The 57,671-nt window shown below is 69.1% G+C and carries 47 protein-coding genes and 1 pseudogene (1 of these 48 running past the window's edge); 32 read left to right on the top strand and 16 right to left on the bottom strand.

Going from position 1 to position 57,671, the window contains the following annotated elements:
• Positions 1-114: 114 nt before the first annotated feature.
• Positions 115-1,014, bottom strand: coding sequence for a recombination-associated protein RdgC (locus FS845_RS08630; RefSeq protein ID WP_144633203.1), 900 nt, complete (start codon positions 1,012-1,014; stop codon positions 115-117).
• A gap of 152 nt (positions 1,015-1,166) precedes the next feature.
• Between FS845_RS08630 and FS845_RS08635 the strand changes: the two genes are divergently transcribed.
• Positions 1,167-1,385 carry a hypothetical protein gene (locus FS845_RS08635; protein ID WP_144633206.1) on the top strand — a complete coding sequence of 73 codons (219 nt, stop codon included), beginning with the start codon at positions 1,167-1,169 and terminating at the stop codon, positions 1,383-1,385.
• Positions 1,386-1,815: 430 nt separating this feature from the next.
• On the opposite strand, the gene FS845_RS08640 is transcribed toward FS845_RS08635, so the two are convergent.
• The 3 genes from FS845_RS08640 to FS845_RS08650 all read right to left on the bottom strand — a co-directional run bounded on the left by FS845_RS08640 (position 1,816) and on the right by FS845_RS08650 (position 5,829).
• Positions 1,816-3,486: an MFS transporter gene (locus FS845_RS08640; RefSeq protein ID WP_144633209.1), complete on the bottom strand. Its 1,671-nt coding sequence runs from the start codon at positions 3,484-3,486 to the stop codon at positions 1,816-1,818.
• A 155-nt stretch (positions 3,487-3,641) separates the two neighbouring features.
• Entirely contained in the window at positions 3,642-5,021 is a 1,380-nt protein-coding gene (locus FS845_RS08645; protein ID WP_144634525.1) for a sensor histidine kinase, read from the bottom strand.
• Positions 5,022-5,139: 118 nt separating this feature from the next.
• Positions 5,140-5,829 carry a response regulator transcription factor gene (locus FS845_RS08650; RefSeq protein WP_144633212.1) on the bottom strand — a complete coding sequence of 230 codons (690 nt, stop codon included), beginning with the start codon at positions 5,827-5,829 and terminating at the stop codon, positions 5,140-5,142.
• Positions 5,830-6,023: 194 nt separating this feature from the next.
• Here FS845_RS08650 and recA point away from each other — a divergent pair, with 194 nt between their 5' ends.
• Positions 6,024-7,097 (top strand): recombinase RecA, encoded by a 1,074-nt coding sequence (gene recA, locus FS845_RS08655; protein ID WP_144633215.1) that lies wholly within the window; start codon positions 6,024-6,026, stop codon positions 7,095-7,097.
• 203 nt (positions 7,098-7,300) lie between these two features.
• Positions 7,301-7,867 (top strand): recombination regulator RecX, encoded by a 567-nt coding sequence (recX, locus tag FS845_RS08660; protein WP_144634528.1) that lies wholly within the window; start codon positions 7,301-7,303, stop codon positions 7,865-7,867.
• Positions 7,868-7,987: 120 nt separating this feature from the next.
• Here the strand turns inward: recX and FS845_RS08665 are convergent, their stop codons facing one another.
• On the bottom strand, positions 7,988-8,908 hold the full coding sequence (locus tag FS845_RS08665; RefSeq protein WP_144633218.1) for a LysR family transcriptional regulator: 921 nt from the start codon (positions 8,906-8,908) through the stop codon (positions 7,988-7,990).
• Between the two features lie 151 nt (positions 8,909-9,059).
• On the opposite strand from FS845_RS08665, the gene metE reads away from it, so the two are divergent.
• The 14 genes and pseudogenes from metE (at position 9,060) to FS845_RS08730 (ending at position 23,042) form a co-directional block, all read left to right on the top strand.
• Positions 9,060-11,354: a 5-methyltetrahydropteroyltriglutamate--homocysteine S-methyltransferase gene (gene metE / locus FS845_RS08670; RefSeq protein ID WP_144633221.1), complete on the top strand. Its 2,295-nt coding sequence runs from the start codon at positions 9,060-9,062 to the stop codon at positions 11,352-11,354.
• A 294-nt stretch (positions 11,355-11,648) separates the two neighbouring features.
• Positions 11,649-12,275 (top strand): DUF2889 domain-containing protein, encoded by a 627-nt coding sequence (locus FS845_RS08675; RefSeq protein ID WP_144633224.1) that lies wholly within the window; start codon positions 11,649-11,651, stop codon positions 12,273-12,275.
• A gap of 10 nt (positions 12,276-12,285) precedes the next feature.
• Positions 12,286-13,449, top strand: a complete 1,164-nt coding sequence (sucC, locus tag FS845_RS08680) for an ADP-forming succinate--CoA ligase subunit beta (RefSeq protein WP_144633227.1) — start codon at positions 12,286-12,288, stop codon at positions 13,447-13,449.
• A gap of 19 nt (positions 13,450-13,468) precedes the next feature.
• Complete coding sequence (sucD, locus tag FS845_RS08685) at positions 13,469-14,350, top strand: succinate--CoA ligase subunit alpha (protein WP_144633231.1); 882 nt, start codon at positions 13,469-13,471, stop codon at positions 14,348-14,350.
• Positions 14,351-14,635: 285 nt separating this feature from the next.
• The gene (locus tag FS845_RS08690; RefSeq protein WP_144633235.1) at positions 14,636-15,334 is read left to right on the top strand and encodes a TerC family protein; all 699 of its coding nucleotides are present in this window, start codon (positions 14,636-14,638) and stop codon (positions 15,332-15,334) included.
• A 199-nt stretch (positions 15,335-15,533) separates the two neighbouring features.
• Complete coding sequence (locus tag FS845_RS08695; RefSeq protein WP_144633238.1) at positions 15,534-16,250, top strand: TerC family protein; 717 nt, start codon at positions 15,534-15,536, stop codon at positions 16,248-16,250.
• Positions 16,237-16,359 carry a hypothetical protein gene (locus tag FS845_RS26795; protein ID WP_260986220.1) on the top strand — a complete coding sequence of 41 codons (123 nt, stop codon included), beginning with the start codon at positions 16,237-16,239 and terminating at the stop codon, positions 16,357-16,359. Before FS845_RS08695 ends, FS845_RS26795 begins: the two co-directional genes overlap by 14 nt.
• A gap of 5 nt (positions 16,360-16,364) precedes the next feature.
• The gene (gene hemC / locus FS845_RS08700) at positions 16,365-17,309 is read left to right on the top strand and encodes a hydroxymethylbilane synthase (RefSeq protein ID WP_144633241.1); all 945 of its coding nucleotides are present in this window, start codon (positions 16,365-16,367) and stop codon (positions 17,307-17,309) included.
• A 17-nt stretch (positions 17,310-17,326) separates the two neighbouring features.
• Positions 17,327-18,019: pseudogene (locus FS845_RS08705) on the top strand (uroporphyrinogen-III synthase); the annotation flags it as partial.
• A gap of 480 nt (positions 18,020-18,499) precedes the next feature.
• Positions 18,500-19,639 (top strand): uroporphyrinogen-III C-methyltransferase, encoded by a 1,140-nt coding sequence (locus tag FS845_RS08710; protein WP_260986241.1) that lies wholly within the window; start codon positions 18,500-18,502, stop codon positions 19,637-19,639.
• A gap of 3 nt (positions 19,640-19,642) precedes the next feature.
• Positions 19,643-21,484, top strand: a complete 1,842-nt coding sequence (locus FS845_RS08715) for a heme biosynthesis HemY N-terminal domain-containing protein (RefSeq protein WP_186332212.1) — start codon at positions 19,643-19,645, stop codon at positions 21,482-21,484.
• Between the two features lie 3 nt (positions 21,485-21,487).
• The gene (gene ppa / locus FS845_RS08720; protein ID WP_144633247.1) at positions 21,488-22,018 is read left to right on the top strand and encodes an inorganic diphosphatase; all 531 of its coding nucleotides are present in this window, start codon (positions 21,488-21,490) and stop codon (positions 22,016-22,018) included.
• 177 nt (positions 22,019-22,195) lie between these two features.
• A complete protein-coding gene (locus tag FS845_RS08725; RefSeq protein WP_144633250.1) occupies positions 22,196-22,891 on the top strand; it encodes a fumarylacetoacetate hydrolase family protein in 696 nt (231 codons plus the stop codon).
• Positions 22,892-22,910: 19 nt separating this feature from the next.
• Positions 22,911-23,042 (top strand): entericidin A/B family lipoprotein, encoded by a 132-nt coding sequence (locus FS845_RS08730; RefSeq protein WP_144633253.1) that lies wholly within the window; start codon positions 22,911-22,913, stop codon positions 23,040-23,042.
• A gap of 161 nt (positions 23,043-23,203) precedes the next feature.
• On the opposite strand, the gene FS845_RS08735 is transcribed toward FS845_RS08730, so the two are convergent.
• From FS845_RS08735 to FS845_RS08750, 4 genes are all read right to left on the bottom strand, one after another.
• Positions 23,204-23,803, bottom strand: coding sequence for a TetR/AcrR family transcriptional regulator (locus FS845_RS08735; protein WP_144633256.1), 600 nt, complete (start codon positions 23,801-23,803; stop codon positions 23,204-23,206).
• Between the two features lie 24 nt (positions 23,804-23,827).
• Complete coding sequence (locus FS845_RS08740; RefSeq protein ID WP_144633259.1) at positions 23,828-24,421, bottom strand: NAD(P)H-dependent oxidoreductase; 594 nt, start codon at positions 24,419-24,421, stop codon at positions 23,828-23,830.
• A gap of 124 nt (positions 24,422-24,545) precedes the next feature.
• Positions 24,546-26,795, bottom strand: a complete 2,250-nt coding sequence (locus FS845_RS08745) for a phosphocholine-specific phospholipase C (RefSeq protein WP_144633262.1) — start codon at positions 26,793-26,795, stop codon at positions 24,546-24,548.
• 47 nt (positions 26,796-26,842) lie between these two features.
• Entirely contained in the window at positions 26,843-27,058 is a 216-nt protein-coding gene (locus FS845_RS08750; protein ID WP_144633265.1) for a hypothetical protein, read from the bottom strand.
• A gap of 407 nt (positions 27,059-27,465) precedes the next feature.
• Between FS845_RS08750 and FS845_RS08755 the strand changes: the two genes are divergently transcribed.
• From FS845_RS08755 to FS845_RS08790, 9 genes are all read left to right on the top strand, one after another.
• Positions 27,466-27,750: a hypothetical protein gene (locus FS845_RS08755; protein ID WP_144633267.1), complete on the top strand. Its 285-nt coding sequence runs from the start codon at positions 27,466-27,468 to the stop codon at positions 27,748-27,750.
• 8 nt (positions 27,751-27,758) lie between these two features.
• Positions 27,759-29,123 carry a pilus assembly protein TadG-related protein gene (locus FS845_RS08760; RefSeq protein ID WP_144633270.1) on the top strand — a complete coding sequence of 455 codons (1,365 nt, stop codon included), beginning with the start codon at positions 27,759-27,761 and terminating at the stop codon, positions 29,121-29,123.
• A gap of 119 nt (positions 29,124-29,242) precedes the next feature.
• Positions 29,243-29,863 carry a hypothetical protein gene (locus tag FS845_RS08765; RefSeq protein WP_186332213.1) on the top strand — a complete coding sequence of 207 codons (621 nt, stop codon included), beginning with the start codon at positions 29,243-29,245 and terminating at the stop codon, positions 29,861-29,863.
• A gap of 9 nt (positions 29,864-29,872) precedes the next feature.
• Positions 29,873-30,706, top strand: a complete 834-nt coding sequence (locus tag FS845_RS26465) for a hypothetical protein (RefSeq protein ID WP_186332214.1) — start codon at positions 29,873-29,875, stop codon at positions 30,704-30,706.
• On the top strand, positions 30,703-31,530 hold the full coding sequence (gene cpaB / locus FS845_RS08770) for a Flp pilus assembly protein CpaB (protein WP_186332215.1): 828 nt from the start codon (positions 30,703-30,705) through the stop codon (positions 31,528-31,530). The genes FS845_RS26465 and cpaB overlap by 4 nt, the downstream gene beginning before the upstream one ends.
• Before the next feature lie 338 nt (positions 31,531-31,868).
• On the top strand, positions 31,869-33,212 hold the full coding sequence (locus tag FS845_RS08775) for a type II and III secretion system protein family protein (RefSeq protein WP_260986221.1): 1,344 nt from the start codon (positions 31,869-31,871) through the stop codon (positions 33,210-33,212).
• Entirely contained in the window at positions 33,209-34,930 is a 1,722-nt protein-coding gene (locus tag FS845_RS08780; protein ID WP_144633279.1) for an ATPase, T2SS/T4P/T4SS family, read from the top strand. Before FS845_RS08775 ends, FS845_RS08780 begins: the two co-directional genes overlap by 4 nt.
• Positions 34,927-35,772: a type II secretion system F family protein gene (locus tag FS845_RS08785; protein WP_144633282.1), complete on the top strand. Its 846-nt coding sequence runs from the start codon at positions 34,927-34,929 to the stop codon at positions 35,770-35,772. The genes FS845_RS08780 and FS845_RS08785 overlap by 4 nt, the downstream gene beginning before the upstream one ends.
• Positions 35,773-35,782: 10 nt before the next feature.
• Entirely contained in the window at positions 35,783-36,649 is an 867-nt protein-coding gene (locus FS845_RS08790) for a type II secretion system F family protein (protein ID WP_144633286.1), read from the top strand.
• 237 nt (positions 36,650-36,886) lie between these two features.
• On the opposite strand, the gene FS845_RS26800 is transcribed toward FS845_RS08790, so the two are convergent.
• Both FS845_RS26800 and FS845_RS08800 read right to left on the bottom strand, forming a co-directional pair.
• On the bottom strand, positions 36,887-37,690 hold the full coding sequence (locus FS845_RS26800; protein ID WP_260986222.1) for a BPSS1780 family membrane protein: 804 nt from the start codon (positions 37,688-37,690) through the stop codon (positions 36,887-36,889).
• Positions 37,691-37,754: 64 nt separating this feature from the next.
• Positions 37,755-38,723, bottom strand: coding sequence for a homoserine kinase (locus FS845_RS08800; RefSeq protein ID WP_144633289.1), 969 nt, complete (start codon positions 38,721-38,723; stop codon positions 37,755-37,757).
• Positions 38,724-38,871: 148 nt separating this feature from the next.
• Here FS845_RS08800 and dusA point away from each other — a divergent pair, with 148 nt between their 5' ends.
• Positions 38,872-39,909, top strand: a complete 1,038-nt coding sequence (gene dusA, locus FS845_RS08805; protein WP_144633292.1) for a tRNA dihydrouridine(20/20a) synthase DusA — start codon at positions 38,872-38,874, stop codon at positions 39,907-39,909.
• Between the two features lie 327 nt (positions 39,910-40,236).
• Here dusA and FS845_RS08810 read toward each other — a convergent pair whose 3' ends face one another.
• Both FS845_RS08810 and FS845_RS08815 read right to left on the bottom strand, forming a co-directional pair.
• Entirely contained in the window at positions 40,237-40,722 is a 486-nt protein-coding gene (locus FS845_RS08810) for a CBS domain-containing protein (RefSeq protein ID WP_144633295.1), read from the bottom strand.
• A gap of 76 nt (positions 40,723-40,798) precedes the next feature.
• The gene (locus tag FS845_RS08815) at positions 40,799-42,103 is read right to left on the bottom strand and encodes a YihY family inner membrane protein (RefSeq protein ID WP_144633298.1); all 1,305 of its coding nucleotides are present in this window, start codon (positions 42,101-42,103) and stop codon (positions 40,799-40,801) included.
• 16 nt (positions 42,104-42,119) lie between these two features.
• Between FS845_RS08815 and FS845_RS08820 the strand changes: the two genes are divergently transcribed.
• From FS845_RS08820 to FS845_RS08840, 5 genes are all read left to right on the top strand, one after another.
• Complete coding sequence (locus FS845_RS08820) at positions 42,120-42,491, top strand: DUF2069 domain-containing protein (protein WP_144633301.1); 372 nt, start codon at positions 42,120-42,122, stop codon at positions 42,489-42,491.
• Positions 42,492-42,493: 2 nt separating this feature from the next.
• Positions 42,494-43,984, top strand: coding sequence for a protein adenylyltransferase SelO (locus tag FS845_RS08825; protein WP_144634537.1), 1,491 nt, complete (start codon positions 42,494-42,496; stop codon positions 43,982-43,984).
• 194 nt (positions 43,985-44,178) lie between these two features.
• On the top strand, positions 44,179-45,549 hold the full coding sequence (locus FS845_RS08830) for a putative bifunctional diguanylate cyclase/phosphodiesterase (protein WP_409929279.1): 1,371 nt from the start codon (positions 44,179-44,181) through the stop codon (positions 45,547-45,549).
• A 40-nt stretch (positions 45,550-45,589) separates the two neighbouring features.
• Complete coding sequence (gene aroC, locus FS845_RS08835) at positions 45,590-46,648, top strand: chorismate synthase (RefSeq protein ID WP_144633304.1); 1,059 nt, start codon at positions 45,590-45,592, stop codon at positions 46,646-46,648.
• A 53-nt stretch (positions 46,649-46,701) separates the two neighbouring features.
• Positions 46,702-47,550, top strand: a complete 849-nt coding sequence (locus FS845_RS08840; protein ID WP_144634542.1) for a M48 family metallopeptidase — start codon at positions 46,702-46,704, stop codon at positions 47,548-47,550.
• A gap of 67 nt (positions 47,551-47,617) precedes the next feature.
• On the opposite strand, the gene FS845_RS08845 is transcribed toward FS845_RS08840, so the two are convergent.
• The 3 genes from FS845_RS08845 to FS845_RS26470 form a co-directional block, all read right to left on the bottom strand.
• Positions 47,618-49,660, bottom strand: a complete 2,043-nt coding sequence (locus tag FS845_RS08845) for a LapD/MoxY N-terminal periplasmic domain-containing protein (protein ID WP_144633307.1) — start codon at positions 49,658-49,660, stop codon at positions 47,618-47,620.
• Between the two features lie 19 nt (positions 49,661-49,679).
• A complete protein-coding gene (locus tag FS845_RS08850) occupies positions 49,680-50,363 on the bottom strand; it encodes a transglutaminase-like cysteine peptidase (RefSeq protein ID WP_144633310.1) in 684 nt (227 codons plus the stop codon).
• Positions 50,364-50,517: 154 nt separating this feature from the next.
• On the bottom strand, positions 50,518-57,671 hold the final stretch of the coding sequence (locus FS845_RS26470; protein WP_186332216.1) for a VCBS domain-containing protein. The gene runs 32,050 nt beyond the window's last position; 7,154 of the gene's 39,204 nt are visible here — the last part of the coding sequence; its start codon lies off the right edge, out of view; it ends in the stop codon at positions 50,518-50,520.

The following is a 57,671-nucleotide window of genomic DNA, read 5'->3' on the forward strand; positions in this document are numbered from 1 at the left end:
CTGAGCCCGGTTCAGTACCGAACTCAGGCCTTGAGCCTCTAGCTTCCTAAACTGTCCAACTTCTTGGGGTCAGTTCAGCCGGGCGTCCTTTTCCGTGGCCGGATCGGTCGCGCGTCAGTCGCGCTTCTCGCCGCCCAGGGCCTCGACCAGATCGGCCATCAACTTGGCCAGTTCGCCCGTCATCAGCGCCATGTCGGAATCGAACTTCTCGTCGTCGTTCTGCATGACGGTGTCGGTGCCTTCCTTCAGCACGTCCAGCGGCGCGACGCGCTTGATGTCCAGTGATTCGGTCAGCACGAACGACACGCGGTCGGCCCAGGTCATGGCCAGGCGCGTGCACTGCTTGCCCGACTGGATGTGGCGGCGCACGTCCTCCGTGTCGATGGTGTGCTTGACGTAGCGGATGGCGGCCCGGCTTTCGCCGGAGGCGCGCAGCTCGGTGTCCTGGTCGATGGTGAAGTTCGACGGGGCCTCGTCGTCGGCCAGCCAATTGGTCATGGCGGAGGCGGGCGACTGCGCCACGTACAGGTTTTCCAGCGGCAGCGGGTCGACGGTCTTGGCCAGCAGGCCGATGACTTCGTCGGCCTTGGCCGACGCCGCGGCGTCGATAACAAGCCAGTGGTTGACGGTGTCGATCCACACGCGCGTGTCGCGATAGATGCTGAACGCCCGCGGCATCAGTTCTTCGGTGACGCGCTCCTTGATTTCCTTCATCTGCTTGCGGCCGGGCTTGTAGCCCTGCTTTTCCTCGATCTCCTGCGCGCGGGCCTTGGAGACCTGGTTGATCACCGTGGTGGGCAGCAGCTTCTTTTCGGCACGCAGCGACAGCAGGACCTGCTTGTTCACGGTATGGGCCAGGCCGCCGTTCTCGCGCGGCGGGATCCAGCCCATGCTTTGCATTTCGAGGGAATTGCCGCTCTTGAAGGCATGAGCGGACAGGGCGTCCTCGAGTTGCTCACCCAAGAGCGTCCAGGGCGAGGAGAGTCGGTAGATCCGGAGATTCTTGAACCACATGGCGTCGGGGCAAAAGGGTGGATTCTATACGACCCCGACGGGTGGGGCGTGCCTGTTTCCGCGGCGTATCGAGGGACACTATCTGTCACGGACAGGGGACGGATGATCCGGTACTGTCCGCTACACCATCAACTCCATGAAGGAGAATGCCCATGAAACCAGTGTCCATCGTGGGTGCCGTCCTGATCGTGCTGGGTATCGCAGCACTGGCCTACAAGGGCTTCAACTACACCTCGGAAGAGACCGTGCTGCAGGTCGGTTCCGTGAAGGCGACGGCGGAGACCGAGAAATCGGTGCCGATCCCCGCCTGGGCGGGTATCGCGGCGATCGTGGTCGGCGTGCTGGTCGTCGGCGCGGGCATGCGCCGCTGAGCCTGCCTGGGCGGGCCGCCGGCCCGCGCAAGGACGGCCCGGTGCAATCCAATGCGCCGGGCCGTTCGTATTGGGGGCGGGAAAAGCGAGGCTCGGACGGGCGGATCGCGGGCCAGGTGCTGGCGAACTACGCGCGCGAAAAAAAGGCCCGACACAATGTGTCGGGCCGTACGGGGCACACAATACCGCGTCAGAAAGGCTCGCGGGGGACACGGTATCGGTGTCAGAATAAGGCCCTGCCTTCGACGTGCAGGGGATCGTTTGCCCGAAGAAGTTATGCAAGACCGTGATCTGAGCCGCCAGTCTAAATCCGCAGGGCTGACATAGCCCTGAACCTGCGCCGGTCCCCGGCGACGAACGAAAAAAAAGCTCCCTGAGGAGCTTTGAAAAGCCAGGCCGGCGCAGCGGTCCGACCCGGCGGGGGAAAGGGTCATGCGTTGATGTCGTTGTCCTTGGATTCGCGCACGAACAGCGTGCCGATCACCAGGGTCATGACGGCGATGATGATGGGGTACCACAGGCCGTCGTAGATGTTGCCCGTGGCAGCCACCACCGCGAAGGCCACCGGAGGCAGGAAGCCGCCGAACCAGCCGTTGCCGATGTGGTACGGCAAGCTCATCGAGGTGTAGCGGATGCGGGTGGGGAACATCTCGACCAGCATGGCCGCGATGGGGCCGTAGACCATGGTCACGTACAGCACCAGGATCGCCAGCAGCAGCGTCACCATCACGTAGTTGGTCTGGGCCGGGTCGGCCTTGGCGGGATAGCCGTGGCTGCGGATCGCGGCGGTCAGGGACTTGTCCAGCTCGGCCGACTTGGCCTTGAACTCGGCCGGGGGCAGGCTTGCGCCTTCGAACGAGGTGAACTGGTCGTTGCCGATCTTCACGATGGCCACCGAGCCCGCCGGCGCCGCCTGGTTCTGGTAGCTGACCGCGTTGCGCGCCATGAACGACTTGACGACGTCGCACGAGCTGGTGAACGAGGCCGTGCCCACCGGATTGAACTGGAACGAGCACGTGGCCGGGTCGGCGATGACGGTGACCGGGGCCGAGGCCTGGGCCGCTTCCAGCGCGGGGTTGGCGAAGTGCGTGATGCCCTTGAAGATCGGGAAGTACGTGACCGCGGCGATCAGGCAGCCTGCCATGATGATGGGCTTGCGGCCGATCTTGTCGGACAGCGAACCGAAGATCACGAAGAACGGCGTGCCGATCAGCAGGGCCACCGCGATCATGATGTTGGCCGTGTTCGCGTCGATCTTCAGCGTCTGAGTCAGGAAGAACAGCGAGTAGAACTGGCCCGTGTACCAGACCACGGCCTGGCCGGCGGTCAGGCCCAGCAGCGCCAGGATCACGACCTTCAGGTTGGACCACTTGCCGAAGGCGTCGGTCAGCGGCGCCTTCGAACCCTTGCCCTCGGCCTTCATGCGCTGGAAGGTGGGGGATTCGTTGAGCTGCAGGCGGATCCACACCGAGATGCCCAGCAGGATGACGGAGATCAGGAAGGGGATGCGCCAGCCCCAGGCGCGGAAGTCATCCTCGCCCATGACCACGCGCACGCCCAGGATCACCAGCAGCGACAGGAACAGGCCCAGCGTGGCGGTAGTCTGGATCCAGCTGGTGTAGAAGCCCCGGCGGCCGTGCGGCGCGTGCTCGGCCACGTAAGTGGCCGCGCCGCCGTACTCGCCGCCCAGCGCCAGGCCCTGCAGCAGGCGCAGCACGATCAGGATGATAGGCGCCGCGATGCCGATGCTGGCGTAGCTGGGCAGGATGCCGACCAGGAAGGTGGACAGGCCCATGATCACGATGGTGACCAGGAAGGTGTACTTGCGGCCCACGAGGTCACCCAGGCGGCCGAACACCAGCGCGCCGAACGGGCGCACTGCGAAACCGGCCGCGAAGGCCAGCAGCGCGAAGATGAAGGCCGCGGTCGGGTTGACGCCGGAGAAGAAGTGCGCGGCGATGATGGCCGCCAGCGAGCCGTACAGGTAAAAGTCGTACCACTCGAAAACCGTGCCGAGCGACGATGCGAAGACTACGCGTCGTTCGTCGCGCGTCATGGGACGCGGCGCGGAGGAATTCCCTGCCAGGGTGCTTGTGCTCATGGTGTCTCCTCGTTGATGGCCGGTGGTGTTCCACCGTGCTCGCTCCGGCTGCGTGATGCGCTGCGCGCCGGATTGCCCTACAAGGTAGGCGTCGAGGCTGACGAGGGTCTGACGCTTCCCTTACCCGAGTCTTACTTTTGAAACCATATGTAAATTTACACGTCCAAATCCTCGGCTGCTTCGGTTTGCAGCGGCGGGAAGGCGATCCAGATGCGGGTGCCGGGCAGGGCAGAGAACGAGGTGGGGTGGTCCTCGATGCCGAAACGCGCACGGTGCTTCTGGGCGATCTCGCGCACGATGGCCAAGCCCAGGCCGCTGCCGTCGGACTGCGTGCCCAGCACGCGGTAGAAGCGGTCGAACACGCGCAGGCGCTCGGAGGGGGGAATGCCGGGACCCGAGTCCTCGACTTCCAGCACGCCTTCGCCGTCTTCCGTGCGCACCCGCACGGTGATGTGGCCCCCGCGCGGCGTGTAGCGCAGCGCGTTGTCGATCAGGTTGTTCAGCAGTTCGGCCAGCAGGATATGGTTGCCGTTGATCAGCACGGGCGCCTCGGCGTCCTCGAATCCCAGGTCGGTCGACAGCGACAGCGCCTGTGGCACCCACTGCTGGGTCTGTTCGTAGGCGATGGCGTTGAGGTCCGCGGGCGCCAGGCCGGCCGAATCGGGATGTTCTGCGCGGGCCAGCAGCAGCAGCTGGTTGACCAGGCGCGTGGCGCGCTCCGAGCCCGTCACCAGCTGCCGCAGGCTGGACTGCATCTCCTCGGGGCTGGCGTCGCGCAGCGCCAGCTCGGCCTGGGTGCGCAGGCCCGCCAGCGGCGTCTTCAACTGGTGCGCGGCGTCGGCCACGAAGCGGCGCTGCGCGTCCACGTTGGACGACAGGCGGTCCAGCAGCTCGTTCATGGCGCCGACCAGCGGCGCGATCTCGGTGGGGGCAGCGCGCTCGTCGATGGGCGACAGGTCGTCGGGCCGTCGCGCCCGCAGGCGCTGCTGGAGGGCGTTCAGCGGCGCCACGCCGCGGCTCAGACCGAACCACACCAGCAGCACCGCCACGGGCAGCACCACGAACTGCGGGATGATCACGCCCTTGATGATGTCGTTGGCCAGCCGCGTGCGCCGCTCGACCGTCTCGGCCACCAGCACCAATGCGGGCCGGCCGTCCGGCAGGTTCAGGTCGACCCAGGTGTAGGCGAGCCGCACGCCGAAGCCGCGCAGCGCGTCGTCGGCATACAGCACCTGGCCCGGCTGCGGCGCGCCCAGATTGGCGGGCACGGGCAGGGCACGGTCGCCGCCCAGGTATTCGCCGCTGCCGCCCAGCGCCAGCCAGAAGACGCTGCCGGTCTCGTCCACGCGCAGCACCTGGCGCGCGGGATCGGTCATGCGCAGCACGGCGCGGTCATCCTCGGCATGCACCTGGTGGACCAGGATGCGCAGGCTGTTGGCCAGCGCCTGGTCGTAGGGCACGTTGGCGATGTTCTGCGCGACCACGTAGGTGATGGCCACGCTCATGGGCCACAGCAGGAACAGCGGCGCCAGCATCCAGTCGAGGATCTCGCCCAGCAGCGAGCGCTGCGGCGGCATGAAGGCCGGTCCCTGCGCGCCGCCCGACAGGGCGTCCAGGGCCTCCTGGTTCAGCGGTTCCGGTGCTGCCGATGCGTCAGTGGGTATGGGCCGCGGCACCCTGTTCGCGCTCCAGGCAGTAGCCCAGCCCGCGCACCGTGATGATCTTCACGCCGCTGGGTTCGAGTTTCTTGCGCAGGCGGTGCACGTAGACCTCGATGGCATTGTTGCTGACTTCCTCGCCCCATTCGCACAGGTGGTCCACCAGTTGCGTCTTGCTGACCATGCGGCCGCTGCGGGCCAGCAGGATCTCCAGCAGGCTGACCTCGCGCGCGGACAGGTCCAGCGTCTGGTCGTCGACGGTGGCCACGCGGCCCGTCTGGTCGAACACCAGGCGGCCATGGCGCACCATGGTGGCCCCGCCGCCCGCGCCGCGGCGGGTCAGGGCGCGTACGCGCGCCTCGAGCTCGGACAGGGCGAAGGGCTTGGCCATGTAGTCGTCGGCGCCCAGGTCCAGCCCCTTGACGCGCTGCTCGACGCTGTCGGCGGCTGTCAGGATGAGCACGGGAAGCGCGGAGTTGCGCACTCGCAGCCGGCGCAGCACTTCCAGGCCGGGCATCTGGGGCAGGCCCAGGTCCAGGATGAGCAGGTCGAAGGGCTGGACGGCCAGCGCGGAATCGGCGGCCATGCCGTCGCGCACCGCGTCGACCGCGTAGCCGTTGTGGCGCAGCGAACGGGACAGGCCGTCCGCCAGGATGCTGTCGTCTTCGGCGATCAGGATGCGCATGCGGCGTGGTCTCGGTATCGTTGGGGGGCGGCACGCAGGATGGCCGCATTCTGGCACGGCGCACGGGCCTTGCCACTGCGGGTATACGAGGAAAAAATTGGCATACTGGATTTTTATCCAGTACAATCCGATGCAATAATCGCCGTCGAAATTCACGAGGCTTGAAATTCATCAGGCCGGAAACAGGATCTTCCATGACTGACAAGACCAGCAAGGCCGCCTCCGCCGAAAAAGCCAAGGCGCTGGCCGCGGCGCTCTCGCAGATTGAAAAGCAGTTCGGCAAGGGTTCCATCATGCGCTACGGCGACAACGAGGTCGAACACGACATCCAGGTCGTGTCCACGGGCTCGCTGGGACTGGACCTGGCGCTGGGCGTGGGCGGCCTGCCACGTGGCCGCGTGGTCGAGATCTACGGTCCGGAATCGTCGGGCAAGACCACGCTCACCCTTCAGGTCATCGCCGAAATGCAGAAGCTGGGCGGCACCTGCGCGTTCATCGACGCCGAGCACGCGCTCGACGTCCAGTACGCGTCCAAGCTGGGCGTCAGCCTGACCGACCTGCTGATCTCGCAGCCGGACACCGGCGAGCAGGCGCTCGAAATCACCGACGCGCTGGTGCGCTCGGGCTCGGTCGACCTCATCGTCATCGACTCGGTGGCTGCGCTGGTGCCCAAGGCCGAAATCGAGGGCGAAATGGGCGACTCGCTGCCGGGCCTGCAGGCCCGGCTGATGAGCCAGGCGCTGCGCAAGCTCACCGCCACCATCAAGCGCACCAACTGCATGGTCATCTTCATCAACCAGATCCGGATGAAGATCGGCGTCATGTTCGGCAGCCCCGAAACCACCACGGGCGGCAACGCGCTGAAGTTCTATGCATCGGTCCGCCTGGACATCCGCCGCATCGGCTCCATCAAGAAGGGCGAAGAGGTCATCGGCAACGAGACCCGCGTCAAGGTCGTCAAGAACAAGGTCTCGCCGCCGTTCAAGCAGGCCGAGTTCGACATCATGTACGGCGCTGGCATCTCGCGCGAAGGCGAGATCATCGACCTGGGCGTGCAGGCCGGCGTGGTCGACAAGTCGGGCGCCTGGTACAGCTACAACGGCAACCGCATCGGCCAGGGCAAGGACAACGTCCGCGAGTACCTGAAAGAGCACCAGGACATGGCCATCGAGATCGAGAACCGCGTGCGCGAGAATGCGGGCATCGTCAGCCGCGCGGCAGCCTTCGTGGCCACCGCCGAAGAGGCCGACGAGGGCAGCGACGAGTGATTCGCCAGTCCGGCTACCGCCGTGGGTCCGCCCCGTCGCTCGACGATGAGTTCGAGACGGTGCGGCCTCGGGGCGGGGTAGCCGGCGAGGAAGCATTGCCGGGGCAGCCCGCGAACGAGGTCATCACTCGTACGTCATCCCGGTATGCCGGGTCCAGGCGTTCCGCGTCGAAGTCGTCCAGGAAAGACGTGCCCGACGGCGACATGTCGCGAGAGGCTGCCGGCGGGCCCGGCCAGGGCGAGTTCGCCCCTGGTACATCCGGCCCAGACGCCTCCGTGCAGGGTGATTCCGCTCAGGACAAGTCCGCGCAACGCGATCCGGCGCGGCGCGGGCTGTCGCTCAAGGCTCGGGCGGTGAATTATCTGTCGCGTCGCGAGCATGCGCGCAGCGAATTGGCGCGCAAGCTTCGGCCCCATGCCGAGGATCCCGAGCAGATCGAGTCCTTGCTGGACGATCTCCAGCGCGAAGGCTGGCTGAGCGACGAACGCTTCGCGCAAAGCCTGGTGCACCGGCGCGCGCCGCAGCGCGGCACCGCGCGCGTCGTCCAGGAGCTGAAGCAATACGGCCTGGACGCCGACAAGGTGGCCGAACTGCGCGACCAAATGCGCGCCACCGAGTACGACCGCGCACTGGAGGCCTGGCGCAAGCGCTTCGGCCAGAAGCCAGCCGACCGCGCCGCCTATGCCAAGCAGGCTCGCTTCCTGACCAGCCGCGGGTTCGCCCACGACGTCATCCGCCGCATCCTGGGCGAGGGCGACGAGGACGCCTGAAGCGCCAGGCTGTTGGGACGGGGTTCGCAGACGCGCGATCCGAGGCGCTCGATTGCAGACCTGCAAATTCCAGACGCCCCGTTCCAAACGCGCGATTCGAACCTCGATCCAAAGCGCTTTTCAGCTGCGCGCCGCCTTGATCCCCTCCAGGGTCTTGAAGCAAACGTCCCGCGCAATCGTCAGGAATTCATCGATATAGGTCGTCTCGCTGTCCTCGGTGCGCACCGCGGCGTACAGCGTGCGCCACACGCCGTGCGGCCCCAGGTGGCACATGCGCAGCCAGCTCTGGCTCAGGTATTCGGCCAGTGCCCAGTTGGGCAGCGCGGCCACGCCGCGGTTGCTGGCCACCAGTTGCGCAATGATCGGCGTCAGCTCTGCCTTGCGTACCGCCGCGGGCTCCACGTCGGCCGGATCCAGGAACGCCGTGAACACGTCCAGCCGCTGCCGGTCCACGGGGTACGTGATCAGGGTCTGGTCGGCCAGCTGTTCAGGCGCCACGTGGCGCACGGCCGCCAGCGGATTCTGCGCCGACACCGCCAGCACCATCTCGTAGCGGAACAGCGGCAGGTAGGTCACGGACTCCAGTTGCTGCGGGTCCGACGTCACCACCAGGTCCAGGTCGCCGCGCACCAGCGCGGGCAGCGGCGCGAACGAGAACGCCGCGGACAGGTCCAGCGCCACGTCCGGCCACTGTACCCGGAAGGCGTCCATGGCCGGCATCAGCCATTGGAAGCACGAGTGGCAGTCGATCGCAAGATGCAGCCGGCCGGTGCGGCCGGCCGCCAGCCGCTGCAGCTCGCGCTCGGTGGCGCGCAGGCGCGGCAGCACGTCGTCGGCCAGCGCCAGGATGCGCAAGCCGGCCGTGGTCAGGCGGGCGGGGCGGGTACGGCGGTTCAGCAGCGGCACGCCCAGGCGCGTTTCCAGGTCGCGCAACTGGTGCGACAGCGCCGATTGCGTCAGGTGCAGCCGTTCGGCGGCCTCCTGCAGGCTGCCGCCGTCGCGGATGGCGGCCAGGGTTTCCAGGTGGCGGACTTCGAGCATTGGGGAAGGGGCGCGCAGGCGCAATGAGGCGATGTCGTCATTATATGAACCAGTCTCAACTAATGAATGTAGAGATTGATTTTGTCTCACGTAGCGCCGCGAGCAGAATACGAGGCTTGTTGAACAACCTTTGCCTGGGTCGAGTGTTTATATGACTATCATTCATAACCTTGGATTCCCGCGCATTGGCGTCCAGCGCGAACTGAAGCGCGCGGTCGAGGCGTACTGGGCAGGCAAGCAGAGCGCCGAGGCGCTGCGCGACACCGGCCGCCAACTGCGCGCCGCCCACTGGCGCCTGCAGGCCGAGCGCGGCCTGGCCTTCGTGCCCGTGGGCGATTTCGCCTGGTACGACCACATCCTGGAATGGACCACGCTGCTGGGCGCCGTGCCGGCCCGCTTCGGCCAGCGCGACGCCGAGCCGGTGTCGCTGGATACGCTGTTCCGCATGGGCCGCGGCCGCGCGCCCAGCGGCAAGCCGGCCGCCGCCTGCGAGATGACCAAGTGGTTCGACACCAACTACCACTACATCGTGCCCGAACTGACCCCGGGCCAGCAGTTCCGCATCGCCCGCGAATACCTGTTCGAACAGGTGCAGGAAGCCCAGGCGCTGGGGCTGCAGGCCAAGCCCGTCATTCCCGGCCCGCTGACCTGGCTGTGGCTGGGCAAGGGCGACGCCTTTGCGCAGGGCGCCGCCGATCCCGCCAAGCTGGACCTGCTGGCCGCGCTGCTGCCCGTCTATCAGCAGGTGCTGCGGCGCCTGGCCGGCCTGGGCGTGCAATGGGTGCAGATCGACGAACCCATCCTGGTGCTGGACCTGCCGCAAGCCTGGCGCGATGGCTTTGCCCAGGTGTATGCGCAACTGTCCAAGTCGCCCGTGCGCGTGCTGCTGGCCACGTACTTCGACGGCCTGAAGGACAACCTGGCCACGGTCGCCAAGCTGCCGGTGGCCGGCCTGCACGTGGACCTGGTGCGCGCGCCTGGCCAGCTGGCCGAGGTGGCCGCCGCCGTGGATCCGGCGCAGGTGCTGTCGGCGGGAGTCATCAACGGCCGCAACATCTGGCGTACCGACCTGGACGCCGCCGTGCGGGCCCTGGCCCCCGTGCGCGAGCAGCTGGGCGAGCGCCTGTGGCTGGCGCCGTCGTGCTCGCTGCTGCACGTACCGGTCGACCTGGTCCACGAAACCGAACTGGATGGTGAACTGAAGCGCTGGCTGTCCTTCGCCGCCCAGAAGCTGGACGAGCTGCGCCTGCTGGGCCAGGCGCTGGACGGCGCCGATCCGGCCGTGCAGCAGGCCCTGGCCGCCCAGCGCGACGCCTTGCAGGCCCGCCAGGCCTCGCCGCGCATCCACAATCCCGCCGTGGCCCGCCGCATGGCCGACCAGGCGCAGGTGCCGCGCGACCGCGCGCCCTTCGCCCGGCGCATCGCCACGCAGCAGGCCGAGCTGAAGCTGCCCGCGTTCCCGACCACCACCATCGGCTCGTTCCCGCAGACCGCCGAGATCCGCGCGCTGCGCCGCGACTGGAAGGCCGGCGCGATCAGCGATGCCGCCTACGAAACAGCCATCCGCAAGGAGATCGAGGAAGTCATCCGCTTCCAGGAGAAGGTCGGCCTGGACGTGCTGGTGCACGGCGAGCCCGAACGCAACGACATGGTCGAGTACTTCGGCGAACTGCTGGCCGGCTTCGCCTTCACCCGCAACGGCTGGGTGCAGAGCTACGGCTCGCGCTGCGTGAAGCCGCCGGTCATCTTCGGCGACGTGGCCCGTCCCGCGCCGATGACGGTGGGCTGGTCGTCCTACGCCCAGTCGCTGACCGACAAGCCGGTCAAGGGCATGCTGACCGGCCCGGTCACCATCCTGCAGTGGTCCTTCGTGCGCGACGACCAGCCGCGCGAGGCCACGTGCCGCCAGCTGGCCCTGGCGCTGCGCGACGAGGTGGTCGACCTGGAGAAGGCCGGCATCCGCGTCATCCAGATCGACGAGCCGGCCATCCGCGAAGGCCTGCCGCTGCGCCGCGCCGACTGGCAGGCCTACCTGGACTGGGCGGTGGACTGCTTCCGCCTGTCCACGGCCGGCGTCGCCGAGGGCACGCAGGTGCACACCCACATGTGCTATTCGGAGTTCAACGACATCATCGAGTCGATCGCGGCCATGGACGCCGACGTCATCACCATCGAGACCTCGCGGTCGAACATGGAGCTGCTCAAGGCGTTCGAGGACTTCCGCTATCCCAACGACATCGGCCCGGGCGTGTACGACATCCATTCGCCCAACGTGCCCGAGGTGGGCTGGATGGTCGACCTGATGCAGAAGGCCGCGGCTCGCCTGCCGAAGGACCGGCTGTGGGTCAATCCGGACTGCGGCCTGAAGACGCGCGGCTGGCCCGAGACCGAGGCGGCGCTGGTGGGCATGGTCGAGGCGGCCCGCGCCCTGCGCTCGGCGGCCTGATACGCCCGCCGCGCCCGTTCAGCCGGCCTACACGGCGGGCTGAACGCGGAGGCGGGCTGCGTTATACTTCGTCAGATTTGCTGCTCTGCGGCAAACGGTCGCACTTGGCCGTTTACTGCAAGCCACGTACATGCGGCGCCTTTTTCGGCCCAGCAGGGCCGGAAGCCGGCCCTGGCGACGTGGCGCGGCGCCATGCACGGAACCCTTCCGCGCAGGCGCGGGCAGCTCGATAGCGAAGTCGCGCCGCGGCGGGGCAGGCCAACCCCGCCGCACGGCCAGAAACAGGCCCCCACAATGCCCTTGCCCCCGCCGGACTGCAGTCGCCAACCCATCCACACGCGTTCGATACGCGTGCAGGGGTATGGCCGCGAGGATGGCCTGTGGGACCTGGAAGCCGAGCTGATCGACTACAAGGGCTATGACTTCATCCGCAGCGAAGGCGACGTGATGAAGGCCGGCCAATACATCCATCACATGCACCTGCGCATCACCATCGACGCCTCGTACACGATCGTCGCCGCGCAGGCTGCCTACGACGCAGCTCCCTACGATGTTCACTGTACGGCCATAGACCAGGCGTACGCTGGCCTGGTGGGCATGAACCTCCTGAAAGGGTTCCGCCATCAGGTCAAGGACCGTTTCGCGGGCATCGAGGGCTGTACCCACATGACCGAACTGTCGCTGGTGCTTCCCACCGCGGCGGTGCAGACCATGTCCGGCCGCCGCCGCGAGCAGAACGCGGCGTCCGACCGGCGGCCGTTCCAGCTGGACGGCTGCCATGCGCTGCGCACCGACGGCGAGGTCGTACTCCAGCACTACCCCAGGTGGTACACGGGGCGGGCCGACAGCCCGGCCGAGGAATCCGATTCCGACGCCGGGCCGCGGTCCATCGATTCACCTTCTTTTTCCCATACGTCCTGACAGGTAACACATGAAAATCCACGAGTATCAAGGCAAGGAACTGCTGAAGCAATTTGGCGTCCCCGTGCCGCGCGGCATTCCCGCTCTTTCCGTCGACGAAGCCGTGGCAGCCGCCGAGAAGCTGGGTGGGCCGGTCTGGGTCGTCAAGGCGCAAATCCACGCGGGCGGCCGCGGCAAGGGCGGCGGCGTCAAGCTGGCCCGCTCCATCGACGAAGTGCGCAAGCTGTCGTCCGAAATCCTGGGCATGCAGCTGAAAACGCACCAGACGGGCCCCGAAGGCCAGAAGGTCAACCGCCTGTACATCGAGGAAGGCGCTGACATCAAGAACGAACTGTACGTGTCGCTGGTCACCGACCGCGCCACCCAGAAGGTCGCGTTCATCGCCTCCAGCGAAGGCGGCATGGACATCGAGGAAGTGGCCCACTCCACTCCCGAGAAGATCATCAACGAATACGTCGATCCCAAGGCCGGCCTGACCGCCGAGCAGGGCAAGAAGATCGCCGCCGCGATCGGCCTGTCTGGCCACTCGGTCGACCAGGCCGTCGACCTGTTCCAGAAGCTCTACGAGTGCTACATGGACACCGACGCCTCGCTGGTCGAGATCAACCCGCTGAACTGCGACAGCAAGGGCAACCTGATCGCCCTGGACGCCAAGTTCAACTTCGACCCGAACGCGCTGTTCCGCCATCCCGAGATCGTGGCCTACCGCGACCTGGATGAAGAGGATCCGGCCGAGATCGAGGCCAGCAAGTTCGACCTGGCCTACATCCAGCTCGACGGCAACATCGGCTGCCTGGTCAACGGCGCCGGCCTGGCCATGGCCACCATGGACACCATCAAGCTGTTCGGCGGCGAGCCGGCCAACTTCCTGGACGTCGGCGGCGGCGCCACGGCCGAGAAGGTCACGGAAGCCTTCAAGATCATGCTCAAGAACAAGAGCGTGGAAGCCATCCTGGTCAACATCTTCGGCGGCATCATGCGCTGCGACGTCATCGCCGAAGGCGTGATCACCGCGTGCAAGGCCGTCAACCTGAACGTGCCGCTGGTCGTGCGCATGAAGGGGACGAACGAAGAACTCGGCAAGAAGATGCTGGCCGAATCGGGCCTGCCGATCATCAGCGCCGACACCATGGCCGAAGCCGCCACCAAGGTCGTCGAAGCGGCCGCCAAGTAATCATTGCCAAGGATTCACAATGTCGATTCTGATCAATAAAGACACCAAGGTCATTACCCAGGGCATCACGGGCAAGACCGGCCAGTTCCACACGCGCATGTGCCGCGACTACGCGAACGGCAAGGCTGCCTTCGTCGCGGGCGTGAACCCCAAGAAGGCCGGCGAGGACTTCGAGGGCATTCCCATCTACGCCTCGGTGAAGGATGCCAAGGCCAACACCGGCGCCACCGTGTCGGTGATCTACGTGCCGCCCGCCGGCGCCGCCGTCGCCATCTGGGAAGCCGTCGAGGCCGAGCTGGACCTGGCGATCTGCATCACCGAAGGCATCCCGGTCCGCGACATGCTGGAAGTGCGCAACCGCATGAAGGCCATCAACAGCAAGACGCTGCTGCTGGGCCCGAACTGCCCCGGCCTGATCACGCCCGATGAAATCAAGATCGGCATCATGCCCGGCCACATCCACCGCAAGGGCCGCATCGGCATCGTCAGCCGCTCGGGCACCCTGACGTACGAAGCCGTGGCGCAGGTCACCGAACTGGGCCTGGGCCAATCCAGCGCCGTCGGCATCGGTGGCGACCCCATCAACGGCCTGAAGCACGTCGACGTCCTGAAGCTGTTCAATGACGATCCCGACACAGACGCCGTCATCATGATCGGCGAGATCGGCGGTCCGGACGAAGTGAACGCCGCCCAGTGGGCCAAGGACAACATGAAGAAGCCGGTGGTCGGCTTCATCGCCGGCGTCACGGCGCCTCCTGGAAAGCGCATGGGCCACGCGGGCGCCCTGATCTCCGGCGGCGCCGACACGGCCGACGCCAAGCTGGAAGTCATGGAAGCATGCGGCATCCGCACCACGCGCAACCCGTCCGAAATGGGCAAGCTGCTGAAGTCGGTGCTGTAATCCACCGCGCCGCCGGCCTGGTCCGGCACCGAGATCGGCCCGCTTCGGCGGGCCGTTTTCATGGGCGCGCGGGCAATGTTGCGCATCCGCCCCGCAGCGCTTTCAATCTGACAGGTCCTTGAAACTATAATCATGGACTGACCTCGCGTTTTCCGCTTATAGAACCGTCGCTCGCGCATGCCTCAAGACGGTCCCGGCTCGCGGGTCTGCGCACACCGGCCGTCGCGGGCCGCGTGCGCTCATCCACGCGACACGGGGATCCTATAAACCTGGGAAAAGAGAGGCATGGAACTGAGTTCTGCAGCATTCTGGATCGCATTGCTCCAGATCATTTGGGTCAACATTCTGCTGTCCGGCGACAACGCCGTGGTGATCGCGCTGGCCGCGCGCTCGTTGCCCCCCGAGCAACAGAAGCGGGCCATCGTCATCGGGTCGGCCGCGGCCATCGTGATGCGTATCGTGCTGACGCTGGTGGCGGCCAAGCTGCTGATGCTGCCGTACCTCAAGCTGATCGGCGCGGTGCTGCTGGTGTACATCGGCGTGACGCTGCTGCTGCCCGAAGGCGAAGACGACGGCGGCGACAAGAAGCACGGCACCCTGATGGCCGCCATCCGTACCATCATGATCGCCGACCTGGTCATGAGCCTGGACAACGTGGTGGCCGTGGCCGCCGCGGCCATGGGCGACACCACGCTGCTGGTCGTGGGCCTGGCCATCAGCATCCCGCTGGTGATCTTCGGCAGCACGCTGCTGCTGAAGGTGATCGAGCGCTTCCCGCTGATCGTCTGGATCGGCGCGGCGCTGCTGGGCTTCATCGCCGGCGAACTGCTGGTGGGCGACCCGGCCCTGCAAGAGCCCGTGGCGCGCATCGACGCGGCGCTGGGCGTGACGCACCATGCCTTCGGCATGATGGTGGGCGTGGCAGGCGCGCTGCTGGTCCTGGCATTGGGAAAAATTTTTCTCGCCCGCCAAAAAGCTGACTGATAGCTGAACTACAATAGCCGGCTTCGCCCCTCGAAGCCCCCGAATTACGCGGGGGTCTCGGGGGTCGAAGCCGGCTTTTCTTTTGTGCTTTCAGATCGTGCCAGGCAAGAAGCGGTCCTTTCGGGGGGCAGCGGGGGCGGTGGCGCGGCAAAGCTTTTGTATCAACAGTCTGTAGACGACGTTTTTCGGGGGATTCCAAGTGCTCGAGTTTTTCCAGACCCTCAGCTGGGCAGCCGTATTCCAGATCATCATGATCGACATCCTGCTGGGTGGCGACAACGCCGTGGTCATCGCCATGGCCTGCCGCAACCTGGCGCCCAAGCAACGCCTGCAAGGCATCCTCTGGGGTACCGCCGGCGCCATCATCCTGCGCGTCATCCTGATCGCCTTCGCGCTCACGCTGCTGACCATCCCCTTCCTGAAGGTGGTGGGCGCGCTGCTGCTGCTGTGGATCGGCGTGAAGCTGCTGATGCCCGAGGACGAGGACCATGAGATCAAGGGCGGGGCTTCGATCTGGGGCGCGGTCAAGACCATCATCGTGGCCGACTTCGTCATGAGCCTGGACAACGTCATCGCCATCGCCGGCGCGGCGCAGAACGCCCACGCCGACCACCAGCTCGGCCTGGTGATCTTCGGCCTGGTCATCAGCGTGCCCATCATCATCTGGGGCAGCACGCTGGTCCTGAAGCTGATCGACCGCTTCCCGCTGGTGGTCACTTTCGGCGCGGCGCTGCTGGGCTGGATCGCGGGCGGCATGCTGGTCACCGACATCTTCATCGAGCAGCGATTCGGCGTTCAGCCGGCCGCGGTTAAAATCGGTGTCGAAATTGCTGGCGCGCTGCTTGTCGTTATCCTGGGACGGTGGCTGGCCAGCCGCAAAACCGCTTCCAAGGAATCCTCGCATGGCGCTGCATAAGACGGCCAACTCCCAGCAATCCGAATCGGGCCTGAGCCTGCTGCAAGGCCTGTTCGTCCTCGCCGTCCTCGGCGTGGTGGCCACGGTGATCCTGTCCCGATTCGTCTGACCATCGTGGCGGATCCGCAACGCCTGGTCATTGCCACACGCGCCAGCAGGCTGGCGCTGTGGCAGGCCGAACACGTACGCAGCCGCCTGCAGGCGATCTACCCCGCCTGTACGGTCGAGCTGCTCACCCTGACCACCCGCGGCGACCAGATTCTGGACCGCACGCTGTCCAAGGTCGGCGGCAAGGGCCTGTTCGTCAAGGAACTCGAAACCGCGCTGCTGGACGGCCGTGCCGACCTGGCCGTGCACTCGCTGAAGGACGTGCCGGTCGACCTGCAGGCGCCGTTCGAGCTGTGCACGGTGCTCGACCGCGCCGACCCGCGCGACGCCTTCGTTTCCAATGTCTACGCCTCGCTGGCCGAGCTGCCCGACGGCGCGGTGGTGGGCACGTCCAGCCTGCGCCGCGAGTCGCAACTGCGTGCCCGCTTTCCGCACCTGCGGGTGCAGCCGTTGCGCGGCAATCTCGACACGCGCCTGGGCAAGCTGGACCGCGGCGAGTACGCGGCCATCATCCTGGCCGCCGCCGGACTGCAACGCCTGGACCTGGGCGGCCGCATCCGCTCGCTCATCGACACCGAGGACAGCCTGCCCGCCGCCGGGCAGGGGGCGCTGGGGATCGAGATCCGTGCGGATCGCGCCGACCTGCGCGCCTGGCTGGCGCCATTGGCCCATCCCGACACCGAGGCCTGCGCCGCCGCCGAGCGCGCCGTCTCGCGCGTGCTGGGCGGCTCGTGCCAGGTGCCGCTGGCCGCGTTCGCGCGGGTGCAGGGCGAGCAACTGTCGCTGCGGGCGCTGGTGGCCTCGCCCGACGGCACCCGCATCGTGCGGGCCGAGGGGCAGGGCGCCGTCGCGCGGGCGGCCGACATCGGCGCCGACGTGGCGCGCCAGCTGCTGGACGACGGGGCGCAGGACATCCTGGCGGTCCTGCTGCGGGACGACGCTTCGTCCTGAGCGCCGACGGCAGCGCCATGTCGCCGATCGCCATCCTGACCCGGCCCGCCGGACGCAACGAGGCCCTGGCCCAGCGGCTGTCCGCCGCCGGCTGGCATTCCCTGTGCCTGCCTGCCTTGGCCATCGAACCCTTGCCGGCCGACGGCCCGCCGCCCCTGCCGCACGACTACGATCTGGTGGTGTTCGTCAGCGGCAACGCCGCGCGGCTGTATCTCGACCGCGTGGCGCCGCATCTGCCACAGGGGTGGCCCGCCGGTTGCGTGGCGGCCACGGTGGGTCCGGGCAGCGCACGGGTGCTGGCCGACTCGGGCCTGCTGGGCGCCGCTGCCGTCATCCTGCATCCGCCCGCCCACGCCCCGGCGCACGATTCCGAGGCGCTCTGGCAATTGCTGTCCGCGCGTCCCTTGCCGCGTCGCGCGCTGCTGGTGCGCGGCACGCAGGGACGCGACTGGCTGTCCGATCAGCTGGCCGCGGCCGGCGTGGCCGTCACGCGCCACGCGGTGTATCGGCGCCTGCCTGCCGCGTGGCCCGCCGATGCCGTGCAGGCGCTGCGCGCCTGGGCCGGGCAGGGCGTGCCGGCCACCTGGCTGCTGACCAGCGGCGAGGGCATCGCAGCCACGGCCGATGCGGTACGCGCCGCGGGGCTGCTGCAATGGTGGCGGGGATGCCGCTTCGTGCTCACGCATCCGCGGCTGGCCGGTGCGCTGCGCGTCGCGCTGGCCGTGCCGCAGGGAATGGCCACGCCCGGAATGACGTCGTTCGGCGTAGTCCCGGACAACACGGCATCGGCCCCTGCTGGGTCGGCGGACACCGCTTCGGCGGCCTCTGCGTCGCTCGCCGCAGCGCCGGCTGCCGCAGCGCCGGCTGCCGCGGCATCGGCTGCCAAGGCATCGCCCGCTTCTGCATCGCCCGCCGCTGCGTCGGCCGTGGCAGCTCCAGTTGCCGCGGTAACGCCTGGCAATGACGTCCTTGCCGACATGGTGGTACAAATCTGTATGCCTGCCGATGAGGCGATCTTCGAGGCCTTTGTTGCCGCTTGAGTCGTCGTCCAAGCCTCCAACGAATACAATCGCGTCATGACAGACAACACCTCCGATATCCGCCCGGCCGTGCCGTCGGGCGCTTCCGGCGGCGCCACGCCCGCAGCTCCCGCGTCCAGCGTGCCGCCGTCGCGGCCCGAGTCGCCCCCAATGCCCCCCCCGCCGCCCAAACCGCCCAAGCCGCCCCGTGCGCGCTCCGTCAGCAGCACGCTGATCACCGCGCTGGTCATCGTGGTCCTGCTGGCCGCGGGCCTGGGCGCCGCGCTGTGGGCGCAGCGCCGCCAGTCCCTGCAGGCGGGCCAGGAAGTGGCCGCCCGGCTGGACCAGTTGAGCCGTGAACTGTCGCAGGCGCGCCAGGAAGGCCGCCAGGCGCTGGCCCTGGCCCAGGCGCAGACCAACCAGGTCGCCGACCTGGAAGGCCGCATCCGCGACGTGCAGACCCAGAACTCGGCCTTGCAGCAGGCCTGGCAGACCTTCAGCAGCGGCGCCAGCGACGAGATCCTGGTCAACGACGTCGAGCGCATGGTCACGCTGGCCAGCCAGCAGTTGCGTCTGGCGGGCAACGTCAACAACGCCATCGTGGCGCTGGAGACCGCGCAGTCGCGCCTGGCGCAGGCCGACCGGCCACGCCTGGCGGGCCTGCAGCAAAGCATCAACGGCGACCTGGACCGCCTGCGCACCGTCACCACGGTCGACCTGCCCGCGCAGTCGGCCCGCATCGAGCGCCTGATCGCCATCGTTTCGCGCGCGCCCATGCTGGTCCCCGACGACGCCGCGCCCAACCCGCAGCCCAACGATGCCAATGCCGAGACGCCCGCATCCCAGCAGGCGCCCGCCGCGGCGGCGCCGGTGGCCGAGCTGCCCGCCGACGCGCCCTGGTGGCAGCGCTGGCGCGCCGAGGTCGAATCCTGGCCGTCGCGCGCCGGACAGGCCGTGGCCCACGAGCTGGGCGACCTGATACGCGTGCAGCGCGTGGACGAGCCCGCCGCGCTGCTGCTGTCGCCCGAGCAGGCCGCCACGGTACGTTCGACGCTGCGCCAGCGCCTGATGACGGTGCAGCTGGCCATGCTGATGCGCCAGCAGCCCATCTGGAAGACCGAGCTGGACAACGTGCAGGACACGCTGGCGCGCTACTTCGACACGCGTTCGCCGGAGACCGCGGCCGCCCGCGCGCTGGCGCGCGACCTGTCGCAGGTCGAGATCGCCGTGAAGGTGCCGGACGTGTCCGACAGCCTGAGCACCCTTGCGGCGCTGCGCGCCGCCGGCAACAAGGCAGACGGGCAGGACTGACGCATGCGTACCTGGCTCTGGACTCTGTTGCTGGCCGTCGTGGCCGTGGCGCTGGCGGTCATGCTGCGCCAGCATTCTGGCAATGTGCTGCTGCTGATCTGGCCGTGGCGCATCGAGATCTCCCTCACCCTGGCGGTGCTGCTGCTGCTGGCGGCCTTCGTGGTGCTGTACGTGGTGCTGCGGCTGCTGTCGTGGCTGCTGGCCATCCCCGAGCGCGTGCGCGCCTGGCGCGGCCGCCGTGCCCAGGCGCGCGACCACGAGCTGCTCGAGCGCGGCTGGATCGGCATGCTGGAAGGCCGTTTCGCGCATGCCGAGAAAGACCTCACCCGCCTGTTCGAACAAAGCAAGGTGCGCAGCCGCCGCGTGCTGGCGGCGCTGGCCGCGGCCCGTTCGGCGCACGGCCTGGGCGAGTTCGCGCGCCGCGATCGCATGATCGACGCGGCCCGCGAGCAGGCGGGAGATGACGCCGGCCTGCAGGAAGCCACCGCCACGGTCGCGGCCGACATGCTGCTGGACCAGGGCAGGCCGCAGCAGGCACTGGAAACCCTGGCGCCGCTGCAGGACGGCGGCGCCCGCCACCTGCACACCTCCAGGCTGCTGCTGCGCGCCGAGACGGCGCTGGAGCACCATGAGCGCGTCTTCACGCTGGCCCGCGGCCTGCTGCGCCGCAATGCGCTGGACAAGGCCGAGGGCGCACAGCTGATCGACCACGCGGGCGCCGCGCGCCTGCGCGCCGGCATGGCCGGCGACGGCTGGCGAGCCATCTGGAAAGACCTCAAGCCCGAAGAACGCCTGCTGCCCAACATCGCGCTGGCCGGCGCAGCCGCCTTCGAGGCCAACGGCGAGGGCGCGGAAGCCGCGCGCATCCTCGAGTCCGCCATCGGCGACCGCTTCAATCCCGTGCTGGTGTCGGCCTACGCCCGTTGCGAGGCCGAGCAGGTGCCACGCCGCCTGGCCAAGGCCGAGACCTGGCTGGCGCAGCGTCCCACCGACACCGACCTGCTGACCGCGCTGGGCGTGCTGTGCCTGAACGGCCAGCTGTGGGGCCAGGCCGAACGCTATCTGCAGCGCAGCCTGGCGCGCCGCAACGACGCGCAAAGTCATGCCCTGCTGGGCAGCCTTTACGACCGCCTTGACCGTCCCGCCGATGCCGCGCGGCACTGGCGCCTGGCCACGGCCGCGCGCCAGGCCCTGCCGGTGCTGGCCACCGACGGGGCGCTGCCGCCCGCCGACATGGGCGCGGATCCGCACCACCTGGACAGCGAGGGCGAGTACGACGCGCTGCTGCCCGCCAGCGCTGCCACGCCGGTCTCGGCCGAGCCGCTGCCCGATCGCGCCCCGGTCGCCGACTACGTACTCGATCCGGATGCCCGCGAACTCAACGAGCGTCCCGGCCCCGTCGAGGTTCCGGCGCCCGTGCCGTCGCGGTCGGCCATCGACATCGAAGACTACTTCGACAGCGCGCCGATTCCGCCGTCGGCCTTCGAGGCGCCGGTGTCGCGCTATACGCCCGCGGCCGAGCCCGAGCCTGTCCGGGCGGGGCAGCCCGCGGCGTCCCGGCACGCGCCGCAACCGGCCGCGCCGGTCCAGGCCGCACCCAGGGCCGCTGCGTCCACGCAGCCTGCGTCCGTGCAGCCCGCGTCCACGCAGCCTGCGTCCATGCCGCCCGCCTCCGCCCAGGCCGCGTCGACGCCGCCCGTACCGGTCGCGACTGCGCCGTCGGCCGCGCCCGCGCAGCCGGCGTCCGGGCAGGCCGCCTCCACGCCCGGTGCGCCGACTCAGGCCGAGCCCGTGCCGGCCCCCGCGCCGCACATCCCCGATTCCCCTTCAGACAACAAAGGTTGAACCATGAGCCTTGATCGCGTCGGTCCCGGCAAGAAGCTGCCGGAAGACTTCAACGTCATCATCGAAATCCCCATGAACGCCGATCCCGTCAAGTACGAGGTCGACAAGGACACGGGCGCGATCTTCGTCGATCGTTTCATGCTGACCGCCATGCACTATCCGTGCAACTATGGCTACATCCCCCAGACGCTGTCGGAAGACGGCGACCCCGCCGACGTGCTGGTCGTCACGCCGTTCCCGATCCAGATCGGCGCCGTGGTGCGCTGCCGCGCCATCGGGGTGCTGGAAATGGACGACGAGTCGGGCGGCGACGCCAAGCTGCTGGCCGTGCCGGTCGAGAAGCTGTACCCGCCTTACCGCAACATCAAGTCCTATGAGGACCTGCCGGCCGAAGACATCGGCCGCATCCAGCACTTCTTCGAGCACTACAAAGACCTCGAGAAGGGCAAGTGGGTGAAGGTCAAGGGCTGGAAGGGCGTGGACGCCGCTCACGAGGAAATCACGCGCAGCGCCGAGCGCTACAACAAGGGCTGATCTCCCTTTGGGCTGGCATCTGTTCAGCCCCATGACAGCGGGCGGCCTGCATGGGCCGCCCGTTGTGCTTTGCGGCACGTCGGGTGCTTTGCTTGACGTGTCAACTAGCGTATAAAGTCGCGTTGCTTTCACGATCCGGCCGCGCCAGGCGGCCCTACGCACACAGAGGTTTTGCAGATGGATTTCGTCATTTCCCCGATCCCGCCCGTCTCGCTGCCCGTCGCCGGCAGCAGCGCCCGCTTCCCGGTACGCCGCGTCTATTGCGTGGGCCGCAACTATGCCGAGCACGCCAAGGAAATGGGCTTCACCGGCCGTGAAGATCCGTTCTTCTTCTGCAAGCACCCCGACAGCCTGGTCAGCGTGGCCGACGGCGAAACGGGCACCATGCCCTATCCGTCCAAGACCTCGAACCTGCACTACGAAATGGAGCTGGTGGTGGTGCTGGACAAGGGCGGCCGCGATCTGTCCGTCGAAGCCGCCGCCGAATGCGTGTGGGGCTACGCGCTGGGCCTGGACATGACGCGCCGCGACCTGCAGGGCGAGGCCAAGAAGCAGGGCCGTCCGTGGGAAGTGGGCAAGGCCTTCGACTTCGCCGCGCCCATCGGCCCGGTGCATCCGCGCAGCAAGACCGGCACGCTGGACAAGGGCGCGATCTGGCTGGACGTGAACGGCCAGCGCAAGCAGGTCAGCGACATCTCGCAGATGATCTGGAACATCGCCGAGAGCATCGCCTACCTGTCGGGCCTGTTCGAACTGCAGCCGGGCGACGTCATCTTCACCGGCACGCCGGAAGGCGTGGGCGCCGTGGTGCAGGGCGACGTCATGACTGGCGGCGTCGACGGCCTGGGCGAGCTGCGCGTGCGCGTGGCCTGAACCACGGGCAGGCATCGTCATGCGCCATAAATTCATGCTGAGCGCCCTGGTGGTGCTGGGCCTGGTGCTGCAAGGCTGCAACACCGTGTCCGGCATGGGCAAGGACATTTCGCGCGCGGGCAACGCGATCAGCAACGCGGCGGACCGCTAAGCGTCTGCCGTGCGTACGGAATGCCGTCCTTCGGGACGGCATTTTGTTTTTGGGACTGGGCATCCAGGGCGGCGGGCGCGGGGGGCGATCGGCCTTGCTGCATGCCGCGGACATGGCTTTTGCCGCGAGCGCGCGCGCCGACGGGCCGTCGAGCGTCGCTCCTACTTGCTGCGCCTGACCAGCCCCACGATGGTCTCGTACAGCTCGTCGCAGGCCTGTGCCTCGGTGATGTCGCCGCAGGCCGCCGCTTCGGACAGCATGTCGGCCGCGCCCAGCATCGCCCACATGCCCGGCAGCGCGATGCCGGCTGGGCCCGCGTACGGTGCCAGAATACGGCGGCATTTCTCGATGAACACTTCCTGGTAGCGCTTCTTCACTGCCGCCAGTTCCGGCGAGCCGTTCAGCGCGGCCAGCACGTCCGAGATCTCGCGGCCCTGTGTCAGCACGCATGCCACGTAGCTGGCGGCGATGACGCGTGCCTTGTCCTTCAGCGTGGCGCGCGCGGTGGCGATGGCGTCGTCCATGATGGCCGAGTGCCGCACGTCGTAATCCTCGTACATGGCCGCCAGCAGGCCCTCGCGCGTGCCGAAGTGGTCGTAGACCAGGGGCTTGGCCACGCCGGCGGCCACGGCCAGCCGGCCCAGCGTCAGAGCGTCCGTGCCTTCCCCGGCCAGTTGCCACGCGGCCTCCAGCAACTGGCGTTGCCGGTCGGCGCGCGACAGGCGCCGGCGTGGAGATACGGAAGAAGTCGGTTCAGGCATGGGGAAGCATCGAGGGGCGTCGCGTCAGGCCCGGGCGTCGAACACGCGCCGGCCGATCGCGTGCGCCGTGTCCAGGTGTCCGGGAGGAATCCGCCCGTCCACGGGCAGCAGCAGTTCCGAGGCCACGACCGGCGCACCGCAGTAGCCGAAGATGCCGTGATCGATCTGCAGCTTCATGGCACCCTGGTAGCCGTGACGGTCATAGGTTCGCATGTCCGCGCCGCCGATGGCAACCAGGTGGACGCGCAGCCGCTCCAGCTTCTTCACCAGTTTGCCGTCGTTGTTGTCTTCATAGGCCCAGCCGTTGGTGAAGACGCGGTCGATCCAGCCCTTCAACTGGCCGGGAAAGGACCACCAATAGACGGGATAGACCAGTACCAGGGCATCGGCCCGGTCCAGCCGCGCCTGCTCGGCGATGACGTCGGCGGGCGAGGGACCCTTGCCCTGGAACTGCGCGGTGTCGGCGGCGTTGAAGCGGGGATCGAAGCCCTCCGCGGCCAGGTCGGCGATCTCGCTGGTATGCCGTCCCGACGAAGCGACGCCTTGCGCCACCTGGGCGGCGACGGCGTGGGTGAGCGAGGTCGTGTCGGGATGCGAAGCGACGATGAGTGCGTGCATGGCATGGCTCCTGATATGTGTACCTACCAATAGTAACTTACTACTGGTAGGTTGTCAGGCGTGCCGGTATGCCAATCGTCCGCGACAGCCGGCCTTGTGCAGAGGCCGGCTGCCGCGTGGAGCGTCAGCCGGCGTCGATGTCGCCCATCGCCGGGTCCGTCACGGAGTGCTGGCCGTTCTCCAGGTGGCCGGCGAAACGGCGCAGTAGCGCGGGCGCGGCGTCGCAGCTCACGGTGAAGTCGTACCACTGGCCCGAATCGGCCAGCGGCCAGCGCAGTTCGCCGACCTGGCCGGGCTCGACCACTGCCGTCCACGGCCCGTCCTTGCGATAGGCGTTGGCCGTGGCGGTGAAGGTCATGCGCTTGGCGCCCGGGTTGTGCAGCTTCACCTGCACCTCGGGCGGATCGCACAGCGCATAGCAGACCTGCACCTCGGGATTGCCCGCCGCGAGCTGCTCGGCCAAGCTGCCCGCGAACTCGCGGTGATAACCGTTGGGCCCCAGCACCCACAGGCGATAGCGGCCTTCGTCTTCCGCCAGGTTCCACACGCCATTCAGCTGCTTGCCCGCTTCCACCACGTAGCGCCGCGGAATGCGGTCCAGGTGCAGCTTGTCGTAGACGTGGAAGACCGCGCCCGCGTCGCCGCGGCTGTCGTTGGCGAACACCAGCGTCACCCGGTCCTGCCCGGCGCGCAGGGTGGTGTGCAGCTCGTAGGGCAGGGCGCGTGAAGGCCGCGTGCCGGTGGCCTGTGCGGGCAGCGCCGAGGCTGTCGTGGCGGCAGGCACGGGAATGGCCGCGGAAGCCGTCTGCGACAGCGCCAGGTTGTCCACCGTGGCCTTGTCCGTGCGGCCCGCCAGCGTGGGCAGGCGCTCGCCGTTGGGGTTCTCGAAGTTGAAGGCCGTGGTCAGGTCGCCGCACACCGCGCGGCGGTACTGGCTGATCTGCGGCTCCTTCACGCCGAAGCGCTTTTCCAGGAACAGCAGCGTCGAGGTGTGATCGAACACCTGCGAGTTGATCCAGCCGCCGCGGCTCCATGGCGAGACCACCCACAGCGGTACGCGCGGACCAGGCCCGAAGGGCTTGCCGTCCTGGTCGGGCTGCTTGTCGGTGGCGGGCGTGTAGTTGAAATACTCGAAGGCCATGTCGGCGTCCGACAGCGTGCTGGCGCCGGCCAGCGTGCCGTCGTCGTTGCGCGACGGGGCCGAGGGCGGCGCCAGGTGGTCGAAGAAGCCGTCGTTCTCGTCGTAGTTGATCAGCAGTACCGTCTTGCTCCAGACCTCCGGGTTGGCGGTCAGCACGTCCAGCACCTGCTGCACGTACCAGCCGCCCTGCGCCGGGCTCGACGGCCCGGGATGCTCGCTGTAGACCGAGGGCGGAATGATCCACGACACCGAGGGCAGCTTGCCGGCCTGCACGTCGTCGCGCAGCGACTGCAGGAAGCCGTCGGGCATGGTGTTGCCGAAGCCCTTGGCCAGCGGGCTCAGCGGGTCGTCGATGGCCGCGTCGTAGAACGGCGGCAGGGGCGTGGCGAGATTGACGGGCGCGTACACCGGACGGCGCTCCGCGGGCATCGCCTCGATCTCGGCGCGCCAGTGGCGAAAGCTCATCATCTCGTTGCAACCGAAGTTGTCCGACAGGCTCTGGTAGACCTTCCAGCTGACGCCGGCGTCCTGCAGGCGATCGGCGTACGTGGTCCAGGTCCAGCCCTCGGTGGAAGGCCCCACGTCGTTGCCGCCGTTGAATTCATTGACCAGCGCGGCCACGGTGACCGCGCTGCCGTCGGCCGGGTTGACGCCGCCTGGGCCACAGGTGCCGCTCCAGTAGTACAGGCGGTTCGGGATGGTGCCGGTGTGCATGGAGCAGTGGTAGGCGTCGCACAGCGTGAAGGCATCGGCCAGCGCGTGCTGGAACTCGACCTCGTGGGTCTCGTAGTAGCCCATCGACAGCGGCTTCTTGGCCACCGGCCACCTGTTCATGCGGCCGTGGTCCCACGCGGCCTGCGCATCGGGCCAGGTGTGCGGCGTGCTGCCGGCGCGCTGCGCGTTGCCACGGGTCTCGTCCAGGTGATAGGGGATCAGCGTCTTGCCGTTCTGGTCCGTCTGGTAGAAGGCGTTCCTGCCGTTGGGCATGGGCACGGCGAAGCGGTCGCCGTAGCCGCGCGCGCCCTTGAACGTGCCGAAATAGCTGTCGAACGAGCGGTTCTCCAGCATCAGCAGCACGACGTGTTCGACGTCGTTGATGGTGCCGGTGACGTTGTTGGCTTCGATGGCCAGCGCGCGCCGGATGGCGGGCGGGAACATGGACAGCGCGGTGGCCGAGGCGGCGCCGCCCAGCGAGGTGCGCAGGAATTTCCGTTTCGATGAATTGAAGCTCATACCGTGTGTTTTATCGCGAGGATGATCGGAAGGGGCGCGTGCGCGGCTCAGGGAGCCGGGGCGCAGTGCGAACTGGTGCAGGTGGCGGGCGGCGTGCCGCCGCCATCGCCGCCGTCGCTCGGGGGCGGGGAGCCGTCGTGGCCGTCGTCGCCGCCACAGGCGGACAGCATCAGCGCGAGGGACAGCGCGGCGCCGGCCAGCAGCGGACGGCCCAGTGCGCAGCGGCGCATTGCGGGTCTGTCGATCTTCGTTCGAGTATTCATGGGTGTCACAGCGGATTCAACCTTTGTAGGGCCGAGCGCTTCCGTGGCGCGGGCGCCATGGCGGTCGGCACTGGGAGCGGCGGGTGCTTGTACCTGGGGTCTGCTGCCCGATGCACGTGGCGCCGCGATGCGTGGGTGTGAAGCTGCCATTGCCCGGCGCGTGATGCGTGCCGGGGCGGACGGCACGGGCATTCTGCGACAGCGGTCATGTCATTCCCATGACGATTCGAAGCCTGTTTCAGGTCGAAGCTTCGCGTCATATTTTTTGCCGCGAAGCCTTGCCTGTAGAGGTTTGCGCGGTGTCAAGGGGGTGTGAGCGTGTCCGTCGCCCTCGGCATCTGCGAATAGTCCGGCCTTCCGGCGAAATCCATACTGCCTCCCATGTTCAACACCGCCCCGGGGGGCATATGCAGGTTCTCAAGCAACGCCAACGGCATCGCCAGCGTCAACGCGGCCAGGGAATGACCGAGTACATCATCGTGGTCGCGCTCATCGCGGTGGCGGCTATCGCGGTCTATCAGCTGTTCGGGCAGGTGGTGCGTTCGCAGACCGCCGCCATGGCGCGCGAGCTCTCCGGACAGGACGGCACCGCGCAGTCGAAAGAGGCGCGCTCGGCGGCCACCTCGGCGGGCGACCAGACCAAGTCGAAGTCGCTGCAGTCCTTCACCGGCAACGCGCAGGCCGCCAAATGACGGTCGCGATGCGTGCCCGAGCCCGTGCGTGCGCGCCGGGGCAGGCGCTGGTGCCCGCCGTGGCCCTGCTGGGGCTGTGCGCGGTGGCATGGGTCGGCCTGTACAACGTGGGCCAGACGGCCTCGGCGCGCACGCGGCTGACCCATGCCGCCGACGCGGCTGCCTACAGTGCCGCGCTGGCGCAGGCACGCACGCTGAACATGCTGGCCTACGTCAATCGCGCGCAGATCGCGCACCAGGTCGCCATGGCGCATCTGGTCACGCTGGCCTCTTGGGCGCAGTTCTCGGGCACGCAGGCGCAGCGTCGCGCCATGGGAAATCCGCCGGCCTATCTCATCGGCTCGCTGTTCGGCGCGAAGGCCCTGCAGGGTTATGCGGCGGCGCAGGCCACGTCCGGCATGGCGGCGCAGTTCGCGCGCAGCCATGCCGAGCACGACGCCCTGGTGCACGACACGCTGGCCCAGGTGGCGCGCCGCCAGGTCGACCAGTTGCCCGCGCAGCGCGGCGCCATGCTGCGTGCGGTGCTGCGCGCCAACTACCCCGAGCTGGACGCATCGTCCAGCGCGCCGCAATGGCGCCTGCTCGACGACGGCCTGCCCGGCTTCGTGCGCGCGGAGCATGCGGGCGAGTCCTCGAGCCTGGCGCGCATGGTGCGCACGGCCGCGGCGCGCTACGACTTCCTGCGCCCGCGCGACATCACCCGGCGCAACGCCTGGATGGTGTATCGCAGCTGCCCCGAACGGCGTCACGAGTTGCGCCGACGCGGCGACACGCAGATGGACGCGCGCGGCCGCTGGTCGGCCAACGATACCCTGTCGTATCACGCGCTGCGTGAGAACCACTGGATCGGTTGCCATTATCGCGAGTACGCCATGGGCTGGGGCCTGGCCGGGCGCGACGACGGCACGCCCGTCGTGCGTGCGCCCGAGGACTTCTCGCAGGAGGACTTCTGGCGCTGGGTCGACCAGAACACGTCGTGGGACATCATCATGGGCGTCACCAATCCGCTGGCTTCCGCGTACGGCGCGGCGGCGCGCGTGCCGGTCTCGGGCCGCGGCCTGGCCGATTATCACGAGGTGTCGCAGGCGCGGGCCGATACGCCGTTGCGCCTGGCCGTGGCGGTGCGCCAGCAGGGTGAGTCCTTGCCGACGACCGAAGGCAACGGACATGTCGCCGTGGCGGGACGCTTTGGCTGGCATGCGCTGGCGGGTGGTGGGCTGACGGTCACCTCCGCTGCCGAGACATTCTTCTCCCGGCCGCAACCGCGCGTTGACGGCAGGGACGAACTGGCTACGCTGTTCCGGCCTTACTGGCAGGCGCGTCGTGTCGCGGTCACCGATGCCGAGGCGGCCGCGGCAAGGCGGTTGCCATGAGCCATGTTTGCTTGAGTATCGGCAGGCGGCAGGGTCTGCGGGCGGGGCCGCGAGTGGGTCGCTGCCGGCATGTCGGCTTGGATGTGAACCGGCAGCCCGGTTTGCATGCGGGCTTGCGAGTGGACCGCCAGCGCGGGCAGGGCGTGGTCGAAGCGCTGCTGGCCGCCGCGGCGTTGGCGGCATGCGTGCATGCGATTGCGTGGACGGCGCGCGTGCAGTTCCACGCGCTCGAGGTGTCGCAGGCAGGGCGCCTGGCCGCCTTCTCCGCCGCGCGTGCGCGCCAGGCCGCAGAGGGCGATGGGGCAACGCAGATCCGGCTGTATCAGCCGGCTGCCGATACCGCGTCGGGGCTGTCGGCGGATGCTGTGCGCGGGCAGCTGGCGTCGCAATGGCAGCACCTCGACGGCACCCTGCTGGCGGCGCGGGCGCAGCGCGAGGTCGCGCCATCCGGCGGCTGGGACAGCGCCTGGCGCGTGGCCGAGCCGCTGGTCCTGCACCGGCATACCGCCCTGGCCGAACAGGCGGGACACGCCTCGTCCGACACCCAGGCGCAGCAGCGCCTGACCGAAAGCACGGCCGGCTGGGGACATGCGGCGGATACGTCGCTCGGCTTGTCCCGCACGCTGCGCAAGCGCGCGGGCAACGTCGACGCGGCCTGGGGCGGCCGCAAGCCGGGGGATGACTGGGTGTCCGATTGGGCGGACCTGGCGCCCGCCGACCGCATCACCAAACGCAAGTAGGAGTCCGCCATGGATATTCCCATTCGTCTTCGGCGCATGGCTTGCGGCGTGCTCGCGGCGTCAATGCCGTGGATGGGCGGGTACGCGCCCGCGACGCTATTCGCCGGCCAACCCGGTGAACGTCCCGCGGGGCATGATGGCCGGCTCGTCGAGTCCCCGATCCCGCCGGGCCGCCAGCCTGTCGAAGCCCTGGCGGCGCGTGCCGGCCAGCCCGTTGAACCGCCGGCCTGGTCCTTGCCGCGGGGCGCGGTGCAGACCGTCATCGCGCAGCAGGCTGCGTTGTATGGCGCGCCCGCCGACATCGTGTACTACGAGGCGCCGCTCGGCGTCTCCGGCATGCTGGCGCATTTCCAGCAACACCATCCCGAACTGCGCGACTTGACGGTGTTGCAAGGCATGGCGGTGCTGTCCGACCGGCAGGGGCCGTGCCTGCGCACCGCCACGGTCACCGGCGTGGGCAGCGCGCGCAGTGCCGGTACGCTGTCCCGGGTCTGCTGGCCCGAGGCCGCCGCGCAGGCTGGCCAGGCGCCGCGGTGGCTGCCGGCGGGCGCAAGACTGGCATTCGATTTCGCGACGCGCGAACCCGCCGGGCGGCACGTGCAGCAGGTCTGGCGCCATCCCGACGCGCCCGGCGTGGTGCGCGCCGCGTTGCGGCGCAATTTGCTGCAGTCGGGCTGGATCGCCGCGCCCGAGGATGCGCCGGGCCCCCGGCAATGGGTACGCGCAGCGCAGGCGCTGGACGTCGACGTCGTCGCAGCCGGCACCGGCAGCGCCATCGTCATCGGCCTGCAGGCCTACGAGACGGCGTCCGCCGCGGCGCAGGGGCTGGAGTCCTTGCCATGAACCTGTCGCGAGTGATGCAGCTGGCGCGTGCGTCCGGCGGCTATCTGTTCGCCACGGTGGCGGGCCTGATCGCGGCGTGGGCCGTGCGCGAGCACATCCAGCAGCGCACGCTGGAACTCGAAGAGCAGGGGCGGGTGCCGATGGTGTCCCGCGTGGTGGCGGCCACCGACATGCCCGCCGGCATGGCGATCGCCGCCGGACAACTGGCGGTGCGGGACATCCCCGCGGCCTGGGCACCTTCCGATTCGGTGCCGCCCGAGGCGCTCGACCTGGTGGACGGCGGCACGCTGGCGGCGGCGCTGAAGGCCGGCGAACCCGTGCTGCAGCACCAGGTGCTGCGGCAGGCCCCGGCGCAGCCTGTGGCGCGGCAGTTGGGCGCGGGCAGGCGGGCGCTGAGCCTGCCGTTGAGCGAGATACGCGACCTGCCGCAACCCGTGCGGCCCAACGACCGCATCGACCTGTACGTGTCGTTCCCGCACGGCGGTCGCCAATTGACGATGCCGCTGCTGCAGGCCGCCAAGGTCCTGGCAATGGAGGGCGGCGCCGACGGCGCGCCGTCCAGCATCACGCTGGAAGCGTCGGTCGGCGATGCCATGAAGGTGGTGGCGGCGCGGCAGGACGGCGTGCTGACGGCGACGCTGCGGCCGGTCCAGGACAGCGGCGGACAAGCAGACGGGCGCGCGCAGGACCTGCCCGGCATGCTGGGTCTGCGGCCGCCGGCCGTGCCGCGCTTGCGTGGCGTCAGCATCATCTATGGCGACCGCGTGGATGGCGGGGCCACGTCCGCGCCGCTGGCCGCCGAGCCGGCAGGAGAGTTGCCATGAGGCGGATCGACGGCGCGTGCCCGCGCCGCGGCCCGGTCGCCAGGGCGATGCGCCTCGGTATCGGCGTGTGGTCGCGTGTGTTGCTTGCCGTGGCGTGGGCGACGTGCATGACCGTGGCGCAGGGGCAGCCGGGTGGGCAGCGCAACGGGCAGCCGATCGGCGAGCCGCATGGGCGGTCGATCGTGGCGCCAGACGGGCAAGCACTCGGGGAGCCGACCGGGCAGCTCGAAGGTGCGCCGGATTGGCAACAGGACGGACCCGCACGGCAGCCGCCCGCGGGTCGGTCCCACGGTCAGCCGTCGGGCCGGGCGCGCACGGCGACGCATCGCGCCGCTGCCGTGCCGACGCTTGCCGTGGCGCGGACCGAAGCCACTGTCGCGTCCACCGACATCGAACTCGAGGTCGGCGAGGGCCGCGTGCTGCCTGCGCCGGGCGCGCACCGCGTCGCGGTGGGCAATGGCCAGGTGGTCAGCGCCATGGCCCTGGACGCCCACGAGGTCGTGCTGTTCGCTCGGCAAGAGGGCACGTCCACGGTCCACATCTGGGCCGGGCAGTCGGCGCCCGCGGCGTATACCGTGCGCGTCTACGCCGCGGGCCTGCGCCGCATGCGCGGCGAGGTCGACAAGCTGCTCGAGGGCATTCCCGCCGCGCACAGCACGCAGATCGGCGGCAACATCGTCATCGAGGGCAACGACCTGTCCGACGACGATCGCGCGCGCATCGCCGCGCTGGCCCAGCGCTATCCGGGCGTCCTCGATTTCACCGGGCAGGTCGGATGGGACCGCATGGTGCTGCTGGACGTGCAGGTGGTCGAACTGCCGCGCTCGCGCCTGCTGGAGTTTGGCGTGCGCTGGGATCCCGCCAGCCAGGGCGGCCTGCAGGCCGGATTGGCCTGGGACGGCGGCTCGGCGGCCGGGGCGCTGACCGAGCGTCCCGGGCAGCCGCCGCTGGCCATGCCGCTGCCCACCGGCCGGGCCGCCGGCTATTTCGGCGTCAATGCCCTGCTGGCCGCCAGCCTAAGCGCGCTGGCGCAGCGCGGCGAAGCCGTGATGCTGGCGCAACCGCAACTGCTGGCGCGCAGCGGCAGCACCGCGTCGTTCCTGGCGGGCGGCGAGGTGCCGTATGCCACCACCGACAGCAACGGCGGCAGCAACACGCAGTTCAAGCCCTATGGCGTGTCGCTGCAGATCACGCCGCGCATCGACCGCAACGGAACGATACGGTCGCGCATCGAGGTCGAGGCCAGTTCCATCGACGCCTCGATGAGCCTGCCGTCGGGGCCGGCCCTGCGCACCCGCCGCGCCGTGACCGAGTTCAACGTGCGCTCCGGCCAGACGCTGGTGCTGGGCGGCTTCCTGTCGCGCGAGCGCTCCGTCGAGCGTTCGGGCCTGCCGCTGCTGGCCGATATTCCCTTGCTGGGCACGCTGTTCTCGACCCGCCGCGCCCAGGTGCGCGATACCGAGCTGGCCATCTTCGTCACGCCCAGCGTCGTGTCGCACGACTACGCCGGTTTCGACCAGGCCGCGGGCAAGGCGCAGGAAACCTTGCGGCAGGCGTTTCCCGAGCCCCCGCAGATCGGCCCGCTGCCGCCCGCCACGCCGGGCCGCGGCTGGGTCGGTCCCGATGGCGCCGGCTCGCAATGGCAGGCGACCGATACCTCCATCTCTTCCGGAATCCAATGACCATGCTCGAACTCGAACTGACTTTCGAAGACGGCGCGCAGCGCCTGCACACGGGCATGCCGCCCCTGACCATCGGCCGCTCCGCGCAATGCGAGGTGCGCATTTCCAACTGGCGCGTGGGCAAGCAGCACGCCAGATTGGCTCTGCGCGGCGACAGCATCGTGCTGGAAGACCTGGGCACCTTGGCCGGCACGCTGGTCAACGGGCTGCGCGTGGCGACCCATGCCCCGGTGCTGCCCGAGGACCGCGTGGTGATCGGGCCGTGCCAGATCCGCGTGCGGCGCGCCCTGCCGCCGCAGCAGGCGGCCGTATCCGTCGAACCGCCGCCCGCGGCTCCCGCGCCGCGCGCGCCGCCCCTCGACCCGCCGGCGCCGCGGGACCCGGTACAGGATGCGATGGTGCTGCTGCCGTACCACCGGCGCCTGCACGCCGCCTTGCTGCAGGCGCTGGACCTGCGCCGGCGCGACGTCGCCGGCATGAGCGACCAGGCACTGCGGGCCGAGGCCGAGAAGCTGCTGGACGAGCTGGTGGGGCAGGACACGGACCTGCCGCCGCACATCGACCGGGCCAGGCTGTGCCGCGCCGTGCTGGACGAGGCCGTGGGGCTGGGGCCGCTGGAGTCGCTGCTGGCCGACGCCGGCATCACCGAGATCATGGTCAACCGCCACGACGAGGTCTATGTCGAGCGCAGCGGCAGGCTGTCGCGGCACGATGCGGTGTTCAGCAGCGAGCAGTCGGTGCGCTGGGTGATCGAACGCATCGTCGCGCCGCTGGGCCGGCGCATCGACGAAAGCTCGCCCATGGTGGATGCACGGCTGCCGGACGGCTCGCGCGTCAACGCCGTGATCCCGCCCATCGCCATCCGCGGACCCAGCCTCACCATCCGGAAGTTTCCCGTACGCCGCCCCCACATGCCGGACCTCGTGCGCTATGGCTCGCTGGATCAGGCCATGGCGGGCCTGCTGACCCTGTGCGTGCGGCGCCGCAAGAGCATCGTGGTCTCGGGCGGCACGGGGTCGGGCAAAACCACGCTGTTGAACATTCTTTCCAACGCCATTCCCGAGGGCGAGCGCATCGTCACCATCGAGGATGCGGCGGAGCTGCGGCTGCACCATGCGCACCTTGTCTCTCTGGAGGCCCGTCCGCCCAACCTGGAGGGCAGGGGCCGTGTCGACATCCGCGACCTGGTGCGCAATGCGCTGCGCATGCGTCCCGACCGCATCGTGGTGGGCGAGTGCCGCGGCGCCGAGGCCTTCGACATGCTGACGGCGATGAACACCGGCCACGAGGGCTCGTTGACGACCCTGCATGCCAATTCGCCGCGCGATGCGCTGGGGCGGCTGGAAGCCATGACGCTGATGGCCGGGCTGGACCTGCCGCTGGCCGTGGTGCGCGAGCACATTGCTTCCAGCGTCGACATCCTGGTGCAGCAGGCGCGGCTGCCCGATGGCCGGCGCATGGTGACCGCCATCGTGGAGATCACCGGGATGGAAAGCGGGCGGATCCAACTGCAGGAACTGTTTCGCTACGACCCGGCACGCGGCTTCGTCGACAGCGGACTGCGTCCCACCTTCATGGACGGCATGCAGGGGGATGGCGCGGTGCATACCGGCGCGGTGCACCCCGGCGTGGCGTCGGCTGGCGCGGATTTGTCCGCGCACTACGCGGCCGCCATGCGCGACGCCATGCAGGACGCCATGCGCGAAGGCGCGCCATGATCTGGCTGGCCTTCGCCATGACGGGACTGGCGGTGGGCGTGCTGGCCTGGCGCGCCCAGGCCTGGGTCGGGCCCGCGTTGCAGCGCTACCGTCAGGTCTACACCCACGAGGCCGGCCTGAAGCTGGGCGAGATATTCCTGTTCATCGATCCCGCGCAGCTCTGGTTCGCCGCGCTGGTGTGCGGCGTGCTGATGGGCATGCTGGCCTGGGCGGCCACGCAAAGCCTGCTGGCGGCGGGCATCGCCGCGTTGCTGGCGGTGCGCGTGCCCACGCGCCTGGTGGAGGGCATGCGGCGCAACAGGCAACTGCGCTTCGAGAAGCAGTTGCCGGCCGCGCTGATGTCGCTGGCCGGCGGCCTGTCGGCGGGCGCCAGCCTGGCCGTGGCGCTCAAGCACATCGTCGAGCAGAGCGAGGCGCCGCTGTCGCAAGAGTTCGGACTGATGCTGCGCGAGCAGCGGCTGGGCGTGCCGTTCGCCGACGCGCTGGCGAACCTGCAGCAGCGGGTGCCTTCGGAGACCACCGTGCTGGTGGTGGCCGCGCTGCGGGTGGCCTCGCAGACCGGCGGCAACCTGGCCGAGGCGCTGGAGCGCATCGCCGAGACGCTGCGCGCGCGGTTGCAACTGCAGGGCAAGATCCGCGCGCTGACTGCGCAGGGACGCATGCAGGCCTGGATCGTCGGCGCGCTGCCCGTGCTGCTGGCGGTGGTGCTGGACCAGCTCGAGCCGGACACGATGGCACTGCTGTGGCATACCCCGCTGGGCTGGGGCGTGGTGGCGGTGGTGGCCGTGCTCGAGGGAGCGGGCGTGCTGCTGATCCGCCGCATCGTGGACATCGATATCTGAGGAGGCAACGATGCTGATCGCGTTGGCAATGGGCCTGGCGGCGCTGTGCGCCGGCTTGGCTGCCTACGGGCTGTGCGTGCCGCTGTGGCGCGGCGATCGCGCGCCGCGCACGGATCCGGACCTGCCCTGGTGGTGGCGCGGCGTCTGGCCCTGGACGTCGTGGCTGGCCCGTCTGGCCGGACCGCTGCTGTCCTGGCGCGCGCGCTCGCGCTGGGGGCGGCTGATGGGCCGCGCCGGCCTGCCGCGCCAGGTCGCCGAGGTCGACCTGGCCGCGCTGGCCTGGCTGGCGTCGCTGGGCGCGGCCGCCAGCGCGGCCGTCCTGGCATGGCGCCTGGACGCGGCCCCGGCCATGCCCGCCGCCGCGGCGGCCGTGCTGGCCGGTGTCTGGCCGCGCCTGTGGCTGCGCCGGCTGGCGGCACGGCGCCGGTTGCGCATCGACCGCGACATGCCCTTCGTGCTCGACCTGATGACGCTGTGCGTCGAGGCCGGCCTGGGCCTGCACGGCGCCTTGCAGCAGTCGGCGCAATGCGCGCCGGCCGGCCCGCTGCGCGAGATGCTGGACGGCGCGCTGGGCGACATGCGCGCGGGCATGGGGCGCACGGCCGCGCTCAAGGCGATGGCCGCGCGCAGCGGCAGCGCCGCGCTGCAGGCCTGGGTGGCGGCGCTGGCGCAGGCCGATTCGCTGGGCATGAGCCTGGGACCGCTGATGCGCGGCCAGGCGGCGCAATGCCGTTCGGATCGCTTCCAGCGCGCCGAGCGCCTGGCCATGGAGGCGCCGGTGAAGATGCTGCTGCCGCTGATCGGCTGCATCTTCCCGTGCACGTTCATCGTGCTGGGTTTTCCGATCCTGATGCAGTTGCTGCCGGCACTGGGGTGACGCGACATGGCCCATTTGCCGCATGACCGCCTGCGCCTCTTGTCCGTGACGCGCCCGTTGGGGCGCCTGGCCGGCCTGCTGCCGCGCAGGCGGCCGCCCGGCCCGCGCAGCGGCATCTGGCTGCACCCATGCCGGGCCGTGCATACCTGGGGAATGGCCTACGCCATCGACGTGGCCTTCATCGGCCCGGACGGCAAGGTGCTGCGCGCCGCTACGTTGAAGCCGTGGCGCGCCGCCCTATGCGTGCGCGCTGTCGCGGTGGTCGAGACCCGTGCCGGGGTCGTCGATGCCGAACACCGAGGTGTAGGCTGGATAGAAGCTGGCGTACAGCACCGCGCACGCCGAGATGTTCACCGGCATCTGCAGGGCCGTGACCAGCGCGGCCGGCAGGCCGGCGGCGATCATCAGGCCGGTGGCCAGGTCGATGAACATGAAGATCAGCGCCCAGGCCACGCCGTACACCAGGAAGGCCCATTTGTTGCGCCAGCACGCCACGCCGGAGAAGAACATGGCTTGCGTCATGCGCAGGCCGTGCCAGCCCACCAGCACGGGCGCGTGCCAGAACAGGGCGGCGATGGGAACGTACAGGACCAGGAACAGCATCAGCGGCTGCTGCATGGCCGCCATCATGGGAGCCAGGTCCTTGCTGGCGGTGGCCAGGTTCATGCCTTCGACCACCGCGCGCGAGAACGGCAGCACCGCCACGATCTCGGCGATCAGCACGGCCACGGCATACAGCACGCCCATCAGGGTCAGCTTCTTGAACACGCCCGGACGCTGCAGCGGCTTGGGCCACATGGAGGGCAGCATGGTGCGGCCGGCTTCGATGTGCTTGGCGGCCGAGATGCTCATCAGGGCCACGATGGGCATCAGCACGGGCAGCAGCAGCGGGCCGATGGGCAGCGTCAGCACGGCGAACAGGACGAACAGGCCCACCACCATGGACCACGCGAACATGGCCATGGGCTGTTTCAGGAACAGCTGCAGGCCGGTGCGGATCCATTGCCAGCCGGAAGTTGCGGGTAGCGATGCTGCTTGCATGGGAAGTCTATGTGCCTGGGTAAGCGCCGAAGCGCACCATGTTCGATTATGCGGGCGGGTGGTATCAGGGCAAGGCGGGCAGGGCCCCGTGGTGGCGTGCCTGCAACACTCGTTCAAAGTGGCGCGGATCGTGCGGCTTGAGCGTCTGCGCCGGGCGCGGCAGGTAGAAGTCGTACAGGCGCGAGACCCAGAAGCGCAGCGCGGCGGCGCGCAGCATCAGCGGCCAGACTGCGCGCTCGGCATCGGTGAAGGGGCGCTGCCGGGCGTAGGCCCCCAGCCAGGCCTGGGCCAGCTCGGGCACGAACTCGCCGGTCTCCCGCACGATGCACCAGTCGTTCAGGCTCACGGCCACGTCGAACAGCCAGGTGTCGCAGCCCGCGAAGTAGAAGTCGATGATGCCGCCCATGCGCGGCGACTCGAACGTGCCGGCGAACAGCACGTTGTCGCGGAACAGGTCGCAGTGGGCCGGACCCGAGGGCAGCGCCTGCCATTCGGGCGTGGCGGCCGCCTCGGTCTGGGCCCGCAGCTCGTCCTGCAGCAGCGCGGCCTGTTCGGACTGCAGGTAGGGAAGCACCTTGGGCACGGTCTGCTGCCACCATGCCAGGCCCCGCAGGTTCGGCTGGTAGAGGGAGAAGTCGCGCGCGGCCAGGTGGGCGCGCGCCAGCGTGGCGCCGGCCTGGGCGCAATGCAGGGGACCCGGCGCGGGTTCGTAGCCGCCCGGCAGGCGGCTGACGATGGCGCAGGGCTTGCCATGCATCGTGGTCAGGCGCGTGCCGTCGCGCAGCGTCTGGGGCTCGGGCACGGGCACGCCGCGCTGCGCCAGATGGTGCATCAGCTCGATGTAGAAGGGCAGCTGTTCCTGCGTCAGCACCTCGAACAGCGTCAGCACGTACTCGCCGTGGGTGGTGTGCAGGAAGAAATTGGTGTTCTCGATGCCGGCCGTGATGCCGCGCAGCGACACCAGGTCTCCCAGTTGGTAGCGCGTCAGCAGCGCGCGTGCGTCATCGTCGGATACAGGAGTGAATACGGCCATTGGCGAAAAGCGGACGGGGTTGGCGGACGCGCGGTCCGCGCCCGGAGCGGCCCGCGGGGCAATTTTAGACTACGCGGGGCCGGCACTCGCCTTGCGGCCGGCTCGCCGTAAAATAGCGGCATTCCCCGCGTTTTTCCCGAGCGATTTCTTGGATTCCTCCGACTGGCGACTTTGCGTCGCGCCGATGATCGACGTCACCGATCGCCACTGCCGCTTCCTGCACCGGCTGCTGGCGCCGCGCGCACGCCTGTACACCGAAATGATCACCACCGGCGCGCTGCTGCATGGCAATGTGGGGCGCCATCTCGATTTCGATGCCGCCGAACATCCCGTCGCCCTGCAACTGGGCGGCAGCGAGCCCGACGCGCTGGCGCAGGCCGCCCGCCTGGGCCGCCAGTGGGGCTACGACGAGATCAACCTGAACTGCGGTTGCCCGTCGGAGCGGGTGCAGCGCGGCGCGTTCGGCGCCTGCCTGATGGCCGAGCCCGACCTGGTCGCCGATTGCATGAAGGCCATGCAGGACGCCGTGGACGTGCCCGTCACCGTCAAGCACCGCCTCGGCCTGGACTACGACGATTCCTACGGTTTCGTGCGCGACTTCGTGGGCAAGCTGTACGACGTGGGCTGCCGGGTGTTCGTGGTGCATGCGCGCAACGCCGTGCTCAAGGGCCTGTCGCCCAAGGACAACCGAGAGATTCCGCCGCTGCGCTACGACGCCGTGCGCCGCCTGAAGCAGGACTTCCCCGATTGCGTGATGGTGCTCAACGGCGGCCTGGCCGACGCCCCGCAATCGCTGCGGGCGGCCGAGGACTTCGACGGCGTCATGCTGGGCCGCGCGGCCTGGCACACGCCGCGCGTGCTGTCCGAGGTCTCGCTGCGCCTGTGGCCATCCACGCGCCTGCCCACCGACGCGCAGGTGGTCGATGCCATGACGCGCTATGCCGCGCAGCAGGTGGCGGCCGGGCAGCCGCTGCGGGTCATCGTGCGGCCCATGCTGGGGCTGGTCAACGGCCAGTCGGGCGCGCGCCGCTGGCGCCGCATGCTGTCGGATCCGCGGCTGCTGGCGGCCAACGATCCCGGCCTGATCTACGAGGCCTGGCGCACGCTGCAGAGCGCCGACCGCGGGGATCGCGACGACCGCGACGATTTCGCGCCGGGTGCCGGCTCGCCGCTGGCGGCCGCGTAGGCAACGGCATCCGGCCGTCCGCCGTGCAGGCGCCGGCTTCGCGTCCGCCGAGCGTTCGGCACGGGAAACTGCCTGTTCCGCGCTCGGCGCAGAGCGGGCACCGCACAACTGCCTTCGTGGCGGCGCGCCTCTCACGCCCGTCACAAGAGCCGGCCGCCGCATCTCCCGCGTCCGGCAAAAGCCCCGGTCCACCGCCGCCAAGGCCTCCGGCCCATGGCAAACGGGGCGCCACCCGGGCGCCCCATCTCGATCGAACCGACGTCATGCAGCGGGACGTCGAATTCCTGGCCTCGTACGCCCTGCCTTCGAAAATAAGCCGGGCCGTCCTCAGGACTTGTGCGGCTCGGCCTGCTGCTCGCCTTCGGTCTCGCTGCTGTCCATGGGCCAGTCGCGGATGTAGGCCTTGAGCATGTTGTTCTCGAACTGCTGCGCCGCCACGATGGCCTGGGCCATGTCGTAGAACGAGATCACGCCCAGCAGCGTGCCGCCGTCCATGACCGGGATGTAGCGCGCGTGCTTTTCCAGCATCAGCCGCTGGACTTCGTCGGCGCTGGTGTTGGGGGTCACGCTGACCGGGGCATCGTCCATGATGCCGCGGACGGTGGCGTCGCCCAGCGCGCCGCCGTGCTTGTGCATGTGGCGGATGATCTCGCGGAAGGTCAGCATGCCGACCAGCATGCCGGCCTCCATGATGACCAGCGAACCGATGTCCTGTTCGCTCATGGTCTGCACGGCGACCATGACCGGCGTGTCGGGCGTGGTGGTGAACAGCGCGTTGCCCTTGACGCGCAGAATTTCGCTGACTTTCAACATGGCTTCCTCCTCGGGAACGCACTATCCGGCTCGTGGGCCGGCTTTCCGGCCGACTTGTTGCCCGCTTCCAACGTCATCACGCCGCCGCCGAAGGGCGCGCGGGTGTCTCATCCGGCGTATTGTGCGCCTGTCCGGCCAGTTCTTCCAGTGACGGCGGGCTGCCGGACAGCACGCCGGCCGCGGCGGCCATCACCCGGGCATTTTCCTGCACGCGCCGCTGGCGCCGGTCCAGCAGGAACTGGTCGAACACGCGGTCGACCGTGGTGCGCCGCGGATCGCAGGTCAGCACCCAGTGCTGGTCGGCCGTGCGCGCCACCATGCCCATGTCGTCCAGCGTTTCCAGCACGTCGTTCAGTTCGTCGTGGTGCAGCTGCAGGCGCTTGGCCAGGGTCGTAGGGCTCAGCCCCGGCGGCGCGCTGCCCTGGACCCGGCGCAGTTCGACCAGCACGTTCAAGGCGTCGATGAAGCCGGCGCCCGCGCAGCGGTTGATCTCCCAGCGGCCCAGGCGGATCAGCGGGATGCTGGCCGCGACCGTGGCGCCGAACAGCACCGCCAGCCAGGACAGCCACAGCCACAGCAGGAAGATGGGCAGGGTGGCGAAGGTGCCGTAGATGACGGTATAGGTGGGAAAGCGCGTCAGGTAATAGGCGAACGCGGACTTCATCACCTCGAGCAGGATGGCCGCGCCATAGCCGCCCACCAGCGCGTCGCGCCAGTAGACACGGCGGTTGGGCACCACCACGAACAGCGCCGAGAACGCGGCGCCCGTCAGGATCAGGGGAATGAACGAGATGGCCAGGCTGACGACGTCGGGCACGTCGCGCACCAGGCCCATGGACTCGCGCGCCACGAACGACGTGGCCCACAGGCTGGCGCCGGCCACTACCGGGCCCAGCGTGATCACCGACCAGTACACCAGCACGCGCTGCACGAACGGCCGCTGGCGGGTGACGTGCCAGATGTCGTTGAACGACTTGTCGATGGTCATGATCAGCAGCACCGACGTCACGACCAGGAAACCGCCGCCGATGGCCGTCAGCCGCGAGGCCTGGCGCGCGAACTGGTTCAGGTAGTTCATGACGTTGCTGGAGACCGCCGGCGGCATCAGGTTGTGCGTCAGGAAGTCTTCCAGCGCGACGCGGAACTCCTGGAACAGCGGGAATGCCGTGAACAGCGACAGCGCCACCGCCAGCAGCGGCACGATGGCCAGCACCGTGGTGAAGGTCAGGCTGGAGGCCACCTGCAGCAGCCGTTCCTCGCCGGTGCGTTCGGCCGCGAAACGGACGGCACGGCCCGTGCGGGCCACCCAGGTGTGGCGCCGCGAGGGGGGAGGAGGGGCTTCCGTGTTGACGCCGGAGGCGGGCTCGGCCTGATGCTTCATCAGGCGATAATAGCGTATGACCGCTGCCCTGAATCCGACTCTGCGCCGTGTCGCATCCGCCTCGCTGGTGGCGCTGCTGCTGCTGTGCCTGGCCTGGGAAATCTTCCTGGCGCCGCTGCGTCCGGGCGGTACGCTGCTGTTCCTGAAGGCCTTGCCCCTGGCGCTGCCGTTGCGCGGGGTGCTGCGGGGCAATGTCTATACCTACCAGTGGGCGGCCATGCTGTCGCTGTTGTATCTCATGGAAGGGGTGGTGCGCGCGATGTCCGACCCCCAGCCGGCCTCGGCCGCGCTGGCGGGCGTCGAGATCGTCCTGTCCGCCGTCTTCTTCCTGTCCGGCATCTTCTATGTGCGGCCCGCCAAGCGGGCCGCACGGGGGAAACGCGCATGAACATGCCTATCGAAGGCGCGGCCCTGGCCGCCCGCTTGACCGACCTGCAGACCGACAACAGCTTCGCCGCCTTGCCGCCGCAGTTCTACACCCGCCTGGCCGCGCGGCCGCTGACCGAGCCGCGCCTGCTGCACGCCAATCCCGACGCCGCCGCGCTGATCGGCCTGGACGCGGCGGCGCTGCATACGCCCGAATTCCTGGCGGTGGCCTCGGGCGCCGCCCCGCTGCCTGGCGGCGACACCCTGGCGGCCGTCTACAGCGGCCACCAGTTCGGCGTGTGGGCGGGCCAGTTGGGCGACGGCCGCGCGCACCTGCTGGGCGAGGTGCGCGGCCCGCAGGGCAACTGGGAGCTGCAGCTCAAGGGCGCCGGCATGACGCCGTACTCGCGCATGGGCGACGGCCGCGCCGTGCTGCGCTCGTCCGTGCGCGAATACCTGGCCAGCGAGGCCATGGCCGGCCTGGGCATTCCCACCACTCGGGCGCTGGCCCTGGTGGTGTCCGACGATCCGGTGGTCCGCGAGACCGTGGAAACCGCCGCCATCGTCACCCGCATGGCGCCCAGTTTCGTGCGCTTCGGCTCGTTCGAGCACTGGGCATCGACCCGCCAGCCCGACCTGCTGCGCACGCTGGCCGACTACGTCATCGACCGCTTCTACCCGCAGTGCCGCGGCGCCGAGGGCCAGGACGGACCGCTGGTCGCGCTGCTGGACGAGGTGATGCGGCGCACCGCGCGCCTGATGGCCGACTGGCAGGCCGTGGGGTTCTGCCATGGCGTGATGAACACCGACAACATGTCCATCCTGGGGCTGACCCTGGATTACGGCCCCTACGGCTTCATGGACGCCTTCCAGCTGGCCCACGTGTGCAACCATACCGACACGCAGGGGCGCTATGCCTGGAACCGCCAGCCCTCGGTGGGCCTGTGGAACCTGTACCGCCTGGCCGGCGCGCTGCATGCGCTGGTCGAGGACGCCGATCCGCTGCGCGCCGTGCTGGAGCGCTACGAGGCGGTGTTCACCGAGGTCTTCCATGACCGCATGGCCGCCAAGATCGGCCTGGCCCGCTGGCTGCCCGAGGACGAGCCGCTGCTGGACGAGCTGCTGCGCCTGATGCACATGGGCCGCGCCGATTTCACCCTGACGTTCCGCCGGCTGGCCCAGGCGGTGCGGGGCGAGCCCCAGCCCTTCCTGGACCTGTTCATCGACCGTCCCGCGGCCGGCCAGTGGCTGGCGCAAGTGCAGGCGCGCCATGCCGCCGACGGCCGCCCGGCCGAGGCGCGCGCGCAGGCCATGGACCGGGTCAACCCGCTGTATGTATTGCGCAACCATCTGGCCGAACAGGCGATCCGCGCGGCCCGGCAGGGCGACCCGTCCGAGATCGACACGCTGCTGGCGCTGCTGCGCGATCCGTATACGCCGCGGCCGGGCCACGACAGCTATGCCGCGCTGCCGCCCGACTGGGCCGCCGGGATCGAAGTCAGCTGCTCCTCGTGAGCCCCGCGGCGGGGCGAAATGCCTTCAAAATCCCGTAGCGCTGAGAAGTAAATGGAAAACATTTGATAAATGTGCCATTTGAACGTAACCAAATCGGAGATAATTCATCTGCACCCGCCGGGTGCGAGTGCTATTGGCTAAACGCAAAGAGGTCCGCGTCCGCGTAAGGAGCAGGGCCTTCATGAGGGGTCTTCGTGGGTGGGAGTGACCTGGTCGGACAGAGCGGCATATCGATATTGATCGTGCTGATCGTCTGTGTCGTGTTCCTCTGCAGGGAACTCGTGATGCGCCGCCGGTTCGCGCGCGACACCCTCACGGGCGCGCTGACGGTGGATGCGCTGCGCCGGCGCATCCAGCCCACGCTGCAGCGCGCCGGCGGGCCGCCGGGCGCCATGTTCCTCATCCAGGTGGTCCACCATGCCGAGCTCAGCGCCATGCTGGACATCGCGGACAACCAGTCGCTGCAGGCCATGGTGGCCGACCGCCTGCGGCACGTCGCGCCCGATTGCCTGGTGGCGCGCTATGCGTCGTATTCCTTCCTGGTCTGGGCGGCCGACACCGACCGCTGGGCCGCGCGCGAACTGGCGCCGCACATCATCGAGCAGTTGTCCTGGCCGTACGAGATGCACGGCCAGCCGCTGCTGGTCGAGTTCCGCCTGTCCGTGGCCCTGTACCCCGACCATGGCAACAGCATCGAGGAACTGGAACGCAGTCTGCTGCTGGGCATGCTGCACGTGGAAGAGGACAGCGAGTCCGCCTGGACCATGTTCGAACCTGCCATGCTCGAGCGCCAGCGCCATTTCCGCGGCCTGGAGCACGACCTGCGCGTGGCGCTGGCCTCGTCCTCCATGGACCAGTTCGAGGTGTATTTCCAGCCGCTGTGGGACAGCCCGACGGCCACCATCAAGGGCTGCGAGGCACTGCTGCGCTGGCACCATCCCACGCAGGGCGCCATTTCGCCGGCGCTGGCCATCGAGCTGGCCGAGCGCACCGGGCTGATCGTGCCGCTGGGCGCGTGGGTGCTGGAAACCGCGTGTTCGCACGCGGCGAACTGGCCGGCCTCGTGGCAGTTGCACGTCAATCTGTCGGTGCGGCAGATGTATTCGGCGGCGCTGCCGGTGCAGGTCAACCATGCGCTGACCACCAGCCGCCTGCCGGCCAACCGGCTGGTGCTGGAAATCACCGAATCCCTGTTCATCTCGCAGTACGAACGGCACGTGGCCACCATGAACAGCCTGCGCGCGCGCGGCATCGGCGTGGCGCTGGACGACTTCGGCGTGGGCTATTCCAGCCTGACGCACCTGCGCAAGCTGCCGCTGGATTGGGTCAAGCTCGACCGCGGCTTCATCGCCGACATCGAGACCGACGCCGTCAGCCGCGACGTGGTGCTGTCGGTGCTGGTGATGTGCCGTGCGCTGGGCCTCACGGTGGTGGCCGAGGGCGTGGAAACTGCCGGCCAGCGCAAGATCCTGGACGCGCTGGGCTGTCATCTGATGCAGGGTTTCCTGCTGGGCCGGCCCGCGCCCGCGCAGGACATCCGGGATGTCGCGGCGGCAATGTCATAATCGAGTCTTCCGTTTCCGCTCGATTCCTTCCGCTACCGTCATGTCCGGCAATACCTTAGGCAACCTGTTCCGCGTCACCAATTTCGGCGAATCGCACGGCCCGGCCATCGGCTGCGTGGTCGACGGCTGCCCGCCCGGACTGCCGCTGGAAGTGGCCGACATCCAGGCCGAACTCGATCGCCGCCGGCCCGGTACCTCGCGCCACGTCACCCAGCGCCAGGAGGCCGACCAGGTCGAGATCCTGTCGGGCGTGTACGAGGGCGTCACCACGGGCACGCCCATCGGCCTGCTGATCCGCAACACGGACGCGCGCAGCAAGGACTACTCGAACATCGCGGACACCTTCCGTCCGGGCCACGCCGACTACACCTACTGGAACAAGTTCGGCGTGCGCGATCCGCGCGGCGGCGGCCGTTCGTCTGCGCGCCTGACCGCGCCCACCGTGGCTGCCGGCGCCATTGCCAAGAAATGGCTGGCCGCGCAGTTCGGCGTGACGGTGCGCGGCTACATGAGCCAGCTCGGGCCCATCGAGATCCCGTTCCAGTCGTGGGACGAAGTGCCCAACAACCCGTTCTACGCGCCCAATGCCGGCGTGGTGGCGCAGCTCGAGGCCTACATGGACGAACTGCGCCGCGATGGCGACTCCATCGGCGCGCGCATCGAGGTCGTGGCCGAGAACCTGCCGGCGGGCTGGGGCGCGCCCATCTACGACAGGCTGGACGCCGACATCGCCCATGCCATGATGGGCCTGAACGCGGTCAAGGGTGTGTCCATCGGCGCGGGTTTCCACAGCATCGCGCAGCGCGGCTCCGAGCACGGCGACGAGATCACGCCCGAGGGCTTCCTCTCCAACCACGCGGGCGGCTTGCTGGGCGGCATCTCCACGGGGCAGCCCGTCACGGTGTCGCTGGCCATCAAGCCCACGTCCAGCATCCGCGTCGAGCGCCGCTCGGTCGACCGCGCGGGCGAGCCCACGGTGGTGCAGACGCTGGGCCGCCACGATCCCTGCGTCGGCATCCGCGCCACCCCGATCGCCGAGGCGCTGCTGGCGCTGGTGCTGATCGACCACGCGCTGCTGCATCGCGGCCAGTGCGGCTGAGCGCGTTCGATAGTCCCGTACCTTCTTCTTTGCCGGAGCCACGCATGTCTTCCATGATGATCTCCTCGACCCCCTGGCTGCGCCGCGCCGCGCTGGCCGCCACCGGCGCCACGTTGGCCATCCTGACGGGCTGCGCCAGCGTCAACACCACGCAGTCGGGCACGGTGGGCGTGGACCGTGCCCAGTACATGTCTCGCCTGGTGTCCGAGCAGCAGCTCGACCAGGAAGCGTCGCAGCAGTACGGCCAGATCGTGCAGGAAGCGCGCACCAAGAACCTGCTGGACCGCGATGCCGCGCAGGTCAGCCGCGTTCGCGGCATCTCGCAGCGCCTGATCGCTCAGGTGGGCGCCTTCCGTCCGGATGCGGCCAAGTGGGCCTGGGAGGTGCACGTGCTGTCGACCGACGACGTGAATGCCTGGTGCATGCCCGGCGGCAAGATCGCGGTGTACACGGGCCTGCTGGACAAGATCAAGCCCACCGACGCCGAACTGGCCGCCGTGCTGGGCCACGAGATCGCCCATGCCTTGCGCGAGCATGCGCGCGAGCGCGTGTCGCAGCAGATGGCCACCAATCTCGGCCTTCAGGTGCTGTCGATCGCGACGGGCTCGTCGGCCGCGTCCGACGTGGGCGGCAAGCTGACCGAGGTGATGTTCACGCTGCCGAACAGCCGCACGCACGAGACCGAGGCCGACCGCATGGGCGTCGAGCTGGCCGCCCGCGCCGGCTACGATCCGCGCGCGGCGGTCACGCTGTGGCAGAAGATGGGCGCGGCGTCGGGCGGAAGTTCGCCGCCGGAGTTCCTGTCGACCCACCCCTCGGCCTCGACCCGCATCAGCGAGCTGCAGGCGACCTCCCAGCAGGTCATGCCGCTGTACGAGCAGTCTAGCAAGGCCGCGAAGTAGCGTACGGCGCGGACGCGCGGGCGGGTGCCCCCCCAGCCGTCCCTTCGCCGCACGGCCAGCCGCCCCGTCAGTCATCGCCCTCGCCGCGTGGCTGCGGGGTGACGCCCGGGCCGCGCATCACGTGGATCTCCAGGCCTGACAGGATGCGGCGCGTCCTGGCGTCGGGCACGTCTTCCGCATACACGTCGATGCCCAGGCCGCGCGCGGTTTCCACCACCCAGGCGGTCAGCTGCTGGCTGCCCGGGCTTTCGGACATGCCGCCCACGAAACCGCCGCCCAGCTTCACGTAGGCCAGCGGCACGGTGTGCAGCTGCGACACGGCGGTGAACTGCTGGGCCAGGCGGCGCAGGCCCAGGCGTGCGCCGCTCTGCGTGGCCACGCGGCCCAGGGCCGCGACTTCCTGCGGATATTCGGCCAGGCCGTGCGCGTCCACTTCCAGGAACAGGCGCTGCGCCTGGCCCGGCCGCGGCTGCAGCAGCTCGCCCAGGCGCGGCAGGAAGCGGCCGTCGTGCAGCGAGGGCAGGGCGATGCGCACCGCCAGTTCGCCCGGATGGCCGGCCAGCCATTCCAGCCCCAGCTTGACGGCCTGCAGGTCGCATTCGGCCACCAGGCCCAGGCGCACCGCGGCGGGGATGAACAGCGTGGCGTGCAGGGGCGGGCGGCCGTGCGCGTCGTTCAGCATCAGGGTGGCCTCGGTGCGCACGGGCTCGCCCTGCGAGGTCAGCAGCGGTTCGGTCTCCAGGCTGTAGCGGCCTTCGGCCAGCGCGGCCGAAATCGTGGCGTGCCAGGCCAGCTTGCCGGCCTCGGAGGGGCCCTGCCTGTCGCTGTCGTCCACGATCACGACGTGGTCCTCGCCCGCGCTTTCCGCGCGCATCAGACCGAAGTCCAGGCGGCCCAGCACCGCGCTGGCCTGCGCGGGGGCGGCGTAGTCGGCCAGCGACATTGCCCAGCGGCACAGATGGCCTTCGCCCACCGGGATGCGCGAGGCGCGCAGGTCCACCCGCAGCGCATCGGCGATCACCAGGGCCTGCGGCGCGGCCACGCCGGGCAGCAGCACGGCGAAATCCGAGCCGTTCAGGCGGCCCATCATGGCCGAGGTGGCCTGGATGCGCTGCAGGGTGGCTTGCAGCCGTTCGGCGGCGCCGCGCAACCACTGGTCGACGAAGTCGCGCGGCAGGTGGCGGTTCAGGTCGGCCAGGTCGCGCTGGCGGAAGATCAGCACGTGCCCGGCACCGGGCGCCGCGGCATCGGCCGCCGCGGCATCGGCCGCCGCGGCATCGGCCGCCGCACCGGCCGTCGCCGCACCCGCTGCGGCGCCCCTGGCCGGCGCAGCCTCCAGAACCCGCCGCATCTCGTTCAGGAAGTACTTGCGGTTGGCCAGCCCCGTCACCGGGTCCAGGTTCATCTGCAGTTCCAGCGATTCGATCTTGGCATTCTGTTCCTCGGTGGTGGCCAGGATGCGTTCGCGCGTCTGGTTCAGCGCCTCGGCCACGCCCGCCAGCTCGGGCACGCGGGCGAGCACCGGCCTGGACGAGCCCTCGCGGCCGATCTCGAGCACCTGCTCGCTGATCTCGCGCAGCAGCCGGTTCTTGATCCAGCGCACCAGCGCGATGGCAAACAGCGCCCACAGCCCTCCCGCCACCAGCACCAGGCCGGCCATGCGCACGCTGCCATGCCACAGCGAGCGCCAGGCGTCGGCGTCGCTGGCCTGCAGGGTGACCGTGCCCAACTGCTTCCAGCCGTCGCTGACGGCGTGGGTGGCGGGTGCGGTGCGCAGCTTCGCCAGCGCCTTGAACCACCCCGGCACGCCATCGTCCACCGGCTTGGCCTGCCGCTCGATCAGCACCGCGCCGTCCGTGTCCTCCAGCCGCACCAGCGCGTAGTGGCCGCCGTCGAACAGCGCGGACACCAGCAATTCCTGCACCACCGGATCGTTGTTGGCCGGTTGCGACAGCGACAGCGCCAGCGAGATGGCGCCGTCGTTGCTCTGCACCTGCAACTGGTCGGACAGGTACTGCCGCGCGGCGTTCACGTTCAGCGCCAGGGCGCCGAGCAGGATGACGACGATGGCCAGCGTGACGCTGAGCAGCAGTTGGCGGAGTATGGACATATGAAGTGTTCTCCTCGCTTCAGGGGCGTACGCCTTCGCGTTCCATGCGTTGAAGAAGATCGCGCCAACGGTCGAGCCGTTCGACGGGCGCTGCGTTTTTACCGTCGACATAGACTCCTTCGGCATTGAAGCTGAATACCGGCGCCAGGTCGCGGCGCTGCGTGGCGGGCAGGATGGCAGTGACCAGGCTGTCGAGAACCAGCGGCACGGCATTCGGGGTTTCGTAGTAGCCCAGCACCATGTGCGCGACCTGGGTGCCGCTGCCGGGACCGCCGATGCGCGCGCGCACATAGATGAAACGCAGCTTGATCGATGGTACGCCCATCGCCACCAGCGTGACGTACTTGCCGATGACGAAGTCTTCGCAGTCGCCCACGCCGCGGCCCAGGGATTCCAGCGGCGTGGCCCAGTAATCGGCCTGTCCCCAGATGGCGGGGTCTTCGCCCGACTGCACGTGCCCGTTCCAGAAATCGTTGGCCAGCTGCAATGCCTGGCCGGGCTGGACGGGCGCGGGGGCGCGCAGCAACCGCAGCCAGTCGGCCACGGCCTGCGCGCCGCGCGCGCCATAGCGGCTGGCCGACAGGCTTTGCAGCTTCTGGGCGTCCACATCCAGGGCGTAACCGACGCCGCAATGCAGGGCCAGGCACAGCAAAGTCCATCGGCTCAGCTTCGGCAGGCTGCTGGGACGGCGGGGCGATCGCATGGCGGGGATTATCCAACCTTTCGGCCACGGCTGAGCGACATCAAACGAAAAGCCGGCCGGCGGACCCGTGAGCCCGCCTGCCGCCGTCCGGGACCGCGGCAAGGCAATGCAGCCCGGCGGCCGAGTGCGCCGCCACCGGACGCCAGGCGCGGGATCAGTGGTTGACGTCCAGCTTCCCCTTCTGCAGCAGGTCATTGATGATGGCCTGGTTGTCCAGGGTGCCGTTCTGCGTCAGGTCGACGTTCTCCAGCACGATCTTCTGGTCGGCGCCCTGGCTGCCGATCTGGCCCTGGGTGTTGATGTTGATCACGGTATTGTTGCCGTCCTTCTGGAAGTTCAGGTACTGCGTCAGGCTGGCGTCCTTCTCGCCGATCAGCAGATCCTTCAGGTCGAGCACGTCGCCGCCGTCGGCCGGCCTGGCGGTCGAGAAGTCCTTGATGGTGTCGACCGTGGGGGCGGCGGTGGTGCCCTGGTCGTTCAGTTCCCAGCGGAAGGTGTCGCTGCCCGCGCCGCCCATCAGGGTGTCGTTGCCCTTGCCGCCAACCAGGGTGTCGTTGCCCGTGCCGCCGTCCAGGGTGTCGCTGCCCGACCCGCCGTACAGCTTGTCGTCGTCGGCCCCGCCATACAGCGTGTCGTCGCCGGTGCCGCCGTACAGCGTGTCCTTGCCCTCGTCGCCGTAGATCGTGTCGTTGCCGCCGCCGCCATAGATGATGTCGTCGCCGGTCCCGCCGCGGATGGTGTCGTCGCCGCCGCGCGGGTCGTCGGTGGCGTCGAACATCCCCGGATTGGCCTTGATGAAATCGTAGACCTCGTTGGTGGTCGGGGCGTGGCCGTTGGTGTAGGTCAGGTAGTCCGTCAGCGCCTTCATGCCGTCGCCATCGTGCGTGCCCGCCGCCACATTGCCCCACGACAGCTTGTCGGTATTGATGGTGTCGCCGAAGATGATGTCGGCGCCGGCGCCGCCGTCGATGATGTCGCTGCCGACGCTGGCGGGCGTCAGCGTGGTGCCGCCGCGCGTCAGCGCCGCGCCCAGGTCGCTGGCCTTGGTCACCGAGCCCACGTCGCCCGCGGGCGCCGCCACCACCGAGCTGGCCGCGTAGCTGGTCAGCGCGATGTCGTCGATGTTGATCGTGGCGGAGCGGGCGTTGTTGGTGTTGTCGATCACCTCGTACATGATGCGGTACGTGCCCGCCACCGCGATCTTCGATTCGATCGAGGTCGTCGCGTTGTAGCCCGATGCATTGCTGCCGCTGTCCACGGTCACCCATTTGCCGGTGGCCGTGTCGTAGCGCTGCAGCGTCCAGGTGAACTGGTCGCCCGCCACGAAGTTGGTGCTGGACGCCGTGAAGCTGACCTTGCCGAAGTTGCCCGAGTTGATGGTGAACGACGGGCTGGTCGCGGTGACCGAGCTGCCGCCCACGACGTCCGTGATCACCATGTTGCTGGCGGTCAGCGAACGCGACACCGAGGAGCCCAGCAGGCTGGTGCCCGTGGTGGTCCAGTTGGCGACGTTGTTCATGCCGGATGGCAGCAGCACGGTGTTGAAGTCCGCCAGCGAGGTGGACGTGCCCGTGCCGAACGTGACGTAGCTGGTCGCGCCCGTGCCGCCCGTGTTGTCGAACAGCTTCAGGTAATCGGTGTTGACGCTGTCGCCGATGCCGATCGCGTTGACCTTGCTGGTGCCGGCCAGCGGGTTGAATGCGTTGACCGATTCCTGCAGCGTGGTCACGTCCGTGCTGTTGCCGGTGCCGGCCACCACGCCCTTGGAATTGATGTAATAGGTCGGGTCGCCGTCGGTCAGGAAGTACGTGACGTTCTCGTAGCCGGACGCCGTCGACTTGCCCGCCGTGGTCTGGGCGTTGAACCACGTGACGGCGGTGTTGAAGGCCGCCTCGTAGTTCGTGCCGCCCGAGGCCGTCAGGTTGTTGATGGCCGTCAGCAGGCTGGACAGGTTGTTCTTGTTCAGGCCCTGCAGCGTCAGGGTCTGGCTGGCGTTGGTCGAGAAGCCGATCAGCGAGATGTTGACCGTGCCGTCGTGGTTGGACAGCTGGGTGGCCAGGTTGGTCAGCGCGTCCTTCAGCAGCTTCATCCGCGAGTTCGCGTACGCCACGCCGGTGGTGCCGTCCAGGCCCCAGGCCATGCTGCCCGAGGTGTCCACCACCAGGGCGATGTTGTAGTTCTTGCCGGCCTCCACGGTGGAGACCGTGCCGCCCTTGTCGCCGATGATGATGTCGTCGCCCGACCCGCCGGCGAGCGGCGCGCTGGCCGGGCTGCCGGTGTTGGCGCCCACGATCAGGTTGTCGGTCACCACGGCGAAGTTGTATTCGCCGGAGGTGTCCTTGCCGCCGTAGGCCGTGCCGCCCGCGTCCTGCACCTTGAAGCCGAACGAGGCGTCCAGTCCCGCGGAAGAGGGCGTGTAGACCAGCTTGCCCGCCGCGATGTCCGCCGGCGTGATGACCTGGTTGACCGTGACCGCGGCGCCGTTGAACGTCAGCGTGCCGTCGGTGGGCAGGCGCGAGATGATGACGCTCTGCTGCGCGTTGCCGTCGGTGTCGGTGAACGCGAAGTCGCCCGTCTTGAAGGTGTACTTCGTGCCGGTCTCGACGTTGGCCGAGTTGTCGGCGGACACCGGCGCATCGTTGGTGCCGACCACCGAGACCGTGATGGGCTGGACCGTCTTGCCGTCGCCCGCGGTCACGTTGAAGGACTCGGACAGCACCGCTCCCGGCGCCAGGTTCTGCACCGCCGCCAGGCCGTTGTCCAGCGAGTACGTCCAGTTGCCGCTGGCGTCGATGCTGAACGTGCCGTACTTGCCCGCCACGTTGGCCTGCGCGATGACGCCGCTTTCGCCGGCATCCGCGTCCACCACCGTCAGCTTGCCGGCGCTGGTCAGCGTGTAGTCCTCGATGACCTGGCCGGACGTCTGGCCGCTGATCACCGGCGCGTCGTCCGTGCCGGTGATGGTGACGGTGACGGTCTTCGTGTCCGTGCCGCCCTGGCCATCGCTGACCTGGACGGTATAGGTCTCCGTCACTACCTGACCGCCCTTCAGGGGCTGGGCCGCGGTGTTGTCCAGCGTGTAGGTCCACTTGCCGGTGGCGTCCACCGCGAAGGCGCCATAGGTGCCGCGCGCGGCGCCCGAGACCGAGTAGGTCAGCACGTCGCCGCTGTCCGCATCGGTGGCCGTCAGCTGGCCGGAGGAGGTCCGGGTGCCGTCCTCCGTGACGGCGCCCGCGACCACGCCCGACAGCCTGGGCGCGTCGTTGGTGCCCTGGATGGTCACCGAGACCTGGCTGGCGGTGCCGTCGGCGGACTTCACGGTGAACGTCTCGACGACCGACTTGCCGGCGCCCAGGGCCTGGACGGCGCTGCTGTTGTTGTCCAGGTTGTAGGTCCAGTTGCCGCCGGCGTCGATGGCGAAGGTGCCGTAGGCGCCCTTGGTGGATGCCTGCGCCTGGAACACGGCCTGGCCGGCGTCCGGATCCACCACGCTGAGCTTGCCGGTCGCGGTCAGCGTCGTGTCCTCCTTCAGCGTGCCGGCGTCGGAGCCGGGGGTGGCGGGCGTGATGATGGCGCCGTCGTCGGTGCCGTTGATGGTAACGGTGACGGTCTTGCTGTCCGTGCCGCCCTGGCCGTCGCTCACCTGCACCGTGTAGGTCTCGGTCACGCTCTGGCCGGTCTTCAGCACCTGCGCGGCGGCGTTGTCCAGCGTGTAGGTCCACTTGCCGGTGTTGGGATCCACCGCGAAGGCGCCGTACGTGCCCTTGGCACTGCCCGCGACCGAATAGGTCATCTTGTCGCCGACGTCGATGTCGGTGCCCGTGAGCGTGCCGGTCGCGGTCTTGATGCCGTCTTCCGTGACCGAGCCCGTCACGTCGCCCGCCAGCTTGGGCACGTCGTTGGTGCCCTGGATGGTGACGGTGACCTGGCTGGTGGTGCCGTCGGCGGACTTCACCGAGAAGGTCTCGGTCATGGTCTTGCCGGCGCCCAGCGCCTGCACCGCGGCATTGCTGTTGTCCAGCGTGTAGGCCCACGCGCCGGTGGTGCCGATGGAGAATGTGCCGTACTGGCCGCGCGTGGCCAGCTGCGCCTGGAAGAAGGACTGGCCGGCGTCCGGATCGTTCACGTCCAGGTTGCCGCCGGTCAGCAGCGTGCCGTCTTCCTTGACGATGCCCTGGTCCGCGCCCGGCGTGCGCGGCGTGATGATGGCCGCGCTTTCCGTGCCGTTGATGGTGACGGTGACGGTCTTCACGTCCACGCCGCCCTGGCCGTCGGCGACCTGCACGACGTAGCTTTCCTTCACGACCTGGCCGGCGGACAGCGCCTGCGCGGCCGCGTTGTCCAGCGTGTAGGTCCACTTGCCGGTGTTGGGGTCGACGGCGAAGGCACCGTACAGGCCCTTGTTGACGCCCACGACCGAGTAGCTCAGATTGTCGCCGACGTCGACGTCGGTGCCCGTGAGCTGGCCGGTGGCGGTCTGCACGCCGTTTTCCGTGACCGTGCCGGTCACTTCGCCGGCCAGCCTGGGCGCGTCGTTGGTGCCCCAGATGGTGACCGTGACCTGGCTGGTGGTGCCGTCGGCGGACTTCACCGAGAAGGTTTCGGTCATGGACTTGCCGAAGCCGAGCGCCTGCACGGCGCTGTTGCCGTTGTCCAGGTTGTAGGCCCAGGTGCCGGCCGCGTCGATGCTGAACGTGCCGTACTGGCCCTTGGTGCCCAGCTGGGTCTGGAAGTACGACTGCCCGAAGTCCGCGTCCAGCACGCTGAGCTGGCCGCCGGTGCCCAGGGTCACGTCTTCCTTCAGCAGGCCCGCGTCGGAACCGGGCAGGGTGGGGACGATGATGGCCGAATCGTCGGTGCCGTTGATGGTGATGTTGACCGTCTTGGCGTCCGTGCCGCCCTGGCCGTCGCTGACCAGAACGGTGTAGGCCTCGGTCACCGTCTGGCCCGACTTCAGCACCTGGGCTGCCGCGTTGTCCAGCGTGTAGGTCCACTTGCCGGTGTTGGGATCCACCGTGAAGGCGCCATAGGTGCCGATGTAGATGCCCGAGACCGAGTAGGTCAGCTTGTCGCCGGCATCCACGTCGGTGCCCGCGAGCGTGCCGGTGGCGGTCTTCACGCCGTCTTCCGTGACCGCGCCCGTGACGTCGCCCGACAGCCTGGGCGCGTCGTTGGTGCCCTGCACGGTGACAGTGACCTGACTGGTGGTGCCGTCGGCGGACTTCACCGAGAAGCTCTCGGTGATGAACTTGCCCGCGCCCAGCGCCTGCACGGCATTGCTGCCGTTGTCGAGGTTGTAGGTCCAATTGCCGTTGGCGTCGATGGCGAAGGTGCCGTAGGCGCCCCGGGTGGCCGCTTGGGCCTGGAACACGGCCTGGCCCGCGTCCGGATCGTACACGTCGAGCTTGCCGCCCGTCGCCAGCGACACGTCCTCGCGGACGATGCCCAGGTCCGAGCCCGGCAGGCGCGGCGTGATGATGGCCACGTCGTCGGTGCCGTTGATGGTGATGCTGACGACCCTGGTGTCCGTGCCGCCCTGGCCGTCGCTGACCTGCACCGTATAGGTCTCGGTCACGGCCTGGCCCGACTTCAGTACTTGCGCCGCGGCGTTGTCCAGCACGTAGGCCCACTTGCCCGTGTTGGGGTCCACGCCGAATGCGCCATAGGCGCCCAGGCCCGAGCCCATGACCGTGTAGGTCAGGCGGTCGCCCGCGTCCACGTCGGCGCCGGTCAGGGTGCCGGTGGCGGTGCGGGTGCCGTCCTCGGTGACGCTGCCCGTGACGTCGCCCGAGAGCTTCGGCACGTCGTTGGTGCCCTGCACGGTGACGGTGACCTGGCTGGTGGTGCCGTCGGCCGACTTCACCGTGAAAGTGTCGGTGACCGACTTGCCCGCGCCCAGCGACTGGACGGCCGCGCTGTCGTTGTCCAGGTTGTAGGTCCAGTTGCCGCTGGCGTCGATGGCGAAGGTGCCGTAGGCGCCCTTGGTGGACGCCTGCGCCTGGAACACGGCCTGGCCCGCATCCGGGTCCGCCACGTCGAGCTTGCCGCCCGCCGACAGCGTGCCGTCCTCGCGGACGGCGCCCGCGTCCGCGCCCGGGGTGTGGGGCGTGATGACGGCGGTGTCGTCGGTGCCGTTGATGGTGATGTTGACGGTCTTCGTGTCCGTGCCGCCCTGGCCGTCGCTGACCTGGACGGTGTACGTCTCGGTCACGGCCTGGCCGCTGACCAGCATCTGGGCCGCGCTGTTGTCCAGCATGTAGGTCCACTTGCCCGTGGCGTCGACCGCGAACGCGCCGTAGGCGCCCTTGGTCGCACCCACGACGGAGTAGCTCAGCACGTCGCCGGTGTCGACGTCGACGCCGGTCAGCCTGCCCGTCGCGGTCCTGGTGCCGTCCTCGGTCACCGAGCCGGTGACCTCGCCAGACAGCTTCGGCGCGTCGTTGGTGCCCAGCACGGTGACGGTGACCTGGCTGGTGGTGCCATCGGCGGACTTCACCGAGAACACGTCGGTGACCGACTTGCCCGCGCCCAACGCCTGCACGGCGCTGCTGGTGTTGTCGAGGTTGTAGGTCCAGCTGCCATTGGCGTCGACGGCGAAGGTGCCGTACGTACCCTTGGTGCCGGCCTGTGCCTGGAACACCGCCTGGCCCGCGTCCACGTCGACCACGTCGAGCTTGCCGGCGGCCGTCAGCGTGCCGTCCTCGCGCACCGCGCCCAGGTCCGCGCCCGGGGTGTGCGGCGTGATGATGGCGGCGTCGTCGGTGCCGTTGATGGTGATGCTGACGACCTTGGTGTCGGTGCCGCCCTGGCCGTCGGAGACCTGCACGGTGTAGGTCTCGGTCACCGCCTGGCCCGACTTCAGCACCTGCGCGGCGCTGTTGTCCAGCGTGTAGGTCCACTTGCCGGTGTTGGGATCGATGGCGAAGGCGCCGTAGGTGCCCGTGGCATTGCCCGTGACCGCGTAGGTGAGCTTGTCGCCCGCGTCCACGTCCGTGCCGGCCAGCGTGCCCGTGGCGGTTTTGGTGCCGTCTTCCGTGACCGAGCCGGTGACGTCGCCGGACAGCTTCGGCGCGTCGTTGGTGCCTTGCACCGTGACGGTGACCTGGCTGGTCGTGCCGTCGGCCGACTTCACCGTGAAGGTGTCGGTGACGGACTTGCCCGCGCCCAGCGCCTGGACGGCGTTGCTGCTGTTGTCCAGGTTGTAGGTCCAGTTGCCGTTGGCGTCGATGGCGAAGGTGCCATAAGCGCCCTTGGTGGCGGTCTGCGTCTGGAACACGGCCTGGCCCGCGTCGGGGTCGGCCACGTCCA

This window comes from Bordetella genomosp. 13 (genome assembly GCF_007679965.1).
In the GTDB taxonomy this organism is placed as follows: Bacteria; Pseudomonadota; Gammaproteobacteria; order Burkholderiales; family Burkholderiaceae_B; genus Bordetella.

Excerpts from the sequence above, each read along its gene's own strand:
- FS845_RS08735 (WP_144633256.1), bottom strand. The coding sequence starts at position 23,803 with ATGCCTGAACCGACTTCTTCCGTATCTCCACGCCGGCGCCTGTCGCGC.
- FS845_RS08800 (WP_144633289.1), bottom strand. The coding sequence starts at position 38,723 with ATGGCCGTATTCACTCCTGTATCCGACGATGACGCACGCGCGCTGCTG.
- FS845_RS08725 (WP_144633250.1), top strand. The coding sequence starts at position 22,196 with ATGGATTTCGTCATTTCCCCGATCCCGCCCGTCTCGCTGCCCGTCGCC.
- FS845_RS08675 (WP_144633224.1), top strand. The coding sequence starts at position 11,649 with ATGCCCTTGCCCCCGCCGGACTGCAGTCGCCAACCCATCCACACGCGT.
- FS845_RS08815 (WP_144633298.1), bottom strand. The coding sequence starts at position 42,103 with ATGAAGCATCAGGCCGAGCCCGCCTCCGGCGTCAACACGGAAGCCCCT.
- FS845_RS08750 (WP_144633265.1), bottom strand. The coding sequence starts at position 27,058 with ATGAATACTCGAACGAAGATCGACAGACCCGCAATGCGCCGCTGCGCA.
- FS845_RS08665 (WP_144633218.1), bottom strand. The coding sequence starts at position 8,908 with ATGCTCGAAGTCCGCCACCTGGAAACCCTGGCCGCCATCCGCGACGGC.
- FS845_RS08760 (WP_144633270.1), top strand. The coding sequence starts at position 27,759 with ATGCGTGCCCGAGCCCGTGCGTGCGCGCCGGGGCAGGCGCTGGTGCCC.
- FS845_RS08810 (WP_144633295.1), bottom strand. The coding sequence starts at position 40,722 with ATGTTGAAAGTCAGCGAAATTCTGCGCGTCAAGGGCAACGCGCTGTTC.
- FS845_RS08630 (WP_144633203.1), bottom strand. The coding sequence starts at position 1,014 with ATGTGGTTCAAGAATCTCCGGATCTACCGACTCTCCTCGCCCTGGACG.
- FS845_RS08690 (WP_144633235.1), top strand. The coding sequence starts at position 14,636 with ATGGAACTGAGTTCTGCAGCATTCTGGATCGCATTGCTCCAGATCATT.
- FS845_RS26800 (WP_260986222.1), bottom strand. The coding sequence starts at position 37,690 with ATGCAAGCAGCATCGCTACCCGCAACTTCCGGCTGGCAATGGATCCGC.
- FS845_RS08650 (WP_144633212.1), bottom strand. The coding sequence starts at position 5,829 with ATGCGCATCCTGATCGCCGAAGACGACAGCATCCTGGCGGACGGCCTG.
- FS845_RS08780 (WP_144633279.1), top strand. The coding sequence starts at position 33,209 with ATGACCATGCTCGAACTCGAACTGACTTTCGAAGACGGCGCGCAGCGC.
- FS845_RS26465 (WP_186332214.1), top strand. The coding sequence starts at position 29,873 with ATGGATATTCCCATTCGTCTTCGGCGCATGGCTTGCGGCGTGCTCGCG.
- FS845_RS08790 (WP_144633286.1), top strand. The coding sequence starts at position 35,783 with ATGCTGATCGCGTTGGCAATGGGCCTGGCGGCGCTGTGCGCCGGCTTG.
- FS845_RS08645 (WP_144634525.1), bottom strand. The coding sequence starts at position 5,021 with ATGCTGGCGCCGCTGTTCCTGCTGTGGCCCATGAGCGTGGCCATCACC.
- sucD (WP_144633231.1), top strand. The coding sequence starts at position 13,469 with ATGTCGATTCTGATCAATAAAGACACCAAGGTCATTACCCAGGGCATC.
- cpaB (WP_186332215.1), top strand. The coding sequence starts at position 30,703 with ATGAACCTGTCGCGAGTGATGCAGCTGGCGCGTGCGTCCGGCGGCTAT.
- FS845_RS08730 (WP_144633253.1), top strand. The coding sequence starts at position 22,911 with ATGCGCCATAAATTCATGCTGAGCGCCCTGGTGGTGCTGGGCCTGGTG.
- FS845_RS08820 (WP_144633301.1), top strand. The coding sequence starts at position 42,120 with ATGACCGCTGCCCTGAATCCGACTCTGCGCCGTGTCGCATCCGCCTCG.
- FS845_RS26795 (WP_260986220.1), top strand. The coding sequence starts at position 16,237 with ATGGCGCTGCATAAGACGGCCAACTCCCAGCAATCCGAATCGGGCCTG.
- FS845_RS08635 (WP_144633206.1), top strand. The coding sequence starts at position 1,167 with ATGAAACCAGTGTCCATCGTGGGTGCCGTCCTGATCGTGCTGGGTATC.
- metE (WP_144633221.1), top strand. The coding sequence starts at position 9,060 with ATGACTATCATTCATAACCTTGGATTCCCGCGCATTGGCGTCCAGCGC.
- recA (WP_144633215.1), top strand. The coding sequence starts at position 6,024 with ATGACTGACAAGACCAGCAAGGCCGCCTCCGCCGAAAAAGCCAAGGCG.
- FS845_RS08755 (WP_144633267.1), top strand. The coding sequence starts at position 27,466 with ATGCAGGTTCTCAAGCAACGCCAACGGCATCGCCAGCGTCAACGCGGC.
- FS845_RS08715 (WP_186332212.1), top strand. The coding sequence starts at position 19,643 with ATGCGTACCTGGCTCTGGACTCTGTTGCTGGCCGTCGTGGCCGTGGCG.
- FS845_RS08740 (WP_144633259.1), bottom strand. The coding sequence starts at position 24,421 with ATGCACGCACTCATCGTCGCTTCGCATCCCGACACGACCTCGCTCACC.
- FS845_RS08745 (WP_144633262.1), bottom strand. The coding sequence starts at position 26,795 with ATGAGCTTCAATTCATCGAAACGGAAATTCCTGCGCACCTCGCTGGGC.
- FS845_RS08845 (WP_144633307.1), bottom strand. The coding sequence starts at position 49,660 with ATGTCCATACTCCGCCAACTGCTGCTCAGCGTCACGCTGGCCATCGTC.
- FS845_RS08785 (WP_144633282.1), top strand. The coding sequence starts at position 34,927 with ATGATCTGGCTGGCCTTCGCCATGACGGGACTGGCGGTGGGCGTGCTG.
- FS845_RS08640 (WP_144633209.1), bottom strand. The coding sequence starts at position 3,486 with ATGAGCACAAGCACCCTGGCAGGGAATTCCTCCGCGCCGCGTCCCATG.
- recX (WP_144634528.1), top strand. The coding sequence starts at position 7,301 with ATGTCGCGAGAGGCTGCCGGCGGGCCCGGCCAGGGCGAGTTCGCCCCT.
- FS845_RS08710 (WP_260986241.1), top strand. The coding sequence starts at position 18,500 with ATGCCCCCCCCGCCGCCCAAACCGCCCAAGCCGCCCCGTGCGCGCTCC.
- FS845_RS08840 (WP_144634542.1), top strand. The coding sequence starts at position 46,702 with ATGATGATCTCCTCGACCCCCTGGCTGCGCCGCGCCGCGCTGGCCGCC.
- ppa (WP_144633247.1), top strand. The coding sequence starts at position 21,488 with ATGAGCCTTGATCGCGTCGGTCCCGGCAAGAAGCTGCCGGAAGACTTC.
- aroC (WP_144633304.1), top strand. The coding sequence starts at position 45,590 with ATGTCCGGCAATACCTTAGGCAACCTGTTCCGCGTCACCAATTTCGGC.
- FS845_RS08825 (WP_144634537.1), top strand. The coding sequence starts at position 42,494 with ATGCCTATCGAAGGCGCGGCCCTGGCCGCCCGCTTGACCGACCTGCAG.
- sucC (WP_144633227.1), top strand. The coding sequence starts at position 12,286 with ATGAAAATCCACGAGTATCAAGGCAAGGAACTGCTGAAGCAATTTGGC.
- FS845_RS08850 (WP_144633310.1), bottom strand. The coding sequence starts at position 50,363 with ATGCGATCGCCCCGCCGTCCCAGCAGCCTGCCGAAGCTGAGCCGATGG.